Below are 57,671 nucleotides of genomic sequence, written 5' to 3' on the forward strand. Positions count from 1 at the left end.
AGAACACGTTGTAGATGGTGTCGTACTGGGTCTGGGTTAGGGAGTCAGGTATCAAGATGTCCTCTACTGTCCACGAGCATTCGTTGAAATTACGGGGAACGAACCGAAAAAATGACTATCCAGGTTGCGTAGCATAATTTACTCTGACTACGCCAGTTTCCCGGCTAACGCCGCACGGACAATCCGGAGGTAGGCCTTCCGACCGTGTCAGGCCTCGACGTTTCCACGCCATCCGCCTTGGTCGGTTCCCTTCGCCTCGATGAATTCCTTAAAGTTGGCGAGGTCCTTCTTGATGGCGTGATTGTCCACACCGAGAATGGCTCCGGCCTTCTCAAGCAGCCCGGTGGCCTCCCAGTCGAGCTGAACCGTCACGCGAGTCTCGTTCACGGCTAACTTGTGGAACGTGACAACCCCCGCATGGTCGACTTCGCCGCCGGTGCTGTTCCAGGCAACGCGCTCGTCGGGGTGCTGCTCGGTTATCCGAGCCTCAAATGTGCGCTCCACGCCGCCGATTTTCACCTTCCACTCGGTGAGCGTGTCGGTCACCTGCGTGATGGATTCCACGAAAGCCAGGAACTTGGGAAATTCCTCGAATTTCGTCCACTGGTTGTAAGCGACGCTAACGGGAACATTGACGTCGACGGTCTCGATGGCGTTCGGCACGATAACCTCCTGAAGAGAATGGAACTGAAGAATTATTTTCTGCAATTTCCGTTCACAGTACTCAAGGCTGGCGCGAGGTCAACCCGGTGAGGGCATGAAAGTGCCGGTATGCGAAAGCTCGACAGAGCGCACCTGTGGTCGTTGACGTTCAAGATAGGAAGGCGCGACGCGACCACGAGCGACATCCGCGAAACCGCCCAAGGCCGGTCACAACGAAAGATGCTGCAGCCGCTGAGCACCATTGCTGTACCCCGCTAAGAAACCGGGTCTTGGGCGCACGCTCGAAGCCGACACCTCTCATTTGCGAGGTGTCGGCTTCGAGCTGCGGGTGCTGCTGTACTACTTCTTTTGCGGCGGACGCGTCATGCTCAGCACGTCGAGCGCGGTGTCGAGCTCGGCGAGCGTCAGGTCGCCGCGTTCGACGTGGCCGAGGGCGATAACGGACTCACGCACGGTGAGGCCCTCAGCGACGGCCTTCTTGGCAACCTTCGCAGCGGCTTCATAGCCAATGACGCGGTTGAGCGGGGTGACGATCGACGGCGATTTCTCGGCCAGGGCGCGAGCGTGTTCGAGGTTGGCGACGAGGCCGTCGACGGTCTTGTCGGCGAGTACCCGGGTTGCGTTGGTCAGTAGACGGATCGACTCGAGCAGGGCGGTGCCCATGACCGGGATACCGACGTTGAGCTCGAACGAGCCCGAGGCACCCGACCAGGCGATGGTGGCATCGTTACCGATGACGCGGGAGCAGACCATGAGAACGGCCTCCGGAATGACCGGGTTGACTTTGCCGGGCATGATCGATGAGCCAGGCTGCAGGTCGGGGATGCTGATCTCGCCGAACCCGGTGTTGGGGCCGGATCCCATCCAGCGCAGGTCGTTGCAGATCTTGGTCAGCGAGACGGCGATGGTGCGCAGGGCGCCGGAAGCGTCGACCAGCCCGTCGCGGTTGGCTTGGGCTTCGAAATGATCACGCGCTTCGGTGATCGGCAGCTCGGTTTCCTGCACGAGCAATTCGATGACGAGCTGCGGGAAGCCGTACGGAGTATTGATGCCGGTGCCGACCGCGGTGCCGCCGAGGGGAACTTCGGCGACGCGGGGGAGTGCCGTGCGGATGCGCTCGATGCCGAGGCGCATCTGGCGGGCGTAGCCGCCGAACTCCTGGCCGAGGGTGACCGGGGTGGCATCCATCAGGTGGGTACGGCCGGCCTTGACGGCCTCTTTCCACAGTTCCGCTTTGGCCTCGAAGGAGACAGCGAGGTGGTCGAGCGAGGGGATGAGTTCGTCGATCAGGGCGCTCGTCACAGCGATGTGCACCGAAGTGGGGAACACATCGTTCGAGGACTGGCTCGCGTTGACATGGTCGTTCGGGTGCACCGAGCGGCCGAGGGCGCGGGTCGCGAGGGTTGCGAGGACCTCGTTCATGTTCATGTTCGAGGAGGTGCCGCTGCCGGTCTGGTACACATCGATCGGAAATTCGGTGTCGAACTGCCCGGTGATGACCTCGTCAGCGGCCGAGGCGATCGCGTCGGCGATGTCCGCATCGAGCACGCCGAGCTGGGCATTGGCGAGAGCCGCTGACTTCTTGATCCGGGCGAGAGCGGCGATCTGCGCGGACTCGAGTGTGGAGCCGGAGATGGGAAAGTTCTCGACGGCTCGCTGGGTTTGGGCACCGTAGAGAGCATCCGTTGGAACGCGGACCTCACCCATCGTGTCATGTTCGATCCGGTAGCCGGTTTGTGCGGAGGTGTCCACCACTGTGTGCATTCCCTTTCGGTGCTGTATGAGATTGTGCTGTGCGTCACGGGTACGCGGGTGGTCTGGTCTAAATGACGCCAACCACGATGTTGGGGTCGGCGTGTCCCTCGCGAAGAACGTAGTTCGCACCGACGATAGCCAATGTACCTTCTGCGATGGCCGCGCTGATCACCTCGGACTGCTCGAGCAGTTCGGTGACGGTGTCTTTGAGATGTTCCCGGCCCACGTTGCCGGCATCGATTTGGGTGGGGTCTATGAAAGCGGATATCGGCTGCCCGCTCACCCGACGCACTGCCGGAACGATCTTTTCGATAATGTGCGTGATGTGTGCGGGAAGGGCCGGGGCATCCTCTGCTTGAGAGTCGATGGCGGCGCGCACCGCACCGCACTCGTCGTGGCCGAGCACGAGGATCAGCGGAACGTGCAGCACGGCCACGGCATATTCCAGGGAACCGAGTACTGACCCTGAGATGATCTGGCCGGCATTGCGCACGACGAAGAGGTCGCCGAGGCCCTGGTCGAAGATGATTTCGGCGGCGAGGCGGGAGTCGCTGCAGCCGAACAGGGCGGCATGCGGGGTCTGCTGGCCGACCAGTTCGGCCCGCCGGTCGACGTCCTGGCGGTGCCGTGGGGAGCCAGCGACGAAGCGCACGTTGCCTTCGCGCAATTCGTTCCAGGCCTCAGCTGGAGAGGGGGTAGCCATAGATGCGGGGTTCATGAGGCTCCATTCTTTGCCACATTGGCAGCTAACGCGGTGGCGAGGGTTTCGAAGTCGCCGGTGGGTGCCGTACCGATGAGCAGATAGGTGCTCGTGCCAGCGGTCGTCACAAGGGCGTACTCGAAATTGCCCCGATCGGCGGCGGGGGCGCTGTTGCGGTAGACGTCCCAGGTGACGCCCGCGATGCTGGCGGTGTCAACGACGGGGGAGTTGGGCAGTTTCTGGGCCAGCCAGGTGGGGTTCGCGTCGAAGGCCTGGTTGAAACCGATGAACTGGTTATCAGGTGTGAGTAATCCGATATACCAGGACGGTACCTGGCCGTTGGTGCCGGCCTGCCACTCAGCGTCGTTGGCGCTCCAGCCATCCGGCAGCTCCGGGCTGGCGAGGGGATGATCAACGACCGGCTGTACCTGGGCGGCGATGCTCGCGTAGTCGACGTCGCGAGTGATCGGGTTGTCGTTGCGCGGCACCAGAAGCACGAGTACGAGCACGGCGCCCACCGTCACGAGCAGCGAGAGCACGAGATTGTTCACGGTCTTGTGCGAGCGATACTTGCGTGAATTCTCGGCGAGCCGGTCAGCGGTCTCCTGCGGAGTCTCCGGCCGACCGAGCTCGGCGACGATGCGCGGCGGTTTGGGAGCGCGGCTCATCTGGTGGGCGCGGCGTCTTCGGTCGTGGGCGCCGTGGCCGCGAGGCGGGCCGCGTCGAGTCTGGCTTTGGCGCCGATCAGCCATTCTTCGCAGCGGCGGGCGAGGGCTTCTCCGCGTTCCCATAGCGCCAGCGACTGCTCCAGGGTGCTCGAGCCCTGCTCGAGCTCGTTCACCACGCGAATGAGCTCGTCGCGGGCCTGTTCGTAGCTGAGATCACTGATGGCGGGGGCAGGCGAGGTCATGGCATCTAGTCTAATTATTTCGACGCAGCGCTGGGGACGCCCGCAATGGCGGCGACGGTTCCGTGGGCCAGGGTGAGCAGGAGCTCGGTGCCGACCGGGGAATCATCGGCGCGGCGCAGTACGAGACCGCCAGGCAGTTGGGCGATCGCGTAACCACGGTCAAGGGTGCCCTGGGGCGACAGGGCGCGCAGCTGGGAGCGCAGTTCTACCACGGCGGCCTCGGCGCGCTCGAGAATGCGCCCGGTCAGTTCGGCGCCGCGCGCAACGTAGCGGGTGAGGTCTTCGCTGCGGGAGTCGATGATCCAGCGCGGGTCGACGAGCACCGGCCGACTGCGCAACTGCGAGATTCGGTCGATTTCCGACGAGAGGATGCCGGTGAGCCGGCTGCTGAGACGCGCCCGGGCCTGCTGCACCCGGTTCAGCTCGTCGCTGACGTCGGGAACGACGCGCTTGGCGGCATCCGTCGGGGTGGACGCTCGCAGGTCGGCCACCTCGTCGAGCAGCGGACGGTCGGCCTCGTGCCCGATCGCGCTCACCAGCGGCGTCACACAAGCGGCCGCGGCGCGCACCAGGCTCTCATCGCTGAAGGTGAGCAGGTTCTGAAAGTCGCCGCCGCCACGCGCGACGATGATCACGTCGACCTCGGGATCAGCATCGAGACGCGCGATGGCACTGGTGACCTCGCCAACGGCGCGATCACCCTGCACGGCGGCGTGAGCAACCCGAAAGTTGACGGCCGGCCAGCGCAGCTGGGCGTTGCGAATGACGTCTTTCTCGGCGTCGGAATCTTTTCCGGTCACGAGGCCGATACAGTGCGGCAGAAACGGCAGGCGCTTCTTGCGGGAGGCATCGAACAGGCCCTCACTGGCGAGCTGTTTGCGCAGCCGTTCCAGCCGCTCGAGCAGGTCACCGAGCCCGACGTGGCGCATTTCGAAGGCCTGCATGGTGAGTGTGCCGCCCTTGACCCAGAAGTTGGGCTTGACCAGCGCGACGACGCGGTCACCCGCTTTGAAGTCGGCGGTGAGTTTGGCACGCACCGACGACCAGATGGTGAAACTCACGGTGGCGTCTTCGGAGAGGTCCTTGAGCTTGCCGTAGACGTTGCCGCCGCTTGCACCCCACTGGGTGACCTCACCCTCGACCCAGACCATCCCGAGACGTTCGATGTAACCGCGAATCTTGCCCGAGAGCAGGGCGACCGGCCACGGTGCTTCCACGGTGGCGGGGGCATCCGTCATGCGGTTGTCCTGGGTGTTGTGGTGGCTGTGGGCACAGTCGGATCCTCCCAGATTTCTTCGGTCGTGCGTGCGTAGACTGAGGCGGTGAACACCAGCGCGCACACTACAAGCAAGCCTCCCGTTATCGGCCTGGGTATGCCGCGCATTCCCAGTGCTCGCAACAGACTCAAGGATACCCCGGTGGTCGGACAGAAGCGCGTGCTGCTCGCCGCCCCGCGCGGGTACTGTGCCGGGGTCGACCGTGCGGTTATCGCGGTCGAGAAGGCGCTCGAGCACTACGGCGCCCCGGTTTACGTGCGCAAGCAGATCGTGCACAACATCCACGTGGTCTCCGAACTCGAAAATCTGGGTGCGATCTTCGTCGACGAGGTCGATGAAGTGCCGCACGGCGCGCACATCGTCTTCAGCGCCCACGGCGTCTCACCGGCCGTCGTCAACGCGGCCGCCGCGCGCGGCCTGCAGGCCATCGACGCCACCTGCCCGCTCGTGACCAAGGTGCACCGCGAAGCCGTGCGCTTCGCCCGCGACGATTTTCAGATTTTGCTGATCGGCCACGAAGGCCACGAAGAGGTCGAGGGCACCGCCGGCGAGGCCCCCGAGCACACCACGCTGGTCGGCAGCCCGGAGGAAGCCGACACGGTCGTTGTGCGCGACCCGGACCGCGTCGTCTGGCTGTCGCAGACCACGCTGAGCGTCGACGAGACCATGGAGACCGTGCGCCGGTTGCGGGTGCGTTTTCCCAACCTGCAGGATCCGCCGAGCGACGACATCTGCTACGCCACCCAGAATCGTCAGGTCGCCATCAAGAAGGTCGCCCGCGACTCCGACCTGGTGATCGTGGTCGGTTCCGCGAACTCCTCCAACTCGGTGCGCCTGGTCGAGGTGGCCCTGGAATACGGTGCCAAGGCCGCGTACCGCGTCGACTTCGCAAGCGAGGTCAAACAGGAGTGGCTCGATAATGCGGTGACCGTGGGGGTGACGAGTGGGGCATCCGTTCCCGAAGAACTGGTTGTCGAACTGCTCGAAGCGCTCGCCGATGCCGGTTACAGCGACGTCGAGCAGGTCAAGACCGCGCAGGAAGACCTCATCTTCTCGCTGCCCAAAGAACTGCGTAAAGACCTCTCCGGCGAGACGGATACCCGTGCCTTCGGCGGTCGCGCCGCCCCGGCCGAGTAGGCGACCGAGGCGCGCGAGCTACTGCTGGCTCAGAAAGTTGATGAGCGTCTGGTCGCCGAGAATAGCGGCGAGCATGAAGGAGAACAGCACAAGGGTCGAGACGGCGCCCCCGATGATCGGCACGTAGAACGCTCGACGGTGTCTCAGGAGCAGGCCAATCGACACCGCCGTGGTAGCCAGCCAGACGAAGACTACGGTGACGGCCCCGACCGTGGTCAACGGGCCAATGTTGGCGGTGGGCGTGTAGGTTCCCAGCCCCTGCTGGGTGTAGATCAACTGCATGGCGTCAGGGAGCGCGCCGAGTGAAAACGCGCCGTACAGGGTGGCCAGCAGTCCGAACGCCAGCAGCCCGATAGTCAACGGCCGGTCCCAGCGTGGCGCGGTGCGCTTGGCTGGCCAGGATGGTTGGCCTCGCTGGTACTGCTTATGCGGTTCTGACGGAGCCGCCGGAATGATCGGCTGGTTCGCGCGTGGCGGCCCGCCTGCTCCCGCCCCGACAATGGGGGCGGGAGCAGGTTCAACCCCGACTTCTCCTTGCGGCGGCTGCCAGGTCCAGCCCTCAGGGGCGAGTTCGCCGTACTGGGGCCGTGGGCGTGGGTCTTTCGCGGGGGGTGGAACGAAATCCGGGTTCTCTGACATTGCTCTAACTGCGTGCTCTAACTGTTTGAGTGCCCGGCTGAGCCGAGCTGGCGGGTGGCATCGACAACGCGAGCGGCCATGGCCGACTCGGCCACCTTGCCCCACGCGCGCGGGTCGTAAACTTTTTTGTTGCCGACTTCGCCGTCGACCTTGATCACGCTGTCGTAGTTCTTGAGCATGTAGTCGGCGATCGAGCGGGTGAAGGCGTACTGGGTGTCGGTGTCGATGTTCATCTTCACGACGCCATTGGCGACGGCTTCGGCGATTTCCGCATCGGTCGAGCCGGAGCCGCCGTGAAAGACGAGGTCGAGCGGCAGAGCGGCGAGCCCGAACTTGGCGGAGAGACCGGTCTGGATCTCCTTGAGCAGTTCCGGGCGCAGCTTCACGTTGCCAGGCTTGTAGACGCCATGCACATTGCCGAAGGTGAGGGCGGCCATGTATCGGCCCTGCTCGCCGAGGCCGAGAGCCTCGACCAATTTGATTGCGTCGTCAAGGGTCGTGTACAGGTTCTCGTTCACGTCGGCCTGGACGCCGTCTTCTTCACCGCCGACGGCGCCGATCTCAACTTCGAGGATGGCGTTGATCGCGCGGGTGCGCTTCAGAATGTCCGTGGCGATGTCAAGGTTCTTGTCGAGTGCGATGGCTGAACCGTCCCACATGTGCGACTGGAAGATGGGTTTGCCGCCATCGGCGACCGCAGACTCCGAAGCTTCGATGAGCGGGATGACGAAGTCGCCGAGAGCGCTCTCTGGACAGTGATCGGTGTGCAGCGCGACGGTGATCGGGTAGTTGTCAGCGACCGAGTGCGCAAAGCGGGCGAACGCGAGTGCGCCAGAGGCCCGGTTCTTCACGGTGTGCCCGGCGAAGTAATCGGCTCCACCAGTGGTGACCTGAATGATGCCGTCGGATCCGGCCTCGGTCAGGCCCTGGAGAACGGCGTTGATGCTCTGAGATGAGGACACGTTGAACGCGGGGTAGGCGAACCCGCCGGTCTTCGCTGTGTCGAGCATTGCGGCGTACTGGTCGGGGGTTGCGATAGGCATTGCTTCTCCTCGAAAATGTGCGGGGGTGTGACCCGAGTCTAGCGATGCCCGGTTCGGCGTGGTCCCTCGCGATAGGGTGACTCGGGCGGACAATCAGCGCGACCCGCCGCGCATCCGTCGTAATCGAAGTCGAACTTACGTCCGGGAGGACCTTTTGAACAGCACCGAGACCGCCACTCTGTTTCAACACCCCGACCGTAACCTCGCTATGGAGCTCGTGCGCGCCACCGAGGCCGCAGCGATCCGTGCCGTACCCTTCATCGGCCGCGGCGACAAGAACGCCGCCGACAAGGCCGCCGTCGACGCTATGCGCGTCTTCCTGGGTACCGTCAACTTCGACGGCCTCATTGTTATCGGTGAGGGTGAAAAAGACGAAGCCCCCATGCTCTTCAATGGGGAGCACGTCGGCAACGGCCGTGGCCCCGCCTGCGATATCGCGGTGGACCCGATTGACGGCACGAGCCTCACGGCCGCCGGCCGCCAGAACGCGGTCTCCGTCATCGCAGTGTCGGACCGCGGCACCATGCTCGACGCCTCTTCCATCTTCTACATGGACAAGATCGTCACCGGTGCGGCCGGTCGCGGCGTCGTCAGCCTGGACCAGCCGATCGCCGATAACATTCGCGATCTGGCGCAGGCTATGAAAAAGCCGGTCGGTGAAATGACGATCGCCGTGCTCGACCGTCCGCGCCACGCTGGCTTGATCGAAGCCATTCGCAGTGCCGGCGCTGGCACGCGTCTCATGCTCGACGGCGATGTCGCAGGCGGAATCAATGCCGCCCGCTACGAGACCCGGATCGACATGTGCGTCGGTATCGGCGGAAGCCCGGAAGGCATCACCACGGCCTGCGCGCTGAAGGCGCTCGGCGGTTATATGCAGGGTCGTCTCGCCCCGAAGGACGACGCTGAGCGTGCCCGTGGCGTCGCGGCCGGGCTCGACATCGATAAGTTGCTGGAGATCGAGGACATGGTCAGCGGTGACAATACGTTCTTCGTGGCGACCGGTGTGACCGACGGCGGCCTGGTCGACGGCGTGCGTCGTAAAGGCCCGATGATTCGCACCGAAAGCATCGTGCTGCGCTCGCGTTCAGGCACGGCTCGTCGCGTCATCGCCGAGCACCTCGCCGAGAAGTGGCTGTAAGCACTTCAACCGGCTTCTCGGGCCTCACCGAAACTGCACGCCTCGGATCTGTTCGTTCAGATGCGAGGCGTGCAGTTTCGTGAGTAGCCTGCACGGGGCATGGCAGTGCGGAAACCGACCTACGCGGGTACCTCGGAATCAGATTCGTCGACGTCAGCGAGACGTCGATTGATCACGCTGTGTTTAGCCTCGTTCAAGTCAGCGCCGTTCAAGTCAGCGCCGTCCAATCGCGGTGGAAGGTCCAGCGTGTCGCGTTCGGATGCTGGCGCCTCCAACTCGGGCGCAGTCAGTTTGCGCGGGGAATCGTGGATGACGGTGGGTTCGGTGAGCAGCCCGATCTTGGTCTGGTCGATCCCGGGAAACTGCCGGGCGGTCACGAGCACCCGGGATTCGAGCGAGTTGGCGAACTTGTTGTAGCTGTCCACCGTGCGCTCCAGCGCTTTGCGCAGCGACTCGGCATGGCCTGACAACGCACCGAGCCGCTGGTACAGGGCATTGCCAAGGTCGAAGAGTTTCTGCGCCTCGTCGGTCACCGCCTGTTGCTGCCAGGTGAAAGCCACCGTCTTCAGCACCGCCCACAGATTCACCGGCGACGCCAGGGCCACTCGTTTACTGAACGAGTAATCCAGAATTGACGGGTCGGCCTCGAGCGCCGCCGACAGCAGGGACTCGCTGGGTATAAATGCGATCACGAACTCTGGGCTGGCATCGAAACCTTCCCAGTAGGTCTTCTTGGCAAGCGCGTCGATGTGCATGCGCACAGCTTTCACGTGCTTGTCGATCAGCAACTTGCGGCGGGCGCCTTCCTCGCCGGTGGCCGTGTAGGGAATGGTGCTCGCCTCGATGTAGTGCTCGAGGGGAACCTTGGCGTCGATGGCGATCGACTTGTTGCCGGGCAGGCGCACGACCATGTCGGGCCGGCCGAGCCCGGCATCTGTCGAGATGTTGGTCTGCGTGTTGAAATCCACGTACTGGGCGAGGCCGGCGGCTTCGACCACGCGCCGCAGTTGGGTCTCTCCCCACACACCGCGGGTGCTGTTGGAACGCAGAGCGCTCGCAAGCGATTCGGTGGTCACCCGCAACTGTTGGTCAGAAATCTGGGCTTGCTTGAGTTGCTCCGAGAGTGATCCGTACTGTTCACTGCGCTGGGTTTCGAGCTCGGTGACTTTTTCCTGCATGGTGCGCAGGGTTTCGCGCACGGGGCTGAGGGCTTCGAGTACGAGGTGTTCGCGTTTCTCCCGCTCGGACTGCAGTTGCTGGTCAGAACGCTGCCGTTGGCCGGTTTCGCGCGCCGTGGCCCGGTCGTGCTCAATCTGCGCAGAGAGTCCGTCGACGGTGGCAAGGGCGGCCGACAGCTCACTCTGCAGTGCGGCGCGAACGGTGGCCTCACTTGCCCGAGCGTCGGCGAGGGCCACCTGATGGCGTGCCTCAAGCACAGCGGGATCGACAACGAGCGAGTCGTGGCCGGTAGTGCCCGCGCCGCGCCGTTGTACGAACACCAGCGTGAGCAGGGCGCCCAACGCGGCGCCGATGACGAGACCGACAATCAAACTCAGCATTGGTTCCATGCTTGAAGTCTGCCAGCGCCCACCGACATCGTCGAAATGACACTCGGATCGGGCGAATTGCTGACGCAGCCTGACTAGCTGAGCGCCATCGGACCGTGCGTCGATGCGTGTTCCCGGGTGGCCACCGGCCCAATAACGCCGACTTTGACCCGGGTCACGTGGGCGAGCTGCTCAAGTGTGTCAACTTCGTGGCGCCCAGCTGCGTGAATCATGATGGCCGCACATGCCTCGGCGTCGGCGAGCGCATTGTGGTGCGAGAAGTCCTCAAAACCGGCCGCCATGGCCGCCACCGGTAGCCGATACGACTCCAGATGATAGGTGCGGCGGGCCACCTGCAGGCTGCAGACATAGCGAAAGTCGGGCACCGGCTGGCCTGTCACGAGCGATGCCGTCTTGATCACGCCGAGGTCGAACCCGGCGTTGTGGGCCACGAGGTCGTCGCCGTCGACGAAGGCGACCAGCTGCGGAAGCTGCTCGGCCCAGGTGGCTGCACCCACGACATCCGCTGCGGTGATGCCGTGAATACGAGTGTTCCACTCGGAGAATTCATCGTGACCGGGAGGCGGGGCAATGAGCCAGTAGGCCGAATCGACGACCACGCCATGACGAACTTTCACCATTCCGACGGAGCACGCCGAGGCGCCAGAGGAGTTGGCGGTTTCGAAATCGATCGCGGTAAAATTCAGCACACCTTATGCTCTCACGGGCCACCGACAGAGCCCGTGTCCCGAGCTGCCGGTAGAATAATCTCTCGTGGCTCTTACTATTGCAATCGTCGGACTCCCCAATGTGGGCAAGTCCACCCTCTTCAACGCCCTGACCAAGAACAACGTGCTCGCTGCGAACTACCCGTTCGCAACCATTGAGCCCAACGTTGGAATCGTGAACCTGCCCGATTCGCGCCTGGCCGGCCTGGCAACCATTTATGGCAGCAAGGCCTTGCTGCCGGCACCGGTGTCGTTCGTCGACATTGCCGGCATCGTTCGTGGTGCGAGCGAGGGGGAGGGCCTCGGCAACAAGTTCCTCGCCAACATTCGCGAAGCGGATGCCATCGCCCAGGTTATCCGCGGATTCGCCGACCCCGACGTGGTGCACGTCGACGGCAAAGTCAACCCGGCCGGCGATATGGAAACCATCAACACCGAGCTGATCCTCGCCGACCTGCAGACCCTCGAGAAGGCCGTGCTGCGCTTCGAGAAAGAGGTCAAGGGCCGCAAGATGGCGCCGCTCGTTCTGGAAACCGCGCTCAAGGCGCAGGCGATCCTCGACGGTGGCCAGCCGCTGTCCTCGGCGACGCTCGATATCGAGCCGATTCGCGAGCTTGGCCTGCTGACCGCGAAGCCGTTCATCTATGTCTTCAACGTGGATGAGGCCGTATTGCAGGACCAGGCCAGGCTCGACACCCTCGCCGCGCTCGTCGCTCCCGCGAACGCCGTCTTCCTCGACGCCAAGCTCGAAAGTGAGCTGAGCGAACTTGATGCTGAAGACGCCGCCGAGATGCTTGCCTCGACCGGTCAGGCCGAGAGCGGCCTCGACCAGCTCGCCCGGATCGGCTTCGACACACTCGGCCTGCAGACCTACCTCACGGCTGGCCCCAAAGAGTGCCGCGCCTGGACCATCCACAAGGGCTGGACCGCGCCGCAGGCCGCCGGAGTCATCCACACCGACTTCCAGAAGGGCTTCATCAAGGCGGAGATCTTCTCCTTCGAAGACCTCATGGCCGCCGGTTCGATTGCTGAAGCCCGTTCCAAGGGCAAGGCACGCATCGAGGGCAAGGAATACGTCATGCAGGACGGCGACGTGGTCGAATTTAGGTTTAACGTCTAATCAGGCCGGCCAAGGCCGCTTCTTGCAGGTCGAGGAGGTCCGCCAGAGCCTTTTCTGATGGTCGAGGAGGCCCGCGAGGGCCGTCTCGAGCGCGGTGTCCGTCGGTGTGCCGCCTCGCCGCATCAACGAGGTCGTGCACGGCCAGCGTCGAATCACCGCGAACACGGCTCTCCGCCTGGCCAGGTACTTCGGCACCTCGGCGCAATTCTGGTTGACGTTGCAGGACCGGCATGACCGCGATGTTGCCGAGGATCGCATGGCTGAGCAGATTGCGGCAATCACTCCGCGCCGCCCGCGGGACAAAGACCCTTCTTTCGAGGCACGGCGAACCTGGTGGGCGGCGAGCGGACTAGCATTCGGTTATGCTCACGGTCGACTCGCTCAGGAACCTCCTCGCAACGGGCCGTTCGGGTGACCTTGCGGCCCGACTCGCTTCCGTTGAGCCGTACGAGCGCCGCGCGGCGTGCAAGCCCCTGGTTGGTCAGGCCAAGGCCATCCTGGGGGCGAGTTCAGCATCGACGGTGACTTCGTGGCTTCGCGATCTGCGAGCAGACTATCCCGGGGGGTACGCGCAATTCGTTGACGCCTGGACAGGGCCATTGGAACTAGGGCACTGGGATGCGGCGACCACCGTCCTGCTGGCCTCCAAAGTGCCCGCTCAGGCCGCGAAAGTCTGGCCGATACCAGAGGACCGTTCGTTTGCGCAGTGGGTGTACCCGGCCTTGTTCCCCAACGACCTCATCGCGTTCGTCGATCAATGGTCTTCGGATTTCGCAGCGAATCCCAAGAACTGGGACCGTAACCGGGGTCGGGCCGTGATGTATGAGTGGATTGAAGAAGGTCTCGTCGACGCACCACATCATGATGGAGCTGTCTTGATGCTGATCAGCGGTTGGGCTGACAGGCCGGGGAAGCCGCTTTTGTACTGGCTGCTTGCGAGACCGAAAGTCACCAGGGTGCTCTTCGCTCGTCTCTTCACGACGCGTGGCATCAAAGGTGCTTCTTTGAGGCAGAGCGACCGGAGTGATGTCAACGATCCACTTCGAACAGTGGTCGTGCCCGGGCTCGTGGAGGCTGGAGTGTGGAGTCGGAGCTTCGTCGTTCAAGGCGTCGAGTCAGCCTTGAGAAGTGATCTGCCCGCCTACCAGCGCCGCTGGTTCGTTCAGCTCGGTGCAGACCTGGGTCTGCCGGCGGCGGGGACGACCGCACTCGCTCGCTCACCCGGTTCAGGGGTTGTTCTGTAACGTAACGTGGTGGAGTTCCGGTTCAACGTGTAGCCGCAGCCGTCTTGGGTTGCACCCAAGGCCCGGATGGATATCTGGGACGGAGTGCTGACTCGCGTCTGGACCCAGGCGCGAGAGTTCTGGACGTGAGGCGACGTCAGGTCGTACGGTAGTCCTCACCTGGCCAGATCGGCCTGCAACAGGGCGTCCTTTTGCCTTGTTCTCTCCAACGAGGCAAAGGCTTAGGTGTCTCATTGTTCGGATTCCGCAAGAAGGCGCCGGTTCACAGTGTCTGGGACTTCCATTTTGAGGTGTCGGACGGGGATCGTGACCGGCTGATGCCGATGGAGCGACAAGTATTGGCTATCTGTGACCTTCGTCAAGAGGTGCAATCTGGTGGGTTCGACTCGTACTTCCGGTACTGGGGTGGTGACACTGCTCCGCTAGCTCGGAGTGCGATCGGTCATCTGCTGGGGCGACCGTGGGCCGACCTTCTCGCAGAGGCGATGAGCATCTTCGGAGAGGTTTACCCTCTCGACTGCGACTCGCGAACGGAGCAGCTCGAGGTGCTTGACGCAGACGCGACGCTGAACGAATTCGATACCCGCCTGTACGACCTCGAACCGCAGCAGGATTCGGACGCGCTCCTGACTGCTGCGTTGAACACCGCGCGAACACGACCGCGATCAGGTAGGTCCTTCGCTACAAGGCAAAGCACCTCTTTTCCGAGTTAGCGCTTCGTGGGAGCTGTGCTGATTCCCGTGGGGGCCACCCACTGGGGCGTTGAATGAGAATCGTGCGCACCCGAGGTCACCCGCTGGTCGCGCAACTGGCGCACCTGTAATCGACGAGAACTGTCGGTGTTAAGCCTGGGAACGGCTACGCGCGACAGCGCCTCACTGCGGTGAAGCGTAGGTTCGCCTACGACCGCGAAATCATTCAGGCGCTCGACGGTCTGGGAGGCTTCTTCCCTGATGTTGCGAGCACGGAGCCCTGGACCGAGCTGGGTGATGTTGATGTGGTGTTCCTCGACAAGCACGGCGAGGTGCTCGGAGCGACAGTGACGCATGAAGGAATGGTCATCACACCGGACGATGACGAGCGCCTCGATCGCCAGGCGTGAGGTTGCTTTGTCACGGAATCCGGTGGAGTTCCGCTTCAACGTGTAGAGAGCATGCCTTTGGCGGCAAGAAAGATACGGTCGGGGTACCGATTCTGATTGTGGTGCCGCATCCCCTCCAAACGACGTGGTAGGTGTCAGAGTGAAGACGGGTCCGCGTGGTCGGGCCGGGATCGAGTCGATTCTGACGCAGAGCGGAGTTCCCGTCGGGGTAGCGGCGTTCATCGGCCGTGACCGCGCCAAGGTGGCGGGACTGCCACCTCTGGGTTCGTGACCTAAACGCTGGGGATGTGCGTCTGCAGGCGGTGGTCACCGATCGATGCGCACCACCGAGTAGGGAGTGTCGGGTGTCGGGGGAGTGCCGAAGCGGGCGTTCGGGAGGTAGAGCCCGTTGCCAAACCTCGCAATCGTCGTGGGCACCTGAAAGTCGGGGTCCGTGTACCGGTCGATGAGTTCGCCGCTGGTCCCGGCTGCATTGAGGCGGATCACGGCGACGGTGTTCAACCGATTCTGCACGACGTACAGGGTGCGCCCGACGACGAGCAGCCCGTCACCGTTGGGGAGCAGGAGCCCACCCAGATCAACGACCGCGGCGGCGCCGGTCTCGGGGTCGACGCGGAACAGAATGCCCGTGGACGACTGGATGACCAGGAGCGCTTGATGGTCGGGGGTCTCCGCGATACCGTTCGCGTTGAAGCCCGGCTGCTGCATCCAGCTGCCCGACAGGGGGACGACTTCGATCGCATCCGCTCCAGGAAGCGCGCCGCCCGGTCCGAGGGGGAGCTTATAGAGTTGCGCTTGCTGGCTGTCGGTGAACCATGCGGCGTCGCGAGTCAGAACGACGTCGTTCACGAACGTTGGCGCACCGGTGAGGGCGTAGCTCTGCAGGAGGTCGCCCGTGGCGGCATCCACGACCCGCGCCTGGCCGGTGGGCCCGCCCGCGATGAAAAGCCGACCGCGGTTGTCGATCTTCAGGCCGACCGACGGAGTGCCCGGGCCCTCGAGGGTTGTGATCTTCTCGCCGGTGCGCACATCGAAGACGTAGACGTCGCCGTCGGCGAGTGAGCCGACGTAGGCAGTGCCGCGCGGGCCGATCGCGATTCCTTCGGGCTGGAATCCGTTGGGAAGCGCGATAACATCCTCGAAATGACCGTGCCGTTCCTGCGGTGCGGCGTGGACTGTGGGTATCCCTGAAACAAGGAAGAGAGCACCCAATGCGGCGGCGGACAGTGTGCGTGCGACGATGCGACTGATCATGGCGATAACAGTAGTCCGGCTCGGGCCCTGCCAATAGGCCTGATCGGCCTCGGGCGAAAATCACCGGGCCGGTCGTTGCTGCTCTCTCTCGTCAATTGTCGATTCGTGAGGTCACAGGAGACCACCGTCGCGCCTGATCGTTCGTATCGATGAGAGGAAGGAACAATCGCAGCATAGGACGAGTGGTCTATCGATCCGCAACCAGATCGCGTTCCAGAGTGATGTCGCTCATTCTCATTCTCGTTCCGGCTCCCGGTTGGGCCCAAAATCGACGCAATTTCACCGGCCGAGGCTGAAGGCTACCGTGCCGCTGAGGCCATGGCTGTACCTCGGCAAGCGATTTCTGTCGTCACGGTGCCTGATGACGCAATCCGGTGGAGTTCCACTTTAACGTCTAGCGTTATTGACGCGATGCGTTATACACTGCTTCTGTGATCAAGTCGTTCGGCAACGCTGCGACTAAACGGCTGTGGCGTCGTGATCGTGTGCCGTCGCTGGATCCACGGATTGAACGGGTAGCGCTCAGAAAGCTGAGGCAGTTGAGTGCGGCAGAAGTGCTCGACGACTTGCGCGTACCACCGGGCAACCGGCTTGAGCGGCTCAAGGGCGACCGAGCCGGCCAACACAGCATCAGGATCAACGACCAGTGGCGGATCTGCTTCGTGTGGACCGACGCTGGCTCAGAGGAGGTAGAGATCATTGACTATCACTGACAAGAGTGACAAACTCGCGCCGATTCACCCAGGCGAGGTTCTCATGGAGGACTTCATTGAGGCGCTCGGCATCACCCAGAACAAGCTTTCCGTATCGATTCGTGTTCCGCCGCGACGGATCAACGAGATCGTCCACGGTAAGCGCGGTATCTCGGCCGATACCGCCCTGCGCTTGGCCAAGTACTTCGGAACATCAGCGCAGTTCTGGCTCAACCTGCAGTCGCAGTTCGACCTCGATGTCGCTGAAGACCGTGCGGCAGAAGAAATCAACGCCATTACCCCGCTCCGCGTCGCATAACCTGTCGCAGTACCCTGCAGCGGCGCAATCGCTCGCGCACGCCATAAATTTGAGGGTCATATGCTCTAGGCACCGGCGAGATTGAGATGTCTGTAAACGACTGAATCCGGTGGAGTTCAGATTCAACGTTTAGACTGAACCCTTTCGCGTTAATCATCACAGCAGCATCAATCGAAGGAGACCATCGTGCCTGTCATCGCCATCATCGGAGCCGGACCGGGACTCGGAGCAGCAGTTGCGCGAAGGTTCGGGAGCGAAGGCTATTCAATTGCTCTGATCGCCAGAAACCAGTCGAAACTAGACGCTATGGCTGCCGAGCTCACCTCTGCCGGTTTCACCGCGAGTGCTTACGCTGCGGATGTCCGCACGCCGGCGTCGCTCGAAGCTGCCCTTGCGAACGCCGCGGCAGAGCTCGGGCCCATCACCGCGCTGCAATATAGCCCGCTTCCGTCACGTGACTACCTGAAGCCGGTGCTTGAGATGACGCCCGAGCTGGCGTTAGAGGCACTGCAGTTCTCGGCACTCGGGCTCATCCACGCGGTGCGGGCAGTGCTTCCGGCGATGCGGCAGGCAGGTAGCGGCAGCATCATCATGATCAACGGCGGAACCTCGGTCAAGGCCCGCGCCGGCTACGCCGGCACATCGGTCGCTTTCCCGGCTGAGAGCGCCTACGGCGAGATGCTCCACGAAGCCCTCGGGGATGAGGGTATCCGGGTCAACCAACTGGTGATTCCCGGTGGCATCCCACAGCTTCAGCTTGCCAACGGCATCGACGGGGTCGCCGATCGCATCTGGGACCTTCACGCCGTGGCCGGTCCGTTCCGCACCATGCTCATCCCGCTTGAGGACGGTCGGGAGTAGGGCGGAGGCTGCCCTCGCTCGCAATTGGACTGTAAGGCGAGAGCACAGTCATATATCTGACGGTGATCGGTGACGAAACGTGGTGGAATGACGCTTGGACGTTGAGTCCAACGGCGATGTGACGAAACGAGGTCGGGTTGTCCAGCTGAGGACCGCAGGATTCAGCTCGCCTCCCAAGCGAGCGCAAGCGCGGCAATGCTGATGCCGTCGCGGATCCGGTCGCCGGCTATTTCCTGACCGATCTTGTAAATATCACTCCACTGCAGGGGCGAATACTCCGCTGCGGACCGCTCGGCGTGCCGCCGGAAAGCAGGGCGGTGCGCAGCACCCCGATACGCATCCGCTTTGCCGCGGTTGGACCGAACTGAAGCTACAACCTCGACTGCTCGACCGCATCGAGATTGAAAACACTGATTCGGGCCGATACGCCAGCCGTGGCTGCACCTCGATTTTCGTTCATAATCAAGATTTCTCCTTCCCGTTTGCCTGGCATCGGGTCACACGCATCCCCGTCTTCAGTATCGCGTGCGACGCAGACCACACCCCCAGGCCGACCGCGGTGGAGTGCTGACCTCACGGCGGAGCGGTGGCACAATAGGCGGATGACCACCCTCCACCTCACCGGCGACGCCGCCGCCGACGCTCTCCTCAGCGAGAATTCGTTCGCCCTGCTCGTGGGCATGCTGCTCGACCAGCAGATCGCCATGGAAACGGCCTTCGCCGGCCCGGCCAAAATTCGTGATCGCATCGGCGCGCTCGACCCGGCCGCGATCGCTGGCTACGACGCCGACGCCTTCGTCCTGGTGTTTCGCCAGTCGCCGGCCGTGCACCGTTTTCCGGGATCGATGGCCAAACGCGTACAGGAAGTCGCCGCGGTCATCATGAGTGACTGGAACGGCGACACGGCGTCGATCTGGACCGCTGAGCACCCGACCGGCCCCGAGGTCCTGCGCCGGCTCAAGGCGCTGCCCGGGTTTGGCGAGCAGAAGGCGAAGATCTTCCTCGCACTCCTCGGCAAACGACTCGGGGTCGACGCGGACGGCTGGCGTGACGCATCCGCTCCCTACGGCGAAGACGGCGCGTACCGGTCGGTGGCAGACATCGTCGATCCCGAGTCAGTGACCCGGGTGCGCGCGACCAAGCGGGCCGCGAAAGCCGCAGCGAAAGCGTAGCCTCGCGCGGTGAGCCCTCATCCCAGTGGATAGACATTCGACAGTCTCGATGAACTCGAGCATCGCAACGAACGCGAATGGTTTCAGGAACACAAACCGATCTACGTGGTCGAGTTGACAGAGCGGATGCTTGCCGTCATCGCAGCGCTCAACGTGGCCCTCGCTGCCCCGCTCGAGCAGAACGCAGCCACTGGCCGGCGGTGCTCGGCCTGAGTCACCAGTACCGAATTCGTGCCGGTCGCGTTCTTCGCGACCGCCGGCATCCGTTTTAGAGAAGTTTCGAAATGCGGCTCAGTACCCGCTCCGGAACTGCCCCAAGCGGCACCTCGCCCACCAGAAAATCACCGACCGGCAACGTGTCGGTGTCGTTCGACCAGAAATCCGTGCCGATCACCGCTCCGTGGAGCGCACTTTTGTGCAGCTCGACCCGATCGTCGTGCCGCTGGCCGAGCGCCCACTTGTAGTGGTCGGTCACGTTGGTGATCGGCGAGTACGTCGACAGCGGTATCGGTTCGCTGCCGAGAGAGGGTTCGCGGTCGTCGAGCAACACCGCGATCAACGGCAGCGCGGCGAATCCGCGCAGCCAATCGGCGACATACATCGATGCGTTTTCGGCAGTGTCGGCGTCGAGCCCTGACACGTCGGCCGACCCCGAAAACGGATGCGTTCGCGCCAGCCACTGCATAGGTGACGGAATCTGCAGCACGACCGGCACCCGCTGAGTCTGGCTCAGAACGGTGACCAGTTCAATCACGGACGCCGTCGTTTCGGTATCACCCAGCAGGGTGCGGAGGGCGTAACCGGTGCGGGACTTGGCGCCCATGGCGGCTTGAAGAGCGGGATCAGATGCGACCCGGTGTGCATAGAACCGGTCGAGACTGACCAGCGCCAGATCGGACTTGAGAACGCCCTGAACCTGGCCGAAGAAATTCGCGTACGCCATGGGTTCCTGCCACGGCACGGGTTTGCCCTGCAAAAAAACGGATTGGGCATAATCGTGACTGTCCAACACCACAGCCCGACTGCGGCCCGAGGGTGGCTCGGCCAGAAGCTCAGGTAGCGAAAGTGTCATGGTGTCTCCCTGCGATCGAATAAAAGGGTGACCCGTGGCTGCGAGGCCGCCAGGAGACGACCCCGCAGCCACGGGTCAGAAAGGACAGGTCAGGATTTGTGCACGGTCTCTTCGCCGTATTTCTGCTCGAGTTCACGTACCCGCGCCTCGAGCTTGCTGATTTTCAGTACTCGGCGGTCAGGAACCATGATGAGTGGCAGATCTTTGATCTTGCCCTTGACTCGCTCGGGCTCGATTTTGCCCCAGTGCGTCGCCAGCAGTTCCTCGTTGTTGTCCTGTCCCCACGAACCGTAATAGAGCAGGTCCTTGGGCGGCTCTTCTTGAACGAACTCCGCAACGAACTCCTTGTACGGCTTTCCGCGGCTGATCCGATCCTGGCGCATCTGTGCCCGCAGCAGGGTCGTTTTTTCTTCGTGCACCACGAAGGTGTCTGCTTCCCAGACCACGCCGTAGATGTTCGTGGCGACGTGGGCCGAGATCCGGTCCAGTTCCAGGTCAGTCACTACGAGTTCGGGGTCGCGCTCCAGCACGTCGCCGTAGCCGCCGCCGGCGCCCTGGGCGATCATGTACAGCTCGCCCTCCTTCGCCACGTCGAACTGCAGTCCCATGTGACCGGACTGGTAGTCGCCGCCCGCAAAAGGCTGCTCGTTCATGACACGTTCCATCGACAGGTTGAACTGCGAGGGGTCTTTCTTGATGATGTCGTAGATGTTGATGTTTTTGACCATGGCCAGGGGGTACGTCGGGCATCCGTACCCTCCGAACATGCCCGGAACCGAGGAGAACTTCGATCCAGAGGTGACGGTCATGAAACCCCAGCTCGGTGTGCCGCGTGAGGCCACCATCATCTCGTAGCCCATACCGCCGCGAAACTTCCCGAAGCCCTGGTTGTCGCGCACCAGCCGCTTGCTGACCAACTGCAGAAACGGAACTTCCTCTTCCATGACTTCCTGCTCGCCGAGGTCGGCCATGGCGCAGAATAACGGCGCTACGGCATTTTCACCGTCGCGGAACGCCTTCGCGCCGCCGCCCATGCCGTTGAGGTCAGCGCACAGGTTGCCCACTTGTTCACCGTTCTGCGTGGTGCCGCCCCAGAGAAAATCGTTGATCTGGTTGAACCAAGGCGCGACGACGTTCGAGTATTTCTGCGGCGATGAGAACTGCATCTTGGCGAAGGCCGACTGCAGGGCCGAGAAGCCGCGGAAGGATGCCTGCAGCGACTGGCCGACGGGCGCATCGTACCCGGCATCCGCCCAGGTATGTTCCTCCGTGATGATTTCGATCGGCGACAACGCTCCGGTGCTGCGAGGCAGGTCGGGCCACCAGTACGAGAGAACTGCCTGGGACATGAACGATTTCGTCGACGCGAGCGGTGAGTTGAGGGCCCGATTGAGAATCTCGGGGCCGGTACCGGTGAGGTCGATAATCATTCGTTCGCCCGTGACGGTGATCTTGCAGGCGAACTTGATCAGGATGTTCTCCTTGAGCGTGGAGTCCACGAACTGATTGAAGGTGACGGTGCCGTCGGGCAACTCGGCGATGCGGCGGCGTACCTCAGTCTCGACATCCTCGACGGTGACGCGAAGGGACGCGACGAAGGTCTCCTGTCCCACCTCGTCGATGAGCCGGTCGACGGTGTCCATGATGCGCCGGGTAGCGCCCATCTTTACCTTGATGTCGGCGAGCATGAGCTTCGGGTCGCGCGTGGAGTGCTGCAAGAACGTGAGCAGGTCACGACGCAGATGGCCCTTCTCCACGATCTTGATCGGCGAGGCCCGCAGACCGTCATCGAATGGTGACTCCGAACCCGACGGCATGCCACCAGGTTCGCACGCTCCGTTCTCGCCTTCGTGGATGGTCGCACCCACCCAGGCGATGATGATTCCGTCGCGCATGACCGGCACAAGCATCGACTGGTCGGTGTTGTGCACCATGCCGAAGCGAGAGTCGTTGTGGAAGAAACCGTCACCCGGGTTGATGCCGACGGTGGGCTCATCCTTCCAGTTCTTCATGATGTAGCGGATGGGGTGGTGCAGCACCGCAGAGAAGGCGATCACGCCGCGGTTGGAGAGATACGTGACATCGCCCTCGGCGGTGTAGACCGCGCAGGAGAGGTCGGCCCACTTCGCTCCGGGCGCCGCACCCATGCTCTCGCACATCTCGAAGGCCTCATCAAGTGCACCGGCCAGGCGCTTGCGAATCCGGTCGACCTCGAGCGGGTCGATGCCCTGCGCGATGCACTCCTCCTCATAGGCGGTGCGCGGCATGATCTCGTGAGTACGCATGATGGCCGGGTCTGGTCCGAGAAAAAGAGTGGTCTCGTCCATGAACTTGTCGACCCACTGCTGTTCCTGGTCGGTGAGTAGCTGGGACGCGTCGTCGTTTCCGCTGGTGGGCACGAACTTGTCAGTTGTCAATGTCATGGTTCAAGCTCCTTTGCTTATTTGAGGTGTTGCGAGGGTGAGAAAAACGGTCAGTCGCTCAGTAGCCATACCGCACCCTGACTGGTCGGTTCCAGCCGCCAGCCGGGCTCGACCAGATAGGTGGTGTTCTCGGTCGTGACGATCGCCGGTCCGTGGATCACGTATTCGTGTTTGAGCGCCTCGGCGTCGTAGACGGGGGTGTCGACCGCGCCGGCGATACTCGTGAAATGCACCGACCGATGCGAGACCGGTTCCGGCTTGATCTTCTCCCCGCCGGTGTGAATCGACTCGAATGCAATGACTTCGCCCTCGATATAGGACGCTACGCGAATGGTCTGCGCACGGACGCCCGCCTCCGGCGCCTGGGTACCCTCGCCGTAGCGTTCGCCAAAGAGATCGGAGAACGTCTTGATCAGGTGCAGCACGTCGGCGACTCCATTGACCCGGTTGATGGTGAAGGCGACGGCCGTGGTGACGAGCTGGTTGCCGTAGCGCATGTCCATTTCGAGGCGGTAGCGCACGTCGGCGCGGTCGTAGCCCTGACGCACGAGGTCTTCGGCGCCCTTCGCTTCGAGCTCCTCGATGTACCCGTTGAGCGCCTCGTACTGGGCGTAGAGGCTGCGCTTGATCGGTTCGTAGAGAACGACGTAGGCGCTGCGTTCGTGAATGTGCAGCGGACGCATGTTGCCGGCCCCGAGCGCGGAGAACACCGAGGCGAACGGCGGAAACAAGATACGGCTGATGCCGGCGCTCGCCGCGATGCCGCAGGCATGCAGCGGGCCGTTACCACCGTAGGCGAGCATCGTGTAGTCCTCGATCAGGCCGCCACGCGAGCGCAACTCCTTTTCGATGCCGATCGCCATCTGTTCGTCGACAGTCTTCTTGATCACCTTGGCAACCTCGACAGCGTCCAGGTCGAGCTCGTCGCTGAGCGTCTCATCGATGACATAGATCGAACGCTTCTTGTTGAGAGTGATGTGCCCGTTGGCGTAGTTGTCCGGGTCGAGATAGCCGAGTACCAGGTCGGCGTCGGTAACCGTTGGGCGCAGGCCACCGCGGTCGTAGCAGGCCGGGCCCGGGTCGCTTCCGGCTGACTCCGGCCCGATCTGGAGGGCATGGTGAATGCGGTTGTAGGCGGCGATAGATCCGCCGCCGGCGCCGAGCGTGTTGAGGTGGATCATCGGCGCGGAGACCATCCAGCGACCAATGGTGGGCTGGAAGTCGTAGTGCCGTACCCCGCCCTCTGGCACCAGACCGATGTCGAACGAGGTGCCACCCATATCCATCGACACCACGTCGCCGAGGCCGGTCGACTCCGCGAGGTGCTGGGCCGCCCCGACACCGGCGATCGGTCCGGAGTGAATCGTCTGCAGGGCATCCGTTGAATTGGGCTGCGCCATACCGCCCGAGTTATGGATGACCAGCATCGGCTTCTCATAGCCGGAGTCGCGCAGGTTGTTGGAGAGCTGGTTGAGCGCATGGAACATGGTCTGGTGCAGAAAAGCGTCGACGATGGTGGCCATGGCCCGCACATATTCACCCTTGCGCCCTGATACCTGGCTGCTGAGTAGCACCGGAATAGACCCGAGCTCGTGCGCGGGGTACTCATCGAGAATGATTTCCAGAATGCGATCCTCGTGCACCGAGTTCTCGGTGGCGTTGGTCAGGGCAATGACGATGGCCTCGGCGCCGTTGTCGACGAGTTCGCGCACCTGGGTGCGCACGTCGTCGTACATGATCGGCACGAGCACCTCCCCGACCGAATCAATGCGTTCCTTCACCGAGCGGATGAGCTGGCGTGGCACGAGCGGTTCGGGACGTTGGGCGTCGGGCATGTCGCCCTGCTTGGCCCCGTCGAGTCCTTCGCCATAGCCGCGGCCGCGGGAGAGTGGGATGGTGTCTTCGAAGCCGTGGGTGACGATTGCCGCGACCCGTGGGCCCTTGCCCTCGATCAGGGCGTTGGTGCCCAGCGTCGTGGCGTAGCGCACCGAGTCGACCTCTTTGAGTGCCGTCTCGCGGCTGATACCAGCCCGCTCGCAGGCCCGGTCCAGGGCTTCGTTGAAACCGAGCGCCAGGTTGTGGTGCGTGGTGAGCGCCTTGGATTCGATGTAGACGTCATCCCAGACGAAGAAACAATCGCTGAACGTGCCGCCGATGTCTACCGAGATTCGTTTCACGGTCAGTGTCCTTCGTTTTGGCGCGAGTGGGCGTGGGGTGCCACGGAGTCGAACCGGGCGCTGAGGTCGGCCTCGGCGTTTTCGCCAGGACCATAGTTGACGACCTCTTCGGGGTTGCCCCCATGCACATTCCACTTTTCGCGCAGCGAGTCGATGTCCCACAGCATGTCAACGGTCGGTGGATGCCCCGGCGGCAGATATTCGGCTTCGATCTGGGTTCCGCAGGTGGGGCAGTAATACTCGAGGATGCGGCAGAAGGTGGGGTCGGGAGAGAACGTGAATTCGTATTTCTCCGGGTCGATCACGGGAGGATGAATCTCTTGGGGGTCTCGGTCGTAGACCAGGGTGCCCTCTTTATAATTGCCACGAGCATCGCCGAAGTCGTGGGCGCAGACGCGGCAGATCCATCGTTCCGTGTCGAGGTCGATGAGCAGGTATTCGGTCATGGGAACGCGCATTTTGTTTGTACCTTCCTTGGGAAACAAAGTGGGTTGAGGTATCGGGTCAGAGCGTGTCGGCAAGTTGCAGGTCGCCGGCGGTCGAAACCGTGAGAGTCCAGCCGCGCGGCACCCGCGCGGTGAAGAACGGGCCCTCGACGATGGCCGGTCCGGCTGCCGTCGCACCGGGCTTCTGCTCGTCGAGGTGGTAGACGGCCACGGTGTCAACCTGGGTGGGAGTAGAGCGCACCTGTCGGGTTCCAGCGGCGACGGCGACGCTCGCTGTAGCGGGCGCTCCGCTGGCAATTTCCGGGTGCGGCAGCCGGAAGGTGGCCTTGAGGGCGAGGATCTCTTCGCCATCTTCGACCCGGGTCGACCAGTCGAGTTGGCACTCGCTCAGGTCGTGTCCTTCCTGAAACATGTCCTTGCCGGCATCCGCTTGCAGTGCGGTGCGTACCGTACCGATCTCGGCCGGTGAGAAGCTGGTGACGTTGGCTTCGTAGGACTGCGCGATGTCGGAGAAGCTGATGCCGTAGGCGGAGAACACTGCTGCGAGTCGCGGTACGAGTACCTGGTGCACGCGGGCTATGCGCGCGGCACTGCAGGCGTTCATCGGTCCGCCGCCGCCGAACGCGGCGACCGTGGTGTCACCGGTTGCACTCACGAGGTCGGCGAAGGAGCGCGCCAGGTGGCTGGAGTAGCTCGCTTCCATGAGAATCAGAGCCTCCTCGAGACTGATCCCGAGCGGGTCGGCGACGGTCTTGATGATGACCGCGCGCGACCGCTCAGCATCCAGTGCCATCTCGCCGTTCAGGTAGGTGGCAGGGTCGAGCACACCGAGCAGCAGGTTGACGTCGGTGATCGTGGCCGAGGTGCCGCCGAAACCGAAGCAGGCTGGTCCGGGCGCTGCGCCCACGCTTTCCGGGCCGACGGTGATCTTGCCGTCGTGGACGGCGATGATCGAGCTGCCGCCGACCCCGGTGGAACGCACGTTGCTCATCTCATAGGAGATGTCGACGCCCTGGATCGATCCGCGCCGGTCGACGGCGATCGTGGAGTTGGCGACGGCTCCGACATCCGTTGTCGTGCCGCCGACATCGATCATGAGCACGTTGTCGAGACCGTAGGCCTCGGCGAGGGCACGCGTACCCTCGAGCCCGCCGCGCGGTCCGGAAGAGTAGGTCTTGAGTGCGACCGACTTGGCGACGCGGGAGGAGGCGCCGTCGTTGCGGTAGATCAACAGCGGATTCTTGACCTTGTAGGCGCGCAGCCGGTGTTCGGCGCTGTAGAGAAAACGCTCGACCGTTGGATGCAGGAAAGAGTTCAGAATGCCCGACCAGACCTGGCGCTGCCGGGAGGTGTCTGTGGCGAACTCGCGGGAGAACAAGATCGGGACCGACCCGAGCAGGTGCCGCGGAAAATTCTTCAGCATTGTTCGTTTGAACAGGTGCTCGCGTTCAGCGCTCTGGCCGGCGACAACGAGACGTTCGGCCCCGGCGGTGGTCAGCCGGTTGATCTCGGCGACGAGCTGCTGGGCCAGGTCCTCCGGGGTCCCGGCTGCGGCGATGATGCCGACGCGGGCGCCGATCAGATCGTTGAAAAGCCCGGCCGTCTCTTCCGAGTTGCCGAGCGAGTCTGGCAGAGTGGGATCGTCGGTGATCAGGCCGATCAGCGGGCCCTTGCGCTGCACAAGCGCGTTGGTGCCCTGCGTCGATGAATAGCGGATGTGCTGGGTCGAGTGCAGCAGACCGGCAAGGTTGGCGTCACCATAGATCTGCGCCGACGCCTTCGTCATGGCGTCGAAGAGACACTGGGACAGGTCGACCGGGGTGGTGAGGGTCTTGGTGAACGTGAAATCCGTGCCGCTGGCGACGACAATGTCGGTGAGGGTTCCACCATTGTCAATGTTGATCAAACGTTCCATGAGCGCTCCTTTGCGTTGCAGTTGTGAGTGACCGAGGCTCCCGAGGAAACCGCTCTCGTAAGAATGACCCCGCGTTCCCGCGGCGGGGTGTCCCACATTGGGACACCCTGCGGCTGGCGTTCGCCGGTCGCAGGGGGCATGCTTGCAGAGTCCACAAGGGAGTAGATATGTACAGAGTCGCCGAACGGCGAAGCAGGATTGCCGCCGCTCGCGCCGATTTTCTTCGCTTCGGCCACGCCGAAACCCAATCGGTTCCCGGATTGGTAGCGGCTTCCTGGCAGCGATCCTTTTTAGCCGGCGTCGATGCCGTGTCGTCGCAGGCGGTTTTTCACAGCGACCTGGATCTCACCGGTCGGCTGATGCGGTGCTCCGAACCGGTCATCGCCCGACTGAGCGACGAGATGGCCCAGATGCCGCTGTCGATCGTTCTGACCGACTACAAGGCGCGCATTCTCAGTCGCTCCGAAACCGACAAGACGATCGGAACCCTGCTCGACGAGGTGTCGCTCGCGCCGGGCTTCAACTATGCCGAAACAAACGTCGGAACCAACGGCATCGGCACCGTACTCGAGTCGGGCCAGTCGCTGTACATCGTGGGACCCGAACATTTTTTGGAGCACCTGCAGCCCTTCGCGTGCGCCGGGAGCCCCATTCGTGACCCGCTCACCGGCCGGGTAGAGGGGGTGCTCGACATTAGCTGCCTGAGCGAGGACGCCAGCCCCCTCATGCATTCCCTGGTGCAGTCGGCCGCCCATGAAATAGAGCGCAACCTGCTCATCGACCGCAGCCAGCGGCAACAGGCTCTGTTTGACGCGTATGTGCGGGTGGATTCTCGCACCCGCGGCGCGGTCATGGCGATCGGCGGTACCGTCGTGATGGGCAACACAGTGGCGCAGAGCCAGTTCTCTCCCGATGAACAGTGGACCATCCACCAACACGCCCGCTACCTGATGATCTCACCGGGGCAGCCGGTCGATGCGATCGAACTGTCGTCGGGCAAGATCGTGCAGATTCGGGGCAAGCGCGTCGTCGTCGGCTCCGACATCGTCGGTATCGTCGTGGTCGTCGAGATCAAGTCCGAACGGGCACGCCTCCCGGTCCGGGAGTCAGGTCTGACCCTGTCACCAGGGCGCGGGCGGCGGGTGCATGAACCCGAGCGGAGCTCTGCAGCGGCAGCGGCCATCGTCCACGATGTGTCTTCCCTGCTCGGCAAACGCGCCTCGAGCAGCCTGGTCACCGCGCTGACTGCGGGGGCGGCCCTGCTCGTGTGGGGGGAGGCCGGCGGCGGTAAGGTTTCGCTCCTGGCCGAACTCTATCGCCAGATCGTCCCGCTGGGTCGCAGTGTCGTGTTTGGCGCTGAAGCGCTCAACGAGAACGGCCTGCAATCCCTGTTGGAGAACGACCTGCTCAGCGTCGGGGTTCCTCCCACGCTGTACATTTTTCGCAATTTTGATCGGTTGAGTACGGCGGTCACCGAAGAAGTAGAGGCATTCCTCGTCGCCCGGGAGACTCGCGCCGACCCTGCCGGCATCGCCGTGACCGTGTCGCAACCCGATCTCCAGGCTGATCTCGCCGTCAATCGCGCGTATACGAGCCTGCTGCACCATTTTGAAACCTCCGTCACGGTGGCGCCCCTGCGGCATCGCATCGACGACCTGCCCGACATCGTCACCCAGGTCCTCTCCCGACGAGCCGGATTGCGCCCCGCCACCGTCAGCGCCGGCGCTATGCGGGTGATTTCCCGCTACCCCTGGCCGGGCAACATTCGGCAGCTCGAAGAAGCGCTCGATATCGCCCTGCTCACGCGCCCAGTCGGTGCCATCCAGGCGGAAGACCTGCCCGCCTACTGCCACGGCGTTGCGCCCCGGCTGCTGACGGCGCTGGAAGCAGGGGAGCGCGACCTCATTGTCGGCGCGCTACACAAAGCCGAAGGCAACCGGATGCGCGCGGCGGAGTCCCTGGGAATCGCTCGGTCGTCGCTCTACCGCAAACTGAAAAGCTTCGGCATCACGGTCACCGACTCGTAGTCGCTATGCGCAGCCGACCGATGGACCAGACCACCACAATCGCAACCAGGGGCATGGCAGCGATGCCGAGCCCGGAGTAGCCGGCCAGCGCCAAAATCGGACCGGCGAGCGCGCCGCCGAGCGCGCCGGCCGCGTTCATGGCGAGGTCAGAGAAACCCTGCAACGACGCGCGCTCCTCGATCTGCACGGCTTCGGACACGAGCGTCGAACCGGCCACAACGGATGCCGACCAGCCCAGTCCCAGAAAGATCAGGCTGAGCGTCATCGTGCTTTGTGATCCGTCGCTGAGCGAGGCGACGGTGAGGGCGACGAGCAGCAGGGCCTGTCCTCCGAGAATGACCGGGACACGACCCACTCGGTCGGCGAGTGCGCCGAAGACGGGGGAGAGGGCGTACATTCCGGCCACGTGCAGGCTGATAGTCAGCCCAACGACGGTGAGGGTGGCGCCGTGGTCACGCAGGTGCACAGGAGCCATCGACATCAAAGCCACCATGGTGGCGTGGCTGAGCGCGATGACCATGACGGCGTACCGGGCCGCCACGTTGCCGCGCAGAATTGACAGACCGCCATTGGCCCGGCGGATGCCCGCGCTCGCCGTACGCGCGGCCAGCGCGGTCAGCAGAGGGTCGGGGAGCAGCCCGAGCGCGTAGACGAAGGCGGCGGCGACCGTGGCAGCGAGGGAAAACGCGAAAGCGCCCGTCATCGCCGGCAGGCCGAGCGCTGCGCCGAGCATTTCGCCCGGTCCGAACAGGTTCGGGCCGAGTACGGCTCCAATCGTGGTCGACCAGACCACGATTGAGAGGTCGCGGGCCCGAAAGTGCGGGGTGGCGAGGTCAGTGGCCGCGAAGCGAGCCTGAAGATTGGTGGCCGAGCCGGCACCGAGCAGCATGAGGGAGAGAAGCAGCAGGGCAAAGCTGTCGACCGACACCGAGGTGATGGCGAGTATCGCACCCGTGCCTGCGGCGAGCGAGCCGGTCGCGAGCGATACCCGACGTCCGCGGGCCTGCGCCAGCCGAGCGAGGGGTATGGCCACGATCGCGGCGCCCAGGGTGCTCATAGTCGCAGCCATGCCCGACCAGGCACTCGACCCCGACAACTGCGCAGCCAGCAGCGCGCCGAGGGACAGGGTCGCGCCCATGCCGATTCCTCCGAGGATCTGCCCGGCGATGAGCACCCGCACCACGCGCTTCTGCAGCGCTGTGTGCATCACGGGCGCCTGCGGCAAAGTCATCGGGTCGAAGCTGTCATTGTTGTCGTTCATCGTCTCGATTCCCCCGGTTACAGCCTCAGCAGACCCCTGCTGCACGGCCGAGGCTCACTCTACCGAGTAGCAGGCACGGGGACCGTGCGGTCAATGAGATTATGGAGTAATGACCGGAACACTCGTGGCCAGGGGCCTGGCCGGCGGCTACGCGCACCGCACCCTTTTTGAATCACTCGATCTCACGGTCGCCCCCGGCGACGTTATCGGCGTGGTCGGTGCCAACGGGGCCGGTAAATCCACCCTCTTGAACCTGCTGTCCGGGCGTGGCGAGCCGCAGGCCGGCACCATCACCCTCAGCCCGGCGGATGCCTTCGTCGGCGCGCTCCCGCAGGAACACGAACGAGTTATCGGCGAGACCATCGCCGCATACATCGCCCGGCGCACGGGCTGTGCTGCGGCGACGCGTGAAATGGATGCCGCGGCATCCGCTCTCGGGGATACCCAGCCGCGTACCGACGGAACCGATGCGGCCGACACCTATTCGACCGCGCTCGAACGCTGGCTGGCCAGCGGGGCTGCCGACCTCGACGAGCGACTGCCCATCGTTCTCGCCGACCTCGGCCTCGCGCTTGGCACCACACTCACCGCCGACAGCATGATGACGACGCTCTCCGGTGGCCAGGCCGCGCGCGTCGGGCTTGCCGCCCTGCTGCTGTCCCGCTTTGACATCGTGCTGCTCGATGAGCCCACCAACGACCTCGATCTCGACGGGCTGGAACGCCTCGAAGCTTTCGTCAAGGGCCTCCGCGGCGCAGTCGTGCTGGTCAGCCATGACCGCGAATTTCTGGCCCGCTGCGTCACCCGCGTGCTCGAACTTGATCTCGCCCAGGGCGCGAACCGGGTGTTCGGCGGCGGCTACGATTCGTACCTTGAGGAACGCGAAACAGCGCGTAGGCACAACCGCGAGAACTACGACGAGTTCGCCGCTAAGAAGGCCGACCTCGTCGGCCGGGCCAGGACTCAGCGGGAATGGTCGAGCCAGGGGGTGCGCAATGCCCTGAAGAAAGCGCCGGACAACGACAAGATCCGCCGCAAGGCATCGGTCGAGTCGAGCGAGAAGCAGGCCCAAAAAGTGCGCCAGATGGAGAGCCGCATCGCGCGCCTCGACGAGGTCGAGGAGCCCCGCAAGGAGTGGCAGCTCGAGTTCACCATCGGTTCGGCCCCGCGCTCGAGCGCCGTCGTGGCTACCCTGAACAACGCCGAGTTCTACCAGGGAGACTTCGTGCTCGGCCCCGTGACGCTGCAGGTCAACGGCGGTGAACGCATCGGCATCACCGGCCCGAACGGTGCAGGCAAGTCCACGCTGCTGCGTGCCCTGCTCGGCCGTCAGAAAGCGGATGCTGGCAGCGCCCACCTCGGAACCAGCGTCTCGATTGGTGAAATCGACCAGGCTCGGGCCCATCTAGCCGGTGCCCGGCCTCTCGCGGTGAGCTTCGAGTCGCTCGTGCCCGAACTCTCGCCCGCCGACGTGCGCACGTTGCTGGCCAAGTTCGGGCTCAAAGCCGACCACGTGAACCGGCCCGTTGACGAGTTATCACCGGGAGAGCGCACGCGCGCCGGCCTCGCACTGCTGCAGGCGCGCGGCGTCAACCTGCTCGTTCTCGACGAGCCGACCAACCACCTCGACCTCGCCGCGATCGAACAGCTCGAGCAGGCGCTTGACAGCTATGAAGGAACACTGCTGCTTGTCACGCACGACCGCCGAATGCTCGACAACGTGCACACCGACCGGCACTGGCACGTCGAGGCTGGGCAAGTCACCGAGCTCTGATTTCGGCCAATTCTCGCGTTTCACAGGCCACCGCGCGCTTGGCGTGGGGCACCCTTTCGCAGTCGTGTGCCAGGAACGCAGGGACTACCGCGACTGGCGCTTCTTGCCGAGCTTGGGTTGGCCCTTCACCGCGGGCGCGCGGCCCCGGCCCTTATTGGCCTTGGCCTTGCCGCCGCCCGATCCGCCGCCCGAACCACCGGCTGCGCCGGGCTGGGAGCCGCGACCGGCGGCGTGTGCGAGCTCGAGGCGCGCGTCGGCAAGAAAAGCGATCCCGATCTCGGTGAGCATCGTGCTCTCGGCGGAACGATCGAACAGCGCGTAGCCGAGTTCGGCTTCAACCTGCTTCACTGAGGCGCTGAGGGTGTCGCGCGAGACGCCGAGCGCCTGGGCGGCACGGGCGAAATCGGGAGCCTCGGCGGCGGCCACGAAGTGCCCAAGCAGGGTGATGTCCACGAACAGCCTTTCGTCGTTTGCGCGGGTGCGCGGTAGACCCTCTAGGCTACGCGTCGAATGCAGCCCATTCCAATCCGTCGCGCATAGGGCTTGGCGCAATGCCGATGACGTGGTTCGCTGGGGGCATGACGACCCTGCCGATGTTTCCCCTGGGATCCGTGCTGTTTCCCTACATGCCGCTGCAACTGCGTGTGTTCGAGGAGCGCTACCTCGTCATGCTGGCCCGGGTGCTTGATTCCGAGCCGGCCGAGTTCGGCATCGTGCTGATCGAACGCGGGCAGGAAGTCGGCGGCGGCGAACGTCGCTTCAGCATCGGCACCGTCGCCCGGGTCACCCAGCTCGAAGCGCCAGAAGGCTACCTGGGGCTGGTCGTTCAGGGTGAGCGCAGAATCGAGGTGACCGAGTGGATGCCGGAAGACCCGCATCCGCTCGCCACCGTTCGCGCGGTGCCCGACTTGACATGGGACGATGCGCTGCAGCCGCGCCGGGAACAAGCCGAACAGATCGTGCGCCGCACCCTGTCGCTCGCGAGCGAGTTCTCCGACCAGGAGTGGTCGCCCGATGTGGCGCTCTCGCACGATCCGACCGCCGCTGCCTGGCAGCTCGCCGCGATCGCCCCGGTTGGACCGCTCGACCAGATCGCGCTCCTGCGCTCCGACACGATGTCAGCACTGCTGGACAACATCATCGAGCTGACCGAGGCTGCAGCCGAGTCTTTGTCCTGGTGAATGGCCCCACACTCGCGGCTTGGCGACGGCCGTCTGCGGGGCCGGTGTCTAATGGTTCGTATGGAACAATTACCAGCCCCCGGGGTGATCGTCGGCCCCGATGGGCTCGCCCGCCCCGCCTGGGCCTCGGTCGACCCGATGTTGCGCGATTACTACGACACGGAGTGGGGCGTGCCCGTGCGCGACGAGCACGGGCTGTACGAACGCATCAGCCTCGAGGCGTTCCAATCCGGGTTGTCCTGGGCGATCATTCTCCGCAAGCGCCCCGGGTTTCGAGCAGCATTCGCCGACTTTGACCCCGAGCGGGTCGCCGCCTTCGACGAAAATGACGTTATGCGGCTGCTGAACGATGAGAAAATCGTACGCAACCGCCTCAAGATTCACGCCACTATTACGAACGCGCGGGCCACGGTCGCCCTTCGCGAAAGCGGTGGCCTGGTGAATTTTGTCTGGTCGTTCCAACCCGATGCCACGCCAGCGCCGCTGACGCAGTCCGACGTGCCCACCCGCTCCGATGCATCCGTCGCACTCTCGAAAGCACTCAAGAAGGTCGGCTTCGTCTTCGTTGGACCGACCACGATGTTCGCCCTCATGGAAGCGATCGGCATCATCGATACCCACCTCGTCGACAGTCATCGGCGTGGCAGCAGCGGGGTGTGGGGCTAGGCTGGCTCCAAGTCACATCACAACTAAACATCGGGTCATATGGACGATGCGGGAGAGTTCGGCGCGAAGGCGTGCGAACACCGAAGGAGCAATCCTCCCCGACAATCTCTCAGGTACTCGTACCGCATCGAACTGGCCACTCTGAAAAGTAGATTGAACGCGCTCTGCGTGTTTCACAATCTCGCCCACGGTGAAAGTCAGTGCGTTCGCGCTGGTGAAGCTCTCAGGCACGAGCGACAGAGGGGGAGTTCCCACGAGGCTCAACCGAGCCTCGCACACATGCGGCCGCGCCTGTTCGGCCCTGTCACCCCGGAGAACTCATGACCTCGGCCGATTCCAGCACCCTCGCCAGCACCGAGCGATTCTCGCCGCTGCACCAGGCGCACGTCGACGCCGGTGCGAGCTTCACCGACTTCGCCGGCTGGCAGATGCCGGTGCGCTACTCGAGCGATCTCGCCGAGCACCACGCCGTGCGCACCGAAGCAGGCCTGTTCGACCTGTCGCACATGGCCGAGATTCTGGTCGAGGGCCCGGATGCCGCCGCCTACCTCGACTACGCGCTCGCCAACAAACTCTCGGTCATCGAGCTGTGGCAGGCCAAGTACAGCTTGCTCCTCGCTGAGAACGGCGGCATCATCGACGACCTCGTCGTCTACCGCCTGGGCGACACCAGGTTTCTCATCGTTGCCAACGCCGGCAATCGTTTCGCCGCTTTCGATGCGCTGCGCGCCCGTGCCGACGGCTTCACCGTGAGCGTCGTCGACCAGAGCGACGACTACGCCCTCATCGCCGTGCAGGGCCCCAACGCCCTCGCTATTCTTGACGCCACCGAGGGCGTCACCGACCTCGGCACCGACCTGCACTTCATGAAGTATTACCGCATCACGGATGCTTCCTTCCTCGGCCAGTCACTTCTGGTGGCTCGCACCGGCTACACCGGTGAAGACGGCTTCGAGCTCTACCTCGCGGCCGCGCGAGCCCGAGAGCTGTGGGATGCACTCATGAGCGCCGGCGCCGAGAAAGGGCTCGTTCCGGCAGGGCTCGCCAGTCGCGACACCCTTCGGCTCGAAGCCGGCATGCCGCTCTACGGTCACGAGCTCACCCTGAACACCTTCCCGGCGCAGGCGGGCCTTGGCCGGGTGGTCAACCTGGGCAAGGAGAACGACTTCGTCGGCCGCGCCGCGAGCGAGGCGGGGCCGGAGTCGGGGGCATCCGTTTTGGTGGGTCTCATTGCCGCCGGCAAGCGTGCCGGGCGCGCCGACTACGAGATTTTCCGCAGCCTCGACGCCGAGACTTGCGACGGCGTCATCACGAGCGGCGCGCTCTCACCAACCCTCGGCTACCCGATCGCCATGGCCTACGTCACTCCCGACCTCGCCCGCCTCGGCACCGAGGTGTACGTCGACGTGCGTGGCACCCGCCTTCCCGCCACTGTTACCTCGCTTCCGTTCTATAAGCGCGTCAAATAGCTCCGCCCTGTTGAAATAGCCCTGAATCCGTTCACCCTGCGAAAGGCAACACCATGACAGACACATCCCAACTGCACTACACCGCTGAGCATGAGTGGATTCTGGTCGACGGCAGCATCGCGACCGTCGGCATCACTGCCTATGCCGCCGAGAAGCTCGGCGACGTGGTTTTCGTCGAACTGCCCGAGGTGGGCAGCACGGTCGCCGGCGGCACGGTCATCGGCGAAATCGAGTCGACCAAGTCGGTCGGGGAACTGTTCGCACCGGTCAACGGCACCGTCACCGCCATCAACAATGCCGTGGTCGAGAGCCCCGAGCTGGTCAATAGCGACCCGTTCGGTGCAGGTTGGCTGATCAAGGTTGAGTTCGACACGCTGCCCACCCTGCTCAGCCTGGCCGAATACTCGGCCCTCATCGGCGAGTAGCTCATGGAAACGCAGGTTCGGCAGCAGATGCCCTCGGCCTTCACCCAGCGCCACATCGGAACGGATGCAGACGCCCAGTCCCACATGCTTGCCACACTCGGCTATGACTCGGTGGACGACCTCGTTTCCGCCGCCATGCCCGCGTCGATTCACGCCGATCTGTTTCGGCAAGACTCAGGCAGCGCACTTCCGCCCGCCGCGACCGAGAACGAGGCAGTTGCCGAACTGCGCGCCCTGGCCGATCGCAATACGGTCAAACGCTCCATGATCGGTCTCGGCTATTACGACACGTTCACGCCCGCAGTGATCAAGCGCAACGTGTTCGAGAACCCCAGCTGGTACACGGCCTACACGCCGTACCAGCCCGAGATCTCACAGGGCCGCCTCGAAGCCCTCATCAACTTTCAGACCATGATTGCTGACCTCACCGGTCTGACCACCGCCAACGCGTCGATGCTCGACGAGTCGACGGCGGTCGTTGAGGGCATGCTGCTCGCCCTGCGCGCCTCCAAATCCACCTCACGACGATTCATCGTCGACACGGATGCTTTTCCCCAGACCCACGCGCTGCTCGCCAACCGCGCCGCAGCCCTCGGCATCGAGCTCGCCCAGGTCGCGCTCAGCGAACAGACCACGGCCGAGGACCTCGGTGATTATTTCGGAGTCTTCGTGCAGTACCCGTCGGCATCCGGTCGCATCTGGAACCCGCAAGTGGTCATCGATCTTGCGCACGAATGCACAGCGCTCGCCGTGGTGGCCGCCGACCTGCTGGCGCTCACCCTGCTCAAGTCGCCCGGCGACCTCGGCGCCGATGTCGCCGTCGGTACGAGCCAGCGCTTCGGCGTGCCGATGGGGTTCGGCGGACCGCACGCCGGCTACATGGCCGTGCGCAAGGGGCTCGAACGCCAGCTGCCCGGACGCTTGGTCGGCGTGAGCGTCGATGCCACCGGACACCCCGCCTACCGCCTCGCCCTGCAGGTGCGCGAACAGCACATCCGCCGCGACAAGGCCACCTCGAATATCTGCACCGCCCAGGTGCTGCTCGCCGTCATGGCCGGAATGTACGCGGTTTACCACGGGCCACAGGGTCTCGCCGCGATCGCCGAGCAGGTGCACGAGCGAGCTGGAGCCCTCGTCGCCGCCTTGCGTGCCATTGACGTCGACGTGCAAAGCGACACGTTCTTTGATACCGTCCGGGTCTTCGTCCCGAGCGCGGCCGAGGTCGTTGCAAAGGCGGCGGCGAGCGGCTTCAACCTGTATCAGGTCGACGAGACCACCATCAGTGTGTCGGTCGATGAGACCACCACGCTCGCTGATCTGTCCTACGTCGTCGGCGCGTTCGGCGGCCGCGATGCGTTCGGCCACGTCGACTTCGACGCCGTACAGCACGGGCTGCCGAGCGAGTTGGGTCGCGAGAGCGAATTCCTCACCCACCCGGTGTTCAACACGCACGCTTCCGAGACCAGCATGATGCGCTACCTCAAGCGCCTCGCCGACTACGACTACGCGCTTGACCGGGGAATGATCCCGCTCGGCTCCTGCACCATGAAGCTCAACGCAGCGAGCGGAATGGAGGCCGTCAGCTGGCCCGAATTCGCCGGGATCCACCCCTTCGCCCCGAAAGCGGATGTCGAGGGTTACCTGCACCTCGTTCGGCAGCTCGAAACCTGGCTCGCCGATGTCACCGGGTACGACTCCGTGTCGTTGCAGCCGAACGCCGGCAGCCAGGGCGAACTCGCCGGCCTGCTCGCCATCCGCGGGTACCACCAGTCCAACGGGCAGATCGACCGCACGGTCTGCCTGATCCCGTCGAGCGCGCACGGCACAAACGCGGCATCCGCTGTGCTGGCGGGCATGCGCGTAGTTGTCGTGGCCTGCGACGAGCTCGGTAACGTCGACCTCGCCGACCTGCACGCCAAGATCGCCGAGCATGCCGACAGCCTCGCCGCCCTCATGATCACCTACCCCTCGACGCACGGCGTCTACGAGCACGAGGTCGCCACCATCTGTTCGGCCGTGCACGCCGCCGGCGGCCAGGTCTACGTCGACGGCGCCAACCTCAACGCGCTGCTCGGTTTCGCCCGCTACGGCGATTTCGGCGGCGACGTCTCACACCTGAACCTGCACAAAACGTTCTGTATCCCGCACGGGGGCGGCGGACCGGGCGTCGGCCCGGTTGCGGCCAAGGCGCACCTCGCGTCGTTCCTCCCGGGGCATCCGCTTGCCCAGAGCGACGAGCATTACCTACTGGGAAGCGGCGGAGCCAGCACCACCGTCGTGCATGCCGGCGGTCCGGTCTCGGCGGCGCCCTATGGCAGCCCGAGCATCCTGCCTATCTCGTGGGCGTATGTGCGCATGATGGGCATCGACGGCCTCAAGCAGGCCACCGGCGCAGCCGTGCTCGCCGCCAACTATGTCGCGAAACGCCTCGAAGACAGCTACCCGCTGCTTTACTCTGGCGAAAACGGCCTGGTCGCGCACGAGTGCATTCTCGACCTGCGACCGCTCACCGCGACTACGGGAGTGACCGTCGATGACGTGGCTAAACGCCTCGTCGACTACGGCTTCCACTCGCCGACGATGAGCTTTCCGGTGGCTGGAACGCTCATGGTTGAACCCACCGAGAGTGAAGATCTCGGCGAGATCGACCGTTTCGTCGACGCCATGATCGCGATCAAGGCCGAAGCGGATGCCGTCGCCGCTGGCCGCTGGCCCGCCGACGACAACCCGTTGCATAACGCGCCGCACACTGCGCAGTCGGTGATCGAGGGGGAGTGGGAGCACCCGTACGACCGGGCCACCGCGGTCTATCCACTCGCGAGCCTGGTGCGGGGCAAGTACTGGCCGCCGGTGCGGCGGATCGACAACGCCTACGGTGACCGCAACCTGGTCTGCGCCTGCCCGCCGCCCGAGGCGTTCGAGTAGAAGTTAGCTGGCCGGGGCGAGCAGCCCCGGCCACCAGGCCAGCGCGAGCGGATAGCCGACGAACGAGAGAATATCGAGCAGCCAGTGGGTCACCACGAGCGGCATGGTGCGCCCCCAGCGGGTGTAGCACCAACCGAACACGACGCCCATGGCGACGTTGCCGAAGAACGGCCCAACGCCCTGGTACAGGTGATAGCTGCCGCGCAGTGTGGCCGAGCTCACAATGATGATCCAGGGTGACCAGCCGAGTTCACGCAGCCGGGTGAACAGGTAGCCGACCACGATGATTTCCTCGACCAGCGCAGCCTTCAGGGCCGCGAAGACCAGTATGGGTATGGTCCACCAGAAAGAGTCGAGCGGCGAGGGCACCACGGCCACGGTGAACCCCAACGCGCGCCCGGCCAGGTAGAGCGCGAGGCCTGGAATTCCGATGACCAGTAGCAGTCCGAACCCGCCCAGCACGTCCTTACCCGGTCGGGTCAGGTCGAAGCCGAGCCGGGTGAACGGGTTCTGCCCGGGACGCCAGAGCAGAAACATCACCAGGGCTACCGCTCCGAGCCCGAACGCGATACCCAGAAACTGGTACGTGAAGTCGAGCCACTCACGCGGCGACTGCGAGCCGTTCAGCGTCGCCGACTGGTCGGCGAGGGGGGTCGTGTCGCTCAGCCGGGCCACGATCGACACGATCGAGTACACCGCCGACGCCCCGAGCGACAGCGCGAGAACAATGCAGATCTCCCAATAGTTCCGGGAACGGTCGAGCCGGGAACTCGGCAACAGGGATGCTTGCGGCATGGCCCTATCCTGCCACCCCGCCATCCCAGGTACCCGCTTCACGATCACAGGAGCTGGACCTCCCCTTTGAGGCCACCTCGCAACATATGTGCAAAAGCGCACTGTTTTACGCTCAATAGTTGCCGAAAGGGTTGCGCGTCGATAACATTCTTCGCCCCATTACTCATTCTGGGCGAATAACAAACTAGGCTCGAAACAACCCCCCAATCTTGAGTTCGCTCTTCTGCGACCAAAATTGGGTTGACTCTACTGGCGCTCGACACGATCAAGAGCCGTATCGGGCCCCCATTTGTGCATTGGAGCAAAAATTGAAAATCAAGAGAATGGGCATTGTCGCCATTGCTCTCGCGTCGACCGGAGCGCTCATGCTCGCTGGCTGCGCTGGCGGCGGAGCGACCACCGGTGATGACAGCGCAATCATCACCGTGAACGGCAGCGAGCCGCAGATGTCGCTGATCCCGACCAACACCACCGAGACGGGCGGCGGCAAGATCGTCACATCGATCTTCGCGGGCCTGGTCTCCTACTCGGAGGCCGGGGAGATTGAGAACGAGGTCGCCGAATCGATCGAGTCTGACGACGCCACGACGTGGACTGTCTCGCTCAAGGACGGTTGGACCTTCAGCAACGACGAGCCGGTCACGGCTTCGTCCTTCGTCGACGCCTGGAACTACGGCGCCCTCGTCACCAACGCGCAGGGGTCCTCCTACTTCTTCGACAACATCGTCGGCTACTCCGATGTCTCCAACACCAAGGATGATCCCACCGGGGCCACTGACGATGCCGGTCAAGTTCTTCAGGTTCCCGACCCGCTCGCCGAGACCATGTCCGGTCTAAAGGTTGTCGACGACACCACGTTCACCGTAGAGCTCTCCGGCACCGAGGCCGACTGGCCGCTGCGCCTCGGCTATACGGCCTACTCGCCGCTGCCCGCCGTGGCCTTCGAAGACATGGACGCCTTCGGCCAAAACCCGATCGGTAACGGACCCTACGAACTGGCCAGTGCAGACGCCTGGCAGCACGACGTACAGATCGAGCTCGTCACGAACCCGGACTACTCGGGTGTGCGCACCCCGAAAAACGACGGGTTGACCATCGTCTTCTACGCCTCCCTGGACGCCGCCTATGCGGCCGTGCAGGGCGGTGACCTCGACGTGCTCGACGCGATGCCCGAATCCGCCCTAGCGACCTATGAGTCCGACTTTCCGGACTCTTTCGTGAATGAGCCCGCCGCAGTGTTCCAGGCCTTCAACATGCCGTACTACCTCGAGCACTGGTCCGGTGAAGAGGGCAAGCTGCGCCGCGCCGCTCTCTCTATGGCCATCGACCGTGCCGAGATCACCGACGTCGTGTTCCAGGGCACCCGCACCCCGGCCACCGACTTCACTTCTCCAGTCATCGACGGCTACTCTGACTCGCTCGAGGGTTCCGAAGTGCTTGACTTCAACCCCGAAGAGGCTGTCGCGCTCTGGGCTGAGGCCGATGCCATCTCGCCCTACACCGGCACCTTCGACATCGCTTACAACGCCGACGGAGCGCATCAGGTCTGGGTCGACGCCGTCGTCAACAGCGTGAAGAACACCCTCGGCATCAACGCGGTCGGCAAACCGTACCCGACCTTTGCTGCCTCCATCGATGACCGTGAAGCCCAGACGTTGACCGGCGGTACCCGCTCTGGCTGGCTGGCCGATTACCCCTCGCTCTACAACTTCCTCGCGCCGTTGTACCAGACCGGTGCCGGCTCGAACTACGAGGGTTACAGCAGCGAAGAGTTCGACACGCTCCTTAAAGGCGGCGCCGCGGCGTCGAGTGTTGAGGATGCCACTGCCAAGTACGTCGAGGCTCAGGAAGTTCTGCTGCAGGACCTCCCGACCATCCCGCTCTGGTACCAGAACACCTCCGGTGTCTGGTCCGACAGCGTGAGCAACGTCGAGTTCGGCTGGGATTCCGTGCCGCTCTACTACGCAATCACCAGGAACTAACAGTTCGCTCCTAGTACGTCGTTGCGAGAGGCCCGGGGGTCATTCCCCGGGCCTCTCGAGTTTCACTTAATGATTGCGATTTTCCATGCACCTGATTTCCGCCGTGTCGTCACGAACCGTATCGACCAGCACCGTGTCGACCAAGCCCCTGGATACCTGATGCTCTGGTACACCGGCAAGCGCCTGATCCAGATGATTCCCGTGTTCTTCGGCGCCACGTTTTTGATCTACTTCATGGTGTTCTCCCTTCCGGGGGACCCCATCGCTGCCCTCTACGGCGATCGGCCGCCGTCGGCCGCCGTTCTCGCGCAGATCCGGGCCGAGTACAACCTCGACAAGCCGTTCATCGTGCAGTACCTGCTCTACATCGGTAACTTTTTCCAGGGCGACCTCGGCACCACCTACTCCGGTCGTTCTGTTTCCGACGTCATGGCCTCGGCCTTTCCGATCACGGCACGGCTCGCCATGCTCGCCCTCGCCTTCGAGGCGTTTTTCGGAATTCTGGTCGGTCTCATTGCCGGTCTCCGCAAGGGCAAACTGTTCGATGCGAGCGCTCTCGTTGTGAGCCTGTTGCTGATCAGCGTGCCCACGTTCGTCATCGGTTTCGTGCTGCAATTCGTGTTCGGTGTGCAACTCGGCTGGGCCCGCACCACGGTCAGTGGTGCAGCACCGCTCGACGAACTGATTCTGCCAGCGCTGGTCCTGGCATCCGTTTCATTTGCCTACATTGTGCGCCTGACCCGGGCGAGTGTGTCCGACAATCTCAACGCCGACTTCGTGCGCACCGCGACGGCCAAGGGCCTATCCCGCCCCCGTGTCGTGACCGTGCACGTGCTGCGCAATTCCCTCGTTCCCGTGATCACCTTTCTCGGTGTCGACATTGGCTCGCTTATGGTCGGTGCCATCGTCACCGAGGGCATCTTCAATATCAACGGGGTCGGTGGCACCGTTTTCAAGGCCATTCGCCTGGGCGAAGGACCAACCGTTGTCTCGTTCATCGCCGTTATGGTCGTGATCTTCGTACTCGCCAACCTGCTCGTCGATCTGCTGTACGCAGCTCTGGACCCAAGGATCCGTTATGCCAAATAAGAATCCGGGCGTGCAGCCGCACTTCGTTGCCGCGCTCGAAGACACCCCGCTCGTCGCCATCGATCGCCTCGACGAGACCGCGAAAGCTCGCAGCACCTGGGCGGATGCCTGGGAGGCGATGCGACGTCGCCCCACGTTCTGGATCTCCTCGGGACTTATCCTGCTGATCGTGCTGGTGGCGCTGTTCCCCACCTGGTTCGCCTCGGTATCGCCGACCCAATGCCAGCTGTCGGACAGCAACGGGGTTCCGCAGTCAGGGCACCCGCTGGGATTCACCTTCCAGGGCTGCGACGTTTATGCCCGAATCATCTTCGGCACGAGTGCCTCGGTGACCGTGGGAATACTGGCTGCGGTAATCGTGACCCTGTTCGGTCTCATCGTCGGCGCCCTCGCCGGCTACTACGGCGGATTCCTCGACGGCGTCGTCTCACGGATCGGCGACATCTTCTTCGCTGTTCCCACCGTGCTCGGCGCCATCGTGTTGCTCTCGGTGCTGCCCGACCGCACTCCGGTGGTGATCGCCCTGGTCATCTCGATCTTCGCCTGGCCGCAAGTCGCCCGCATCATGCGCGGCGCAGTGCTCACCGCCCGCAACTCGGACTATGTCGTGGCTTCGGTCGCGCTCGGTGTGTCGAAGTTCAAAATTTTGGTGCGCCACGTGATGCCTAATGCCATCGCCCCCGTGATCGTGATCGCGACGGTGTCGCTTGGAACGTTCATCGTTGCCGAAGCCACGCTGTCGTTCTTGGGCATCGGCCTCGGTCCCGGCACGATGTCGTGGGGACGCGATATCGGTGAAGCGCAGACATCCATTCGCACGAGCCCGCAGGTGCTGTTGTACCCCTCGATCGCGCTTTCCTTGACCGTGCTGGCCTTCCTCATGCTCGGGGACGTTCTGCGCGATGCGCTCGACCCCCAGGCGAGGGCACGCCGATGACCCAGTTAGCGACCGAAACCGTGAATCAGATCCCGTCCACCGACTCCGCACCGCTGCTTGAAATTCGTAACCTCGAGGTCGGATTCCGCACCCAGCGGGGTCTCGTGTCCGCCGTTCGCGGTGTGAACCTCATGCTCTACCCCGGCCAGACCCTTGCTATCGTGGGGGAGTCCGGCTCGGGTAAGACCACAACCGCCCAGGCGATCATCAAGCTGCTAGCCGGTACCGGCCACGTGACCGGCGGGCAGATCCTGTTCGAGGGCCGCGACCTGACCGCCCTGACCGCCGCCGAAATGCAGGCCGTGCGCGGCCGTGAGATCGGCTACGTTCCGCAGGACCCGATGAGCAACCTCAACCCGGTGTGGAACATCGGTTTTCAGGTGTCCGAAGCGATCAGGGTCAATAGTGCTCTCCGGGGCAAGGCATTGAAACAGCGCACCATCGAAGTGCTGCAGGACGCGGGGCTGGCCGATGCCGCCGACCGGCTCAAGCAGTACCCGCACCAGTTCTCCGGTGGAATGCGCCAGCGCGTACTCATCGGCATCGGGCTGTCTGCCCGGCCGAAGTTGCTCATCGCCGATGAGCCGACCAGCGCGCTCGATGTCACCGTGCAGCGTCAGATTCTCGATCACCTCGCCACCCTCACCCGGGACTACGGCACGAGCGTCCTGTTCATCACGCACGACCTCGGCCTTGCCGCCGAACGGGCCGAGCAGCTTGTAGTGATGTACAAAGGCAAGGTTGTCGAGTCCGGGCCGTCGCAGGAAATCCTGGCCAACCCGCAGCATCCTTACACGCAGCGCCTCGTGGCGGCCGCTCCGAGCCTCGCGTCGCGGCGCATCCAGGCCAAAAAGAATCAGGAGCCCGCCGCCACCGAGATCTTCTCGATCGGCGGCATCGACACCGCGTTGATCACGCGCGCCACCGAACGCGAACTGGCGGCGTCGGGCAAGGACCTCATCTCGGTCGAGGGCATCAGCAAGATGTACCGCATTCGCAAATCCGGCCTGAAGTACGACCAACTCCTCGCCGTAAACGACGTGTCGTTTGGCGTGAAGAAGGGCACGACCACGGCGATCGTGGGGGAGTCCGGTTCCGGCAAATCGACCGTGGCCAAGCTCATTTTGCAGTTGGAGAGCCTCACCAGCGGGCGGATTGAATTCGAGGGGCGCGACGTCGCTGGGTTGAAGGGCCGGGAACTGCTGAACTTTCGTCGGCGCGTGCAGCCCGTGTTCCAAGACCCGTATGGTTCACTCGACCCGCAGTACAACGTGGGTAACACCATCGCTGAACCCCTGCTCGCGCACAAAGTGGGAACCCGGAAGGAGCGGCAGAAGCGGGTATTGGAGTTGCTCGATCAGGTGTCGCTGCCGGCTGCGACGCAGTTTCGTTACCCGAGCGAGCTGTCCGGCGGCCAACGCCAGCGCATCGCGATTGCGCGTGCCCTGGCGCTGAAGCCCGATGTCCTCGTGCTCGACGAGGCGGTGTCTGCGCTCGATGTGCTCGTGCAGGGTCAAATTTTGAACCTGCTCACCGAGTTGCAGACGGAACTGGATCTGACGTACCTGTTCATCACCCATGATCTTGCGGTGGTGCGACTGGTCGCCGACAATGTCTGTGTCATGCAGAAGGGACGTATCGTCGAAGCGGCATCCACCGACGACGTGTTCGACAATCCGAGGGAGCTCTACACGCAGGAGCTCCTCGCCGCCATCCCCGGTGGCGATTTCGAGTTCGGTCGCTAACGGCTCGATTCGTTCCAAACAGGCCTGACCGGCAATAACGGTCAGGCCTGTCTGGCGTTCAGCGCCACTTTGGACCGCGGACCAGCTCGGCGGCCCGGTGGTGCTTTCCGCGGTTTGGTCGGTAAAAAAGGGACAAATTCCGCGCACGGGCGGACCAGGCGCAATTTTTGTGCAGAATGCCCGACTTGAACGAAAAAGAATGGAGCTATTTCATAACAGTTCGGCAATTTGATTGGCAAGCTGGGGATTTCTCTCTATGGTCATAGCTAAACACGATCGACTCGCGGCGCCTCGCCCGTATCGACGATCACTTCGCCCAGGAGGAATCTTGTCCATCAGAGGAAAACTGCTTAGGAAGAGCCTCAGTGGGGTCGCCGTTCTCGGCGTCGCTGCCCTCGCCCTGACCGCATGCACCACAGCCGGCAGTACCGCCCCGAATACGGATGCCGCGGCCAGCGGCGGCACGGTCACGGTTGCCGTGGTCAACGACTTCACGTCGTTCAATAACCAGACCCCGCAGTCCAACCTCGACACCAACGGCCAGGTCGGTTACCTCATGGGTAGCTACGGCTCGGCCTTCTCCTACATTGATAAAGACTTCAAGATCGTGCATGAAAAAAAGTTCGGCACCTTCGAGAAAACCAGTGACGACCCGCAGACCGTCACATACACGCTGAATCCCGAGAACAAGTGGTCAGACGGAGAGCCCGTGACCGCCGATGACATGGTGCTTTCCTGGGCAACCCAGGCCGGCTATTACGACAGTTCCACTACCGATGAGGCCACCGGTGAGGTGACCACCGGTACGACCTACTTCGAGATTGCGGCGAGCACTGCCGGCCTCGACACGACAGCTTTTCCCACGGTCAGCGATGACAACCTGTCGATGACGTTGGTCTACGGCACCCCCTATGTGGATTGGGAGCTGGTCAACCCGATCGGCCAGCCCGCACACATCGTTGCCAAGAAGGCCGGGCTGAGCTCTGCCGCTGATCTGACCGCCTTGCTCAAGGGGCTGCCAAAAGGCGACCCGGCCAACCCGGCCGCTCCCGACCCCACGCTCAAAGCTGCTGCGGACTTCGTAAACACCGGCTACGACGTGACCGCCTTCCCAACCGACCCCGACCTACTGGTTTCCAGTGGTCCGATGGTGCCGACCGGCTGGACCCCCGGCCAGTCGTTCACGATGGAGCGCAACAAGTACTACGTCGGCGGCATGATTCCCAAAATCGACAAGATTGTGCTGCGCGTCATCCCCGACGCGAACGCGCAGGTCACCGCGCTGCAGAACGGTGAAGTGGACATCATCAACCCGCAGGCATCCGCTGACACACTGACCGCACTGGAGAACACCGGCGCTGACGTGCTCACCGGCGACCAGGTGTCGTACGACCACCTCGACCTCAACTTCGGAGCCCCGGTCTTCGCCGACCTCAGTGTTCGCCAAGCGTTCCTGAAGACCATTCCGCGGCAGCAGATTCTTGACTCCATCGTGACCCCGGTCAACCCGGACGCCAAGGTTCTGAACTCGCAAATCTGGGTTCCGGCCAACGAACCGTACGCCGACTCGATTGCGAACAACGGATCCAGCGACTACGCAGAGGTCGACATCGAAGGCGCCAAGACGCTCCTCGCCGGAGCAACACCAACGATCAGCATCCTCTACAACACCAAGAACCCAAACCGCGTCGATGAGTTCCAGGCCATTCAGGAATCGGCTACCAAAGCCGGTTTCAACATCGTGGACAAGGGCTCACCCGACTGGGCCTCCCTATTGGCCGGTGGCGACTATGACGCCTCGATCTTTGGTTGGATCAGCCCGGGTGTCGGCTCTGCCGGTATTTCGCAGATCTTCTCAACCGACGGCGGTGGAAACTACAGCCGTTACACGGGAACCAATGCTGATGCCATCGCGACCCAGACCACTCTGGATCCCGACGAACTCGTCAAGATCGAGAAGCGTATGGACAAGCAGATGTTTACGGATGCCTACGGCCTGCCGATGTTCCAACTGCCCGGTGTGTTCGGTGTCGCCAAGCGCGTGAGCGGTGTGGAGTATATGGGCAACCAAACCGGTCCGTTCTGGAACTTCTGGGAGTGGTCCGTCAGTAAGTAGCACGACCGAGATATACAGCTCGATCGCGCCGTTGGGCTCCTGGGCACGCCCGGGAGCCCAACTCGTGAGTCTGGCGGCATCCGTTCTTTTGTTCTTTCGCCTAATTCAGAAGTGCGAACCAACCCCCTACAGCGAGGTAGCCCACACATGGTGACCTTCATCCTGAGACGTGTTCTCGTTTCCGTGCTCATCCTGGTCGCTGCATCATTTCTGATGTACGTCATGGTGGGCTATTCGGCCGACCCGCTTCAAGACCTCCGAAGCAGCAATTCGCCCAATAAGCAGCAACTGATCAACGCCCGCGTCTCGCTGCTCGACCTTGACGTTCCGCCGCCCTTGCGCTGGGTGCTCTGGATCGGAGGTGTGGCGAAATGTGCGATTCCGTTCGCCAACGCTTGCGACCTGGGCTCGACTATCTCGAATGCTCGGGTGGTCGACATCCTGCCCAACGCCCTTGCCGCGACGGTGCAGCTCGTCACCTTCGCGCTTGTGCTGGCCATTCTGCTCGGCGTGACGATCGGTATCATCACCGCCCTCCGCCAGTACAGCGGCCTGGACAACACGGTCACCTTCGTCAGTTTCTTCCTGTACTCGCTGCCCGCCTTCCTTGTCGCCGTGCTGCTCAAAGAATTCGTCGCCATCGGTTTCAACGACTTTCTGCGAGACCCCGTGATCGGTGGCGTAGCCTTGCTGGTCATCGGCCTCATCGTCGGGGCCATCTGGCAGTCGCTCCTCGGTGGTGACGGGCGGCGCAGACTGGTCGTCTTCCTCGTGTCGGGGCTTGCGACATCGGGTGTTCTGCTGCTGATGAGTGCGACGGGATGGTTCATGCGCCCGGGCCTCGGCGCGATCCCGATCATTCTGCTGGTCGCTGCGATCGCCCTCGGCTCGGCCACCCTGCTGGCTGGCCTGCGCAACCGTCGGGCACTCATCACGGCGGGTATCAACGCGGTGATCGCCATTGCTGCGTACTTCACCCTGCAACCATTGTTCGCGGTGTCGAGCGCGGGCACCCTGTTCATTTTGGCGCTCGCCACCGTCGCGGTAGGTCTCGTGAGTGGTTTTCTGGCCGGCGGCTACGACCGGGGCCAGAACATGCGGGTCGGTCTCGTCACTGCCCTGTTTTCCGGCGCTGTCGTTCTGCTGGACCGCTTCATGCAGTCCTGGGGCGATCTGCTGTCCGCTACGAACGGACGACCGATCGCGACGGTGGGCTCGAAGACACCGGGGCTGTCCGGCGATGTGTGGCTTTCGGGCCTCGATGCCTTCGTGCACCTGACCCTGCCGACAATTGCGCTGCTGCTCATCTCCTTCGCCGGGTACACCCGATACTCCCGCGCCGGCATGCTCGAAGTTCTCAGTCTGGACTTCATCAGGACGGCTCGCGCCAAGGGACTACCCGAACGCACCGTGATCATGCGCCACGCCTTTCGCAACATGCTCATTCCCTTGACAACCCTCGTCGCTTTCGACGTCGGCGCCTTGCTCGGTGGCGCGATCATCACAGAATATGTCTTCGCTATCCCGGGCATGGGCAGTCTGTTCAATGCGGGTCTCTTTCGCGGTGACGTCAATCCGGTCATGGGGTACTTCCTGATCGTGGCCGCGATGGCCATCACCTTCAACTTTCTGGCCGATATGGCCTATGCCGGGCTCGACCCGAGAGTGAGGATTCGCTAAATGTCCACACCGATTGGTTCGGGGCAGACCCCGCCCACCGAAATTCCGGCCGACGAACTCACCGCCGCCAGCGCTATCCCCGAGAGCCAGGGGCGTTTGATTTGGCGACGGTTCATCGGCAATAAGGTCGCCGTTGCTTCGATCATCGTCATTGCGTTCATCATCATTTTTTCCTTCTCCGCCATCGGCGTCGGCGCCATTCCCGGCTGGTGGAAATACGATTTCAAATCACTCAATCCGCAGGTGAATCAGGGTGACCCGACCCTGTCGCTCCTGCCCCAATTCCTCGGCGGCAACGGAATCTCGCTGGGCGAACATCCGTTTGGCCAAGACCGTATCGGCAAGGACTACTTCGCCATGACCATGCGCGGAATTCAGAACTCCGCGCTCGTCATGGTGGTTCTCGGCCTGATCGCCACGGTCGTCGGAGTGGTGGTCGGGGCGGTCGCGGGCTACTACCGCGGCATGGTCGATGCCGTACTGATGCGCGTCACGGACGTCTTCATCGTGATTCCCGCGCTCGTCATCGGCTCGGTCGTCGGCCACTGGTTCGGCAGCCTGGGCGCCCCGATACTCGCAATCATGCTCGGGTTCTTCTCCTGGATGGGCATCGCCCGGCTGGTGCGCAGCGAGTTCCTGTCGCTGCGCGAACGCGAGTTCGTCGAGGCCGCCCGGGTCGCCGGGGCCTCGGACGCGCGCATCATCTTCAAGCACATCCTGCCCAACGCCATGGGAGTGGTCATCGTGTCGGCCACGCTCATCATGGCGTCTGCCATTTTGCTGGAGACAGCGTTGAGCTTTCTCGGCTACGGTATCCGCTCTCCCGACGTGTCGCTCGGCCTGCTGATCAGCTCCAACCAGTCGGCGTTCCAAACCCGACCGTGGCTGTTCTGGTGGCCCGGTGCCTTCATCGTGTCACTGGCGTTACTCGTCAACTTCGTCGGCGACGGCCTCCGCGATGCCTTCGACCCGCGCCACCGCCGGTTCAACCTCAGCAAAATGCGCGAAACCCGGCCGGAGCCGGAGACCCAGCCGTGACGTCGCGCAGCGCCGTAGAGCTACGCCAACAGAATGGCCACAACGGATGCCGCAGCACCCGCCGCCAGCACGCCAGCGCGACCCCAGGCCCAGACCACCGCAACGGGCGTCTGTGCCGCGAGGCCGCCATCAACCCGACCGGTCTTCTGGAGCAGGTCCCAGCGTGCGCGCACCAGTTGCGCCGCTTCCCCGGACTCACTTCCCGGCAAATCGCCGGGCCGCGGGAAGCCGCTGACGTAGGGCACCGGGTCGGTGCTCTTGCGGCGTCCGGAGCTGGTCAGGCTGCGGCCGGGCGCTGGGGCACAAAACACCGCGAACTTACGACCTGGCGTGTAGAGGGTGAGGGCGAACTTGGTGTCCACGTGCACGAGCGCCGCCCACGGAACGACGATGGTGCGCAGCGGATTGCGAATGGTGACGGCATCATCGCTCACTCGCAGGTCGGGCCGCCAGAGCACTTCCCAGACGAACAGCATCACGAACAGGGCTGGAATGACCAGCCAGCGGTTCGACGCTGTCGGGAGCAAAAACAGGCTCAGCGCGGTGAGTGCGGCGACCGCGCAGAAGACCGCCGCGATGATGCGATTGAACCGCGAGTAGAAAACATTCGGAACGGCAGCGACGGACATGCAGCCATGCTGCCAGATTTTGGCGGCAACCACCGAAGCAGCAGCAGCATTGACGAAAGCAGGACTTCATGACCGACCAGGTGACGACCACATTCTCCGGCCCGGTGCTGCAGGTCACGGATCTCACGGTGCATTTCGGCGTCGACAACGTCTGGGTGCCGGCCGCGCTCAACCTGAACTATTCGATCGAGCGGGGCAAGGTGCTCGCCATCGTCGGCGAGTCCGGCTCGGGTAAGAGCGCCAGCTCGATGGCCATTCTCGACCTGCTCCCCGAGAACAGCCGTATCTCCGGCAGCGTCAAACTCAACGGCCGAGAGCTCATGGGGCTGAAGCCCGCCCAGATGCATAAGGTGCGCGGTGGTCAGATCGCCATGATCTTTCAGGAGCCGATGACGGCACTCAACCCGGTCTACACGATCGGGTTCCAGATCATCGAGACTCTGCGCGCCCACTTCGGCATGTCACCCTCACAGGCCAAGGCGCGTGCCCTGGAACTGCTCGACCTGGTCGAGCTGCCCGATCCACTCAAAGCCTTCGACTCCTACCCGCACCAGCTGAGCGGCGGACAACGCCAGCGCGCCATGATCGCCCAGTCCATCTCCTGCGACCCGCAGCTCCTCATCGCCGACGAACCGACGACAGCCCTTGACGTGACGGTGCAGGCCGAGATCCTCGACCTGCTGCGTAGCCTGCGCGACCGACTCGACAGCGCCATCCTGCTGATCACGCACGACATGGGTGTCGTTGCCGACCTTGCCGATGACATCGCCGTGATGCGACGGGGAGTCATCGTCGAACGCGGCACGGTCGATCAGATCTTCAACGAACCCACCCACCCGTACACCATCGCCCTGCTCCAAGCCGTTCCGCACCTCGGCCAGCGCGGTGACCAAGCGATCGACATGACGGCCGCGCTCGCCATCGGCACCGACATCGTGGTGGACGCCGTGCTCGCCGCTCGCATCGAGGTCAACGAACGTCTGGCAAATGAGGCCGCCGCTGCAGCCCGGCGTGATAGCCGCGAAGTGGTCGTGAAGTTTGACGACGTCGTCATCGAATACCCCAAGCATGGTCGCGTCGCGGCGTTCCGCGCCGTCGACAAGGTCAACCTGTTCGTGCGCCAGGGAGAGGTTCTCGGACTCGTGGGGGAGTCGGGCTCCGGTAAAACCACCCTCGGACGTGCCGCCATCGGTCTACTCCCGATAACAGAGGGAACGCTGCACGTTGCCGGTCAGGATATCTCGAAGGCCAGCCGTGACGAGATCCATCGACTGCATAAAAGCGTCGGCATCGTCTTTCAAGACCCCTCCTCCTCGCTCAACCCGCGGATGCCCATTGGCGACAGCATCGCGGAACCTCTCAAACTCGGCAAGGGTTTGAAGGGCGCGGCACTGAGCGCCGAGGTGGAACGGCTGCTCGATAGCGTTGAGCTGCCGCGGTCTTATCGCAGCCGCTTTCCGCACGAACTCTCCGGTGGGCAGAAGCAGCGTGTCGGCATTGCCCGTGCGCTCTCGCTTGAGCCGAAAGTACTCATCGCCGATGAGCCCACCAGCGCGCTGGACGTATCGGTGCAGGCCCGCGTGTTGCAGCTGATCCAGGCGCTGCAGCAACAGATGAATTTCGCCTGCCTGTTCATCACCCACGATCTTGCCGTCATCGACGTGCTGGCCGATCGCATCGCGGTCATGCACCACGGCCGCATCGTGGAAACCGGCACGCGGGATGAGATTCTGCGCTACCCGAAAGACCCTTATACCCAGCGTCTGCTGGCCGCCGTTCCGATCCCCGATCCGACCGAACAGCGTGCCCGCCGCGAACTGCGCCGCGAGCTGCTGGCCGGCGGCTCCGACAACTAGGGCCAGCACTCACCGCCTTCGTATTGGGGCCCTTCATCGTGCCTGCCATAGCACGCTACCAACTTCGCGAAGGGCACAGAACCACAACGATTAATGGTGAATAATTCGATTTAATCAAGGTTAGACGCGGATTTGTGCGATTTCGTGGCTTTTTGTGCGTAGAAGCTCTCGAGAACCCTAGGCTCTGATCAAAGCACTACAAAGCAAGGATGCTTTGCACCTGTACATATGCATTTCCTGCAAGGAGATGCAAAGGAGGATCACCGTGGTTTCGACACGTTTGAAGTTGGCTGTTGTTCGCCTAGCGGATCACGAGTGTGGGTACTAGAGGCAGCGAAAAAGCTCCCACGTGGTTTTCTACATCGTTCGTCGATTCCTCAATTACTTTGTTCTCTCTGCAATTGCAACCTGTCTGGCCTACGTAGTCGCCAGTGTCGCGCTCGACCCCGCGGCGAAGTATCTCGGCCGTAACCCTCGGCCGAGCGACAGCACCATCACGAGCATTCTCGACGGGCTCGGCGTGAATCCCGACGTACCGGTACTCTCGCGGCTGTGGGAGTGGATCGTCAACCTCGTTGCGCACGGGTCGCTGGGAAACACGGTCGGCGGAACGCCGGTCGTGCAGGAAATCATCGCGCGATCGGGGGTGAGCCTGCGTCTGCTGCTGATTGGGTCGGTCATCGGAGCCATCCTCGGTGTGGTTTTCGGAGTGTGGGGTGCCGTGCGGCAATACCGTGCGAGCGACCAAATCGTCACGTACAGCTCCTACCTCATCTTCGCCACCCCAACCTTTGTCGTGGGCGTGCTGCTCATGATCGGCGCGACGGCCATGAACGGTGCGGTCGGCAAACAACTCATCAACTTCACCGGGGAATACTCCGCGGGTCTTTCCGGCCCATGGTGGGTGCTCGCGGCTGACCGGGCGGTGCACCTGCTGCTGCCCACCCTCGCCCTGGTGCTCATGGGAACGGCCAGCTATTCGCGGTACCAGCGCAGCGTCATGCTCGATGTGCTCGCCGCCGACTATATTCGCACGGCCCGTTCAAAGGGCCGCTCGCGAAATTCCGCCCTGGTGCGCCACGGCGTGCGGGTCGCGCTCATTCCCATGTCGACATTTTTCGCCTACAGCTTCGGCACGCTCATCTCGGGCTCGATCATGCTCGAGATCGTCTTCTCATTCCATGGCATGGGCGAGTTTGCGCTGCAATCGATCACCCAGAGCGATATCAACGGTGTCGCCGGTACGACCTTGTTTCTTGCGATTCTCGTGTTGTTCTCGTCCACGCTTTCCGAGGTACTGTACGCAGCCCTCGACCCACGAGTGAGGTACTGATATGGCTGATATCGACATTAGGCCGATACCGGACACCACGATCGCGCTGCAGAGCGAGGGGGCAGCCGACCTGGCCGGCGGCATCCGCTCTTCTCAGGCACGATCCCGCGGACGCCTCATCTGGCACCGTCTCGTCCACACACCGCGGTTCTGGGTGGGCGCGATCGCGATAACGCTCATCGCTCTCTGGGCGATTCTTGGTCCGGTCTTCTACCCCTACAACGCCACGGGACGCGATTCGCTCAACATGGGTATCGGTCCCACCCAGCTTCATTGGTTCGGTACAAACGGCATCGGGCAGGATCTGTATGCACAGACACTCGTGGGGCTGCAGAAGTCCCTGGTGATCGGGCTTATCGCCGGACCGCTCGGAACCGCCATCGCAGCAATTGCCGGTTCGGTGGCCGGTTATATGGGCGGCATCGTCGACAAAGTGATCGTGTGGTGCATCAATCTCCTGCTTGTTCTGCCATCGTTCATCCTTCTTGTCATCCTGAGCCCGCTTTTCAAGGGACTCTCGTGGGTATTCCTGACCATTTTCTTAGCGGCATTTAGCTGGATGATCATGGCGCAAGTGATCCGGTCGCAAACCCGTTCGCTGCGAAATCAGGACTTCGTGAAAGCGGCGCGGTACATGGGAGTGCCGATGCCGAAAATTCTCGGCCGTCACATCATTCCCAACGTCGCCTCGCTGCTCATCATCGACGCGACGCTGGGTGTCGTCGGGGCGATCATGGCTGAGACGAGCCTGAGCTATTTCGGCTTTGGCGTACGGGCGCCGGACGTGTCGCTCGGAACGCTCTTGTCCGAGGGCACCAGCGCGGCAATCACCCGGCCCTGGTTGTTCGTTTTTCCGGCCGGCGTTCTCGTGGCAACCCTTTTCGCCGTCAGCCTCGTGGGTGATGCCCTGCGGGATGCTGTCGATCCAACCTCGGGAGTAAACCGTGAGTAATTCAGTGACAGAAATCGTTGCGGCCGCGCGGAAGGTCAGCGCGCGATCGATAGCCCGCCCGCCCCTGCTCGAGGTGAAAAACTTGTCGGTGACTTTCCCGCAACGCGGCGGCCCTACCGTGCAGGCCGTTCGGGGGATCAGCTATCAGGTGCACGAGGGAGAATTCCTCGGTATCGTCGGCGAATCCGGCTCGGGAAAATCAGTCTCATCGCTGGCCCTCATGGGACTCCTTCCGAGCTCGGCCGTGGTGCAGGGCAGCATCACCTTCGACGGCCGATCGCTCCTCGACCTCAATGACCGGGAGTTGTCGAAGATACGTGGCAAGGACATCGCCATGATCTTCCAGGACCCACTCTCGGCCATGACGCCGGTGTACACGGTGGGTGACCAGATTGCCGAGGCGCTCCTGCTGCACGATGCGGCACTCAGCAAGAAGGCGGCGCGTGCGCGAGCGGTGGAATTGCTCACCGTCGTCGGTATCCCCGACCCACGACGACGTGCGAAGGCCTTCCCCCACGAGTACTCGGGTGGCATGCGTCAGCGTGCCATGATCGCGATGTCCATCGCGAACGACCCTCGGCTGATCGTCGCGGACGAACCGACCACGGCCCTCGACGTGACCATTCAGGCGCAGATCCTGGACGTGCTCGAAACGGCCAAGGAACTTACCGGGGCAGCCGTGGTTCTCATCACCCACGACCTGGGTGTCGTGGCCGGCCATGCTGATCGCATTGCGGTGATGTATGCCGGAAAGCTCATAGAGAACGGCTTGACAGCTGATGTTTTCGCCGACCCCCACATGCCGTACACGGTGGGGCTGCTGCGGTCCGTTCCCAACATGCAGACAGCAGGAACGCAACGGCTCGTTCCCCTCGAGGGCCGACCGCCGTCGTTGACGGCTTTGCCGAATGGATGCCCGTTCGCTGCGCGCTGCCCGATTGCGATCGATACCTGCCGTGACACGGAGCCGGAGTTGCTTGGACACCGCGCTGCGGCATCCAAGATCGTCCTGACCGGCGAGCACGACGTGACCCATGTGGCGGCCTGCCATCGCTCTGATGAGATCGCATCGGGTTCGTTGGCCAAGGGCGATATTTTCCCTCGGCCGGAACCGCTCGTCGTCAGTCAGCCCTCACAACGGCCGGGGGAGGATCCTGTTCTCACGGTGTCGAACCTGGTGCGCCATTTTCCCTTGACTAAGGGCGGAGTGTTTTCTCGGCGTATCGGAACCGTGCGGGCGGTCGACGGAGTCTCATTCTCAGTCTTACCTGGGCAAACCCTCGGTCTAGTCGGGGAGTCGGGGTGCGGTAAATCCACCACGATTCTCGAAGTTCTCGAGATGACCAAGCCCCAGGGCGGCCAGATTCTGATCGACGGAACCGACGTGGCGAACCTTAATCGCGTCGACAAGCTGCGCCTGCGTCGTGACGTGCAGATCGTCTTTCAAGACCCCATGGCGGCTATTGATCCCCGGCTTCCGATCGGCGACATCATTGGCGAACCGCTGACCGTGCACGGTGTGAAAACCGAAGCCCGGCGGGAGCGCGTGCGCGAGCTACTCGACCTCGTGGGCCTCGACCCGCTCATGGCCGACCGTTACCCACACGAATTCTCGGGGGGGCAACGCCAACGCATTGGCATCGCCCGTGCCTTGGCGACCAATCCTCGCCTGGTCGTGCTCGATGAGCCGGTATCAGCACTGGACGTGTCGATCCAGGCCGGTGTGATCAACCTGCTCGAAGATCTCAAGGAGCAGCTCGGTCTCTCCTACCTGTTCGTGGCTCACGACCTGGCCATTGTGCGACAGATCGCTGACACCGTGGCCGTCATGTACCTGGGCCGTATCGTGGAATACGGGCCGGTAGCCGATGTATTTGCGCATCCGCGGCATCCGTACACTCAGGCACTGATTTCCGCAGCCCCGATTCCTGACCCGGTCATCGAGCGTAGCCGCCAGCGTGTGCTGCTCGCGGGTGACCTGCCGAGCCCCACCGAGCAGATCGACGGGTGCAACTTTCGCAGCCGCTGCCCGCTGTTCACGACCCTCGGCCCTGCGGCGCAGTCGCTTTGCGCCGAATCCGACCCACAACTGACCCCTGACGGCACGGTTGAAGCAGCTTGCCATCACGTGGGCGTTACCAAAACTTATCTGACCGCACAGTCCAGCAATGTACAGAAATAGTCCCACCAAGAATCAAAGGAGAATCCCTATGAGACGGAAAAGTACTGCGTTCGCAGCAGTTGCCGTTCTGAGTGCGTCTGCCCTGTTCCTCACGGCATGCGCACCCGGCAATACCGCAGAAAATGGTACCGCCGACACCCCGAGTGGTGCGGTGCCGTCTACGGCCTGGGACAGCGCCACGGCCGACCAGGTCACCGATGGGGGAACGCTCAACCTGGCCATCAACGCTATGCCGGCAAACTGGAACCTCGCCCACGTCGATGGCAACGAGG

At 63.3% G+C, this 57,671-nt stretch carries 50 protein-coding genes, 2 pseudogenes and 2 riboswitches (1 of these 54 running past the window's edge); of the genes and pseudogenes, 32 read left to right on the forward strand and 20 right to left on the reverse strand.

Annotation, left to right across the window (positions count from 1 at the left end; genetic code table 11):
• Positions 1-207: 207 nt before the first annotated feature.
• From CXY83_RS11415 to xseA, 6 genes are all read right to left on the reverse strand, one after another.
• A complete protein-coding gene (locus CXY83_RS11415; RefSeq protein ID WP_104197481.1) occupies positions 208-663 on the reverse strand; it encodes an SRPBCC family protein in 456 nt (151 codons plus the stop codon).
• 339 nt (positions 664-1,002) lie between these two features.
• On the reverse strand, positions 1,003-2,427 hold the full coding sequence (locus CXY83_RS11420; RefSeq protein WP_104197482.1) for an aspartate ammonia-lyase: 1,425 nt from the start codon (positions 2,425-2,427) through the stop codon (positions 1,003-1,005).
• A 58-nt stretch (positions 2,428-2,485) separates the two neighbouring features.
• Positions 2,486-3,136, reverse strand: coding sequence for a carbonic anhydrase (locus CXY83_RS11425; RefSeq protein WP_304466244.1), 651 nt, complete (start codon positions 3,134-3,136; stop codon positions 2,486-2,488).
• Positions 3,133-3,786, reverse strand: a complete 654-nt coding sequence (locus tag CXY83_RS11430; protein WP_158251880.1) for a DUF4245 domain-containing protein — start codon at positions 3,784-3,786, stop codon at positions 3,133-3,135. The genes CXY83_RS11425 and CXY83_RS11430 overlap by 4 nt, the downstream gene beginning before the upstream one ends.
• Positions 3,783-4,028 (reverse strand): exodeoxyribonuclease VII small subunit, encoded by a 246-nt coding sequence (locus tag CXY83_RS11435; protein ID WP_104197485.1) that lies wholly within the window; start codon positions 4,026-4,028, stop codon positions 3,783-3,785. The genes CXY83_RS11430 and CXY83_RS11435 overlap by 4 nt, the downstream gene beginning before the upstream one ends.
• A gap of 14 nt (positions 4,029-4,042) precedes the next feature.
• Complete coding sequence (gene xseA / locus CXY83_RS11440) at positions 4,043-5,266, reverse strand: exodeoxyribonuclease VII large subunit (RefSeq protein WP_104197486.1); 1,224 nt, start codon at positions 5,264-5,266, stop codon at positions 4,043-4,045.
• 135 nt (positions 5,267-5,401) lie between these two features.
• Here xseA and CXY83_RS11445 point away from each other — a divergent pair, with 135 nt between their 5' ends.
• Positions 5,402-6,442, forward strand: a complete 1,041-nt coding sequence (locus CXY83_RS11445; protein WP_104197747.1) for a 4-hydroxy-3-methylbut-2-enyl diphosphate reductase — start codon at positions 5,402-5,404, stop codon at positions 6,440-6,442.
• 18 nt (positions 6,443-6,460) lie between these two features.
• Here the strand turns inward: CXY83_RS11445 and CXY83_RS17445 are convergent, their stop codons facing one another.
• The gene (locus tag CXY83_RS17445; RefSeq protein ID WP_146069921.1) at positions 6,461-7,081 is read right to left on the reverse strand and encodes a DUF6264 family protein; all 621 of its coding nucleotides are present in this window, start codon (positions 7,079-7,081) and stop codon (positions 6,461-6,463) included.
• A 17-nt stretch (positions 7,082-7,098) separates the two neighbouring features.
• Entirely contained in the window at positions 7,099-8,124 is a 1,026-nt protein-coding gene (gene fbaA, locus CXY83_RS11455; protein ID WP_104197488.1) for a class II fructose-bisphosphate aldolase, read from the reverse strand.
• Between the two features lie 208 nt (positions 8,125-8,332).
• Here fbaA and glpX point away from each other — a divergent pair, with 208 nt between their 5' ends.
• Complete coding sequence (glpX, locus tag CXY83_RS11460; RefSeq protein WP_104197748.1) at positions 8,333-9,265, forward strand: class II fructose-bisphosphatase; 933 nt, start codon at positions 8,333-8,335, stop codon at positions 9,263-9,265.
• Between the two features lie 119 nt (positions 9,266-9,384).
• Here the strand turns inward: glpX and rmuC are convergent, their stop codons facing one another.
• Both rmuC and CXY83_RS11470 read right to left on the reverse strand, forming a co-directional pair.
• Entirely contained in the window at positions 9,385-10,833 is a 1,449-nt protein-coding gene (gene rmuC, locus CXY83_RS11465) for a DNA recombination protein RmuC (RefSeq protein ID WP_104197489.1), read from the reverse strand.
• Positions 10,834-10,907: 74 nt separating this feature from the next.
• Positions 10,908-11,522, reverse strand: coding sequence for an exonuclease domain-containing protein (locus CXY83_RS11470; RefSeq protein WP_104197490.1), 615 nt, complete (start codon positions 11,520-11,522; stop codon positions 10,908-10,910).
• 64 nt (positions 11,523-11,586) lie between these two features.
• On the opposite strand from CXY83_RS11470, the gene ychF reads away from it, so the two are divergent.
• The 6 genes and pseudogenes from ychF (at position 11,587) to CXY83_RS18375 (ending at position 15,277) form a co-directional block, all read left to right on the forward strand.
• The gene (gene ychF / locus CXY83_RS11475; RefSeq protein WP_104197491.1) at positions 11,587-12,660 is read left to right on the forward strand and encodes a redox-regulated ATPase YchF; all 1,074 of its coding nucleotides are present in this window, start codon (positions 11,587-11,589) and stop codon (positions 12,658-12,660) included.
• A gap of 94 nt (positions 12,661-12,754) precedes the next feature.
• Positions 12,755-12,946: pseudogene (locus CXY83_RS18165) on the forward strand (HigA family addiction module antitoxin); the annotation flags it as partial.
• A gap of 76 nt (positions 12,947-13,022) precedes the next feature.
• On the forward strand, positions 13,023-13,904 hold the full coding sequence (locus CXY83_RS11485) for a hypothetical protein (protein WP_104197493.1): 882 nt from the start codon (positions 13,023-13,025) through the stop codon (positions 13,902-13,904).
• Between the two features lie 323 nt (positions 13,905-14,227).
• Positions 14,228-14,617 (forward strand): DUF4375 domain-containing protein, encoded by a 390-nt coding sequence (locus tag CXY83_RS18615; RefSeq protein ID WP_369831167.1) that lies wholly within the window; start codon positions 14,228-14,230, stop codon positions 14,615-14,617.
• Positions 14,618-14,787: 170 nt separating this feature from the next.
• Positions 14,788-15,006 carry a hypothetical protein gene (locus CXY83_RS11495; protein ID WP_104197495.1) on the forward strand — a complete coding sequence of 73 codons (219 nt, stop codon included), beginning with the start codon at positions 14,788-14,790 and terminating at the stop codon, positions 15,004-15,006.
• A 139-nt stretch (positions 15,007-15,145) separates the two neighbouring features.
• On the forward strand, positions 15,146-15,277 hold the full coding sequence (locus tag CXY83_RS18375; protein ID WP_255408770.1) for a hypothetical protein: 132 nt from the start codon (positions 15,146-15,148) through the stop codon (positions 15,275-15,277).
• Between the two features lie 35 nt (positions 15,278-15,312).
• Here CXY83_RS18375 and CXY83_RS11500 read toward each other — a convergent pair whose 3' ends face one another.
• Entirely contained in the window at positions 15,313-16,260 is a 948-nt protein-coding gene (locus tag CXY83_RS11500) for a superoxide dismutase (protein ID WP_104197496.1), read from the reverse strand.
• 431 nt (positions 16,261-16,691) lie between these two features.
• On the opposite strand from CXY83_RS11500, the gene CXY83_RS11505 reads away from it, so the two are divergent.
• The 5 genes and pseudogenes from CXY83_RS11505 to CXY83_RS17650 form a co-directional block, all read left to right on the forward strand.
• Positions 16,692-16,973: a type II toxin-antitoxin system RelE/ParE family toxin gene (locus CXY83_RS11505; RefSeq protein ID WP_104197497.1), complete on the forward strand. Its 282-nt coding sequence runs from the start codon at positions 16,692-16,694 to the stop codon at positions 16,971-16,973.
• Entirely contained in the window at positions 16,960-17,271 is a 312-nt protein-coding gene (locus CXY83_RS11510; RefSeq protein ID WP_104197498.1) for a HigA family addiction module antitoxin, read from the forward strand. Before CXY83_RS11505 ends, CXY83_RS11510 begins: the two co-directional genes overlap by 14 nt.
• A 186-nt stretch (positions 17,272-17,457) precedes the next feature.
• Entirely contained in the window at positions 17,458-18,132 is a 675-nt protein-coding gene (locus tag CXY83_RS11515) for an SDR family NAD(P)-dependent oxidoreductase (protein WP_104197499.1), read from the forward strand.
• Between the two features lie 602 nt (positions 18,133-18,734).
• The gene (locus CXY83_RS11520; RefSeq protein ID WP_104197500.1) at positions 18,735-19,304 is read left to right on the forward strand and encodes an HhH-GPD-type base excision DNA repair protein; all 570 of its coding nucleotides are present in this window, start codon (positions 18,735-18,737) and stop codon (positions 19,302-19,304) included.
• 45 nt (positions 19,305-19,349) lie between these two features.
• Positions 19,350-19,517: pseudogene (locus CXY83_RS17650) on the forward strand (DUF2461 family protein); the annotation flags it as partial.
• A gap of 55 nt (positions 19,518-19,572) precedes the next feature.
• Here CXY83_RS17650 and CXY83_RS11525 read toward each other — a convergent pair.
• The 5 genes from CXY83_RS11525 to CXY83_RS11545 form a co-directional block, all read right to left on the reverse strand.
• The gene (locus CXY83_RS11525; protein ID WP_104197501.1) at positions 19,573-20,376 is read right to left on the reverse strand and encodes a hypothetical protein; all 804 of its coding nucleotides are present in this window, start codon (positions 20,374-20,376) and stop codon (positions 19,573-19,575) included.
• An 89-nt stretch (positions 20,377-20,465) separates the two neighbouring features.
• On the reverse strand, positions 20,466-22,799 hold the full coding sequence (locus CXY83_RS11530; RefSeq protein ID WP_104197502.1) for a hydantoinase B/oxoprolinase family protein: 2,334 nt from the start codon (positions 22,797-22,799) through the stop codon (positions 20,466-20,468).
• Positions 22,800-22,849: 50 nt separating this feature from the next.
• Complete coding sequence (locus CXY83_RS11535; protein ID WP_104197503.1) at positions 22,850-24,976, reverse strand: hydantoinase/oxoprolinase family protein; 2,127 nt, start codon at positions 24,974-24,976, stop codon at positions 22,850-22,852.
• 2 nt (positions 24,977-24,978) lie between these two features.
• A complete protein-coding gene (locus CXY83_RS11540) occupies positions 24,979-25,434 on the reverse strand; it encodes an acetone carboxylase subunit gamma (RefSeq protein WP_104197504.1) in 456 nt (151 codons plus the stop codon).
• A gap of 46 nt (positions 25,435-25,480) precedes the next feature.
• Positions 25,481-27,337, reverse strand: coding sequence for a hydantoinase/oxoprolinase family protein (locus CXY83_RS11545; RefSeq protein WP_104197505.1), 1,857 nt, complete (start codon positions 27,335-27,337; stop codon positions 25,481-25,483).
• Positions 27,338-27,504: 167 nt separating this feature from the next.
• Between CXY83_RS11545 and CXY83_RS11550 the strand changes: the two genes are divergently transcribed.
• Positions 27,505-29,364, forward strand: a complete 1,860-nt coding sequence (locus tag CXY83_RS11550) for a sigma-54-dependent Fis family transcriptional regulator (RefSeq protein WP_104197506.1) — start codon at positions 27,505-27,507, stop codon at positions 29,362-29,364.
• Here the strand turns inward: CXY83_RS11550 and CXY83_RS11555 are convergent.
• A complete protein-coding gene (locus CXY83_RS11555) occupies positions 29,351-30,625 on the reverse strand; it encodes an MFS transporter (RefSeq protein ID WP_369831157.1) in 1,275 nt (424 codons plus the stop codon). The two genes, CXY83_RS11550 and CXY83_RS11555, sit on opposite strands and share 14 nt — an antisense overlap.
• A gap of 109 nt (positions 30,626-30,734) precedes the next feature.
• Here CXY83_RS11555 and abc-f point away from each other — a divergent pair, with 109 nt between their 5' ends.
• The gene (gene abc-f / locus CXY83_RS11560) at positions 30,735-32,399 is read left to right on the forward strand and encodes a ribosomal protection-like ABC-F family protein (RefSeq protein WP_104197507.1); all 1,665 of its coding nucleotides are present in this window, start codon (positions 30,735-30,737) and stop codon (positions 32,397-32,399) included.
• 84 nt (positions 32,400-32,483) lie between these two features.
• Here the strand turns inward: abc-f and CXY83_RS11565 are convergent, their stop codons facing one another.
• On the reverse strand, positions 32,484-32,852 hold the full coding sequence (locus CXY83_RS11565; RefSeq protein ID WP_104197508.1) for a LysR family transcriptional regulator: 369 nt from the start codon (positions 32,850-32,852) through the stop codon (positions 32,484-32,486).
• Positions 32,853-32,977: 125 nt separating this feature from the next.
• Between CXY83_RS11565 and CXY83_RS11570 the strand changes: the two genes are divergently transcribed.
• From CXY83_RS11570 to gcvP, 5 genes are all read left to right on the forward strand, one after another.
• A complete protein-coding gene (locus CXY83_RS11570; RefSeq protein WP_104197750.1) occupies positions 32,978-33,580 on the forward strand; it encodes an LON peptidase substrate-binding domain-containing protein in 603 nt (200 codons plus the stop codon).
• A gap of 60 nt (positions 33,581-33,640) precedes the next feature.
• Positions 33,641-34,246, forward strand: coding sequence for a DNA-3-methyladenine glycosylase I (locus tag CXY83_RS11575; RefSeq protein WP_104197509.1), 606 nt, complete (start codon positions 33,641-33,643; stop codon positions 34,244-34,246).
• A 39-nt stretch (positions 34,247-34,285) separates the two neighbouring features.
• Positions 34,286-34,381, forward strand: a riboswitch (glycine riboswitch).
• Positions 34,382-34,496: riboswitch (glycine riboswitch) on the forward strand.
• Positions 34,497-34,566: 70 nt separating this feature from the next.
• Positions 34,567-35,715 (forward strand): glycine cleavage system aminomethyltransferase GcvT, encoded by a 1,149-nt coding sequence (gcvT, locus tag CXY83_RS11580; RefSeq protein WP_104197510.1) that lies wholly within the window; start codon positions 34,567-34,569, stop codon positions 35,713-35,715.
• Between the two features lie 53 nt (positions 35,716-35,768).
• Positions 35,769-36,140 carry a glycine cleavage system protein GcvH gene (gene gcvH / locus CXY83_RS11585; RefSeq protein ID WP_104197511.1) on the forward strand — a complete coding sequence of 124 codons (372 nt, stop codon included), beginning with the start codon at positions 35,769-35,771 and terminating at the stop codon, positions 36,138-36,140.
• A 27-nt stretch (positions 36,141-36,167) separates the two neighbouring features.
• A complete protein-coding gene (gene gcvP / locus CXY83_RS11590) occupies positions 36,168-39,065 on the forward strand; it encodes an aminomethyl-transferring glycine dehydrogenase (RefSeq protein ID WP_369831168.1) in 2,898 nt (965 codons plus the stop codon).
• A gap of 3 nt (positions 39,066-39,068) precedes the next feature.
• Here the strand turns inward: gcvP and CXY83_RS11595 are convergent, their stop codons facing one another.
• Positions 39,069-39,860, reverse strand: a complete 792-nt coding sequence (locus CXY83_RS11595; RefSeq protein WP_233200847.1) for a CPBP family intramembrane glutamic endopeptidase — start codon at positions 39,858-39,860, stop codon at positions 39,069-39,071.
• A gap of 308 nt (positions 39,861-40,168) precedes the next feature.
• Here CXY83_RS11595 and CXY83_RS11600 point away from each other — a divergent pair, with 308 nt between their 5' ends.
• The 7 genes from CXY83_RS11600 (at position 40,169) to CXY83_RS11630 (ending at position 50,447) form a co-directional block, all read left to right on the forward strand.
• The gene (locus CXY83_RS11600) at positions 40,169-41,842 is read left to right on the forward strand and encodes an ABC transporter substrate-binding protein (protein ID WP_104197514.1); all 1,674 of its coding nucleotides are present in this window, start codon (positions 40,169-40,171) and stop codon (positions 41,840-41,842) included.
• A gap of 159 nt (positions 41,843-42,001) precedes the next feature.
• Positions 42,002-42,931: an ABC transporter permease gene (locus CXY83_RS11605; protein ID WP_104197751.1), complete on the forward strand. Its 930-nt coding sequence runs from the start codon at positions 42,002-42,004 to the stop codon at positions 42,929-42,931.
• Positions 42,921-43,868, forward strand: a complete 948-nt coding sequence (locus CXY83_RS11610; protein WP_104197515.1) for an ABC transporter permease — start codon at positions 42,921-42,923, stop codon at positions 43,866-43,868. The genes CXY83_RS11605 and CXY83_RS11610 overlap by 11 nt, the downstream gene beginning before the upstream one ends.
• The gene (locus CXY83_RS11615; protein WP_104197516.1) at positions 43,865-45,613 is read left to right on the forward strand and encodes an ABC transporter ATP-binding protein; all 1,749 of its coding nucleotides are present in this window, start codon (positions 43,865-43,867) and stop codon (positions 45,611-45,613) included. Before CXY83_RS11610 ends, CXY83_RS11615 begins: the two co-directional genes overlap by 4 nt.
• Before the next feature lie 328 nt (positions 45,614-45,941).
• Positions 45,942-47,729 carry an ABC transporter family substrate-binding protein gene (locus tag CXY83_RS11620; RefSeq protein WP_104197517.1) on the forward strand — a complete coding sequence of 596 codons (1,788 nt, stop codon included), beginning with the start codon at positions 45,942-45,944 and terminating at the stop codon, positions 47,727-47,729.
• Between the two features lie 147 nt (positions 47,730-47,876).
• The gene (locus CXY83_RS11625; RefSeq protein WP_104197518.1) at positions 47,877-49,409 is read left to right on the forward strand and encodes an ABC transporter permease; all 1,533 of its coding nucleotides are present in this window, start codon (positions 47,877-47,879) and stop codon (positions 49,407-49,409) included.
• Positions 49,410-50,447: an ABC transporter permease gene (locus tag CXY83_RS11630; protein WP_104197519.1), complete on the forward strand. Its 1,038-nt coding sequence runs from the start codon at positions 49,410-49,412 to the stop codon at positions 50,445-50,447.
• Between the two features lie 20 nt (positions 50,448-50,467).
• Here CXY83_RS11630 and CXY83_RS11635 read toward each other — a convergent pair whose 3' ends face one another.
• Positions 50,468-51,076, reverse strand: a complete 609-nt coding sequence (locus tag CXY83_RS11635; RefSeq protein WP_146069923.1) for a PH domain-containing protein — start codon at positions 51,074-51,076, stop codon at positions 50,468-50,470.
• A gap of 68 nt (positions 51,077-51,144) precedes the next feature.
• On the opposite strand from CXY83_RS11635, the gene CXY83_RS11640 reads away from it, so the two are divergent.
• The 5 genes from CXY83_RS11640 to CXY83_RS11660 form a co-directional block, all read left to right on the forward strand.
• On the forward strand, positions 51,145-52,932 hold the full coding sequence (locus CXY83_RS11640; RefSeq protein ID WP_104197521.1) for an ABC transporter ATP-binding protein: 1,788 nt from the start codon (positions 51,145-51,147) through the stop codon (positions 52,930-52,932).
• A gap of 349 nt (positions 52,933-53,281) precedes the next feature.
• On the forward strand, positions 53,282-54,265 hold the full coding sequence (locus tag CXY83_RS11645; RefSeq protein ID WP_104197522.1) for an ABC transporter permease: 984 nt from the start codon (positions 53,282-53,284) through the stop codon (positions 54,263-54,265).
• A 1-nt stretch (position 54,266) separates the two neighbouring features.
• Complete coding sequence (locus CXY83_RS11650) at positions 54,267-55,217, forward strand: ABC transporter permease (protein ID WP_104197523.1); 951 nt, start codon at positions 54,267-54,269, stop codon at positions 55,215-55,217.
• Positions 55,218-55,221: 4 nt separating this feature from the next.
• Entirely contained in the window at positions 55,222-57,399 is a 2,178-nt protein-coding gene (locus CXY83_RS11655) for a dipeptide ABC transporter ATP-binding protein (RefSeq protein ID WP_233200910.1), read from the forward strand.
• Between the two features lie 28 nt (positions 57,400-57,427).
• Positions 57,428-57,671, forward strand: the start of a protein-coding gene (locus CXY83_RS11660) for an ABC transporter family substrate-binding protein (protein WP_104197524.1). 1,451 nt of this gene lie beyond the right edge of the window; only the first 244 of its 1,695 coding nucleotides appear in the window; its start codon is at positions 57,428-57,430; its stop codon lies beyond the right edge, outside the window.

The organism is Cryobacterium sp. M15 (assembly GCF_002929675.1).
GTDB lineage: Bacteria > Actinomycetota > Actinomycetes > Actinomycetales > Microbacteriaceae > Cryobacterium > Cryobacterium lyxosi.

Bases quoted from the DNA above. Each gene is read 5' to 3' on its own strand.
- gcvP (WP_369831168.1), top strand. From the start codon at position 36,168: ATGCCCTCGGCCTTCACCCAGCGCCACATCGGAACGGATGCAGACGCC.
- fbaA (WP_104197488.1), bottom strand. From the start codon at position 8,124: ATGCCTATCGCAACCCCCGACCAGTACGCCGCAATGCTCGACACAGCG.
- CXY83_RS11425 (WP_304466244.1), bottom strand. From the start codon at position 3,136: ATGAACCCCGCATCTATGGCTACCCCCTCTCCAGCTGAGGCCTGGAAC.
- CXY83_RS11595 (WP_233200847.1), bottom strand. From the start codon at position 39,860: ATGCCGCAAGCATCCCTGTTGCCGAGTTCCCGGCTCGACCGTTCCCGG.
- CXY83_RS11605 (WP_104197751.1), top strand. From the start codon at position 42,002: ATGCTCTGGTACACCGGCAAGCGCCTGATCCAGATGATTCCCGTGTTC.
- CXY83_RS11635 (WP_146069923.1), bottom strand. From the start codon at position 51,076: ATGTCCGTCGCTGCCGTTCCGAATGTTTTCTACTCGCGGTTCAATCGC.
- CXY83_RS11570 (WP_104197750.1), top strand. From the start codon at position 32,978: ATGACGACCCTGCCGATGTTTCCCCTGGGATCCGTGCTGTTTCCCTAC.
- CXY83_RS11445 (WP_104197747.1), top strand. From the start codon at position 5,402: ATGCCGCGCATTCCCAGTGCTCGCAACAGACTCAAGGATACCCCGGTG.
- abc-f (WP_104197507.1), top strand. From the start codon at position 30,735: ATGACCGGAACACTCGTGGCCAGGGGCCTGGCCGGCGGCTACGCGCAC.
- gcvT (WP_104197510.1), top strand. From the start codon at position 34,567: ATGACCTCGGCCGATTCCAGCACCCTCGCCAGCACCGAGCGATTCTCG.
- CXY83_RS11420 (WP_104197482.1), bottom strand. From the start codon at position 2,427: ATGCACACAGTGGTGGACACCTCCGCACAAACCGGCTACCGGATCGAA.
- CXY83_RS11550 (WP_104197506.1), top strand. From the start codon at position 27,505: ATGTACAGAGTCGCCGAACGGCGAAGCAGGATTGCCGCCGCTCGCGCC.
- CXY83_RS17445 (WP_146069921.1), bottom strand. From the start codon at position 7,081: ATGTCAGAGAACCCGGATTTCGTTCCACCCCCCGCGAAAGACCCACGC.
- CXY83_RS11500 (WP_104197496.1), bottom strand. From the start codon at position 16,260: ATGATCAGTCGCATCGTCGCACGCACACTGTCCGCCGCCGCATTGGGT.
- CXY83_RS11530 (WP_104197502.1), bottom strand. From the start codon at position 22,799: ATGACATTGACAACTGACAAGTTCGTGCCCACCAGCGGAAACGACGAC.
- CXY83_RS11625 (WP_104197518.1), top strand. From the start codon at position 47,877: ATGGTGACCTTCATCCTGAGACGTGTTCTCGTTTCCGTGCTCATCCTG.
- gcvH (WP_104197511.1), top strand. From the start codon at position 35,769: ATGACAGACACATCCCAACTGCACTACACCGCTGAGCATGAGTGGATT.
- CXY83_RS11640 (WP_104197521.1), top strand. From the start codon at position 51,145: ATGACCGACCAGGTGACGACCACATTCTCCGGCCCGGTGCTGCAGGTC.
- CXY83_RS11545 (WP_104197505.1), bottom strand. From the start codon at position 27,337: ATGGAACGTTTGATCAACATTGACAATGGTGGAACCCTCACCGACATT.
- CXY83_RS11485 (WP_104197493.1), top strand. From the start codon at position 13,023: ATGCTCACGGTCGACTCGCTCAGGAACCTCCTCGCAACGGGCCGTTCG.
- CXY83_RS18615 (WP_369831167.1), top strand. From the start codon at position 14,228: ATGGAGCGACAAGTATTGGCTATCTGTGACCTTCGTCAAGAGGTGCAA.
- rmuC (WP_104197489.1), bottom strand. From the start codon at position 10,833: ATGGAACCAATGCTGAGTTTGATTGTCGGTCTCGTCATCGGCGCCGCG.
- CXY83_RS11575 (WP_104197509.1), top strand. From the start codon at position 33,641: ATGGAACAATTACCAGCCCCCGGGGTGATCGTCGGCCCCGATGGGCTC.
- glpX (WP_104197748.1), top strand. From the start codon at position 8,333: ATGGAGCTCGTGCGCGCCACCGAGGCCGCAGCGATCCGTGCCGTACCC.
- CXY83_RS11520 (WP_104197500.1), top strand. From the start codon at position 18,735: ATGACCACCCTCCACCTCACCGGCGACGCCGCCGCCGACGCTCTCCTC.
- CXY83_RS11650 (WP_104197523.1), top strand. From the start codon at position 54,267: ATGGCTGATATCGACATTAGGCCGATACCGGACACCACGATCGCGCTG.
- xseA (WP_104197486.1), bottom strand. From the start codon at position 5,266: ATGACGGATGCCCCCGCCACCGTGGAAGCACCGTGGCCGGTCGCCCTG.
- CXY83_RS11435 (WP_104197485.1), bottom strand. From the start codon at position 4,028: ATGACCTCGCCTGCCCCCGCCATCAGTGATCTCAGCTACGAACAGGCC.
- CXY83_RS11615 (WP_104197516.1), top strand. From the start codon at position 43,865: ATGACCCAGTTAGCGACCGAAACCGTGAATCAGATCCCGTCCACCGAC.
- CXY83_RS11555 (WP_369831157.1), bottom strand. From the start codon at position 30,625: ATGAACGACAACAATGACAGCTTCGACCCGATGACTTTGCCGCAGGCG.
- CXY83_RS11630 (WP_104197519.1), top strand. From the start codon at position 49,410: ATGTCCACACCGATTGGTTCGGGGCAGACCCCGCCCACCGAAATTCCG.
- CXY83_RS11610 (WP_104197515.1), top strand. From the start codon at position 42,921: ATGCCAAATAAGAATCCGGGCGTGCAGCCGCACTTCGTTGCCGCGCTC.
- CXY83_RS11540 (WP_104197504.1), bottom strand. From the start codon at position 25,434: ATGCGCGTTCCCATGACCGAATACCTGCTCATCGACCTCGACACGGAA.
- CXY83_RS11525 (WP_104197501.1), bottom strand. From the start codon at position 20,376: ATGACACTTTCGCTACCTGAGCTTCTGGCCGAGCCACCCTCGGGCCGC.
- CXY83_RS11430 (WP_158251880.1), bottom strand. From the start codon at position 3,786: ATGAGCCGCGCTCCCAAACCGCCGCGCATCGTCGCCGAGCTCGGTCGG.